The organism is Pseudomonas sp. MT92 (genome assembly GCF_058792515.1).
The window spans coordinates 13,663-71,333 of sequence record NZ_JBXAFA010000017.1 but is presented as its reverse complement, the minus strand read 5'-3'; the positions used below and the strand labels follow the sequence as shown (position 1 = coordinate 71,333).

Sequence of the window (57,671 nt, the reverse complement as noted above, 5' to 3'; positions counted from 1 at the left end):
AAAACGGTATTGCAACGTCCGCCACTTACCCTGTGATTTTTTTGTTCACGGGCGATAGCGGTGAGCAATACGGATATGCCGATCATTGGGAAGACGGCGCCTTCTTTTATACCGGTCAAGGACAACGCGGGCCGATGACTTTGACTCGAGGCAACCGTGCCATTGCTGAGCATGCTGTTGATGGCCGGGCGCTGCACTTGTTTAAGTCCTGCGGTAAAGGTAACGGCTACGCATACGTGGGCGAGTTTTCTTGCGCCGACATGTTTGAGCGGACCCAGCCGGATGTGAGCGGCCATGATCGGACGGCGATTGTTTTTCGGTTAGTCCCTGTGGGTATTCCAGGTGAAGTTATTGAAGCTGAAGGACAGGATGAAGATGAGGCTGACCTTTCTGGTTCGCTGGCTGCTGCGCGGTTGGCTGCACTGGCTGCATGTAAGCCTAGCAGCGATGATTTAGGGCAATCCGCTCCGCGTAAGATCTATCAGCGCAGCCGAAAGGTTTCGCACTATGTGTTGATGCGCGCCAAGGGTGAATGTGAGAGCTGTGAGAAGCCAGCTCCTTTTATGAAAAAGGATGGCTCCCCCTACTTGGAGCCGCATCACGTTAACCGGCTCTCAGATGGTGGGTTAGACCACCCGCGGTACGTTGGAGCTGTTTGTCCAAGTTGCCATCGGGAAATTCATTCTGGAGCACACGGCGCGTTACTGAACGAGAGGCTTAAGCAGCGATTAGAAGCAATTGAACGCTGATTAAGCTGCGTGCGAAGGCAGCGTGGCCGGTCCTACCTTTATCTAAGAGGTTCTCCAGTAGCCGTCCTTTTCTCTTCGCTCATAAGATCGCCGAGGGTTGAAAACCCTCGGAAGATACTGAGTGACCACTACGGCTGCCTACGAAAATTCCTACAGAGAATAGCGATGAATCTCGCGATCGTTCCTACAAGCACGCCACCTAACTCATCGAATGCTTCGACGACTGAAACACCTGAGTTACCTTCCGCCACCAAGGCTTAGCCACCGCTTCGCGCCGCTGCGTTTGATCATTCAACAGATACGGCATGTCCCGAAGTCGAATCCAACCTTCATCCCGCCAATGCAGCAAACTCAACGACATTTCCGGCCAATCCAACAAGCTCAACATCGGTCGATCCGAATTTTCAGATTGTTCCGCATCGCGCAAGGCCGGCACTACCTGATGGGTTAACCACTCACGCAACAATCGATTTCCAGGAACGTAGTGATACACCAACAGCGCATAGACACCGGACTCGCTGAGCATCAGCTGCTTTTCCGGCTGCCGGAAATACTCAATCCACAAAATGCGGCGCTGATCTTTGTCTAGTTTGCTGACCATACGATCACTCAGATGGACACCCATCAAGCGGCCGATATCGCGGGTGCAGAACCATGGTTGGTTTTCAAGGAGGAGGGCGTGGAGGTGGAGGTTGTGGCGGATGAAGATCGTCGGCCTATAAGGATCGCGCATGACCGATCGGTGTGGAGTTTCTGTAGGCATATCCCTTACCTCTACGTTGAAGTTGAAGAGGGCCAGAGCCCGACGTAGAGGATCTAAGAAATCCCAACAAGCCGTTCTCCCGCACACAGAGACGCGCATAAATAGCTGATATCAGCATGCGTTCTATGAGGAGGTTGGCTTCTACGTTGGGCGTTTCTTAGGCACCTGCGACTAAGCTTAGAGACGCTGTTAACGGCATTCAATACGGATGCAGCTGGAAGTCCTGTGGGAGGTTTAGCAGCTACTAAGAGTATGAGTAAGAGATTTCCTACTCCAAAAAAAGCCCCGATTTGATCGATGATCAGAACGGGGCTTTGATTTTCGATTTTCCGATTTACATCTTCAAATCACGGCAGCCTGCGCTCAAAATCATTGGTCTATGAAACGGAGTGCCCGGAATTCAAGGCTTGTAGAGCCGGTTTTCACTTGGGGTGAAATTCTTTTTTCATGATTTCGCGAATTTATAAAAAATTTTCGCACTGGCTCATGAAATTGCTTTTTTCTGATTTTTAAGGGATTCCCGGGAGCAGGACGTTACGGGGTCTTACAGAGAGATTATTTTATTTCGTTGATATCGTGTCGACGTAGTAGACGAACGGTAGAAACGTAGCCGATCTCGCTTGGACGAACAGGGCTAAGTTTTTTCAGCCTAACAAGGTTGGCTGTATGGCCAATTGAGGTGCTAAGAATTTCATCCGCTTCGCAGAAACTTATGAATAGATCTCGGTGCTCTTGCACTCGATGGATATGCTCTGTGGACACTAGGGTTTTGCTCCCTATGCGGATGTGCTCCAGAAAGCCGCTTTGGATGTATCGTCTGGAAAATGTCTGAGGGGACATGCCGAACTGGGCTGAAAAGCGCTTGAGCGTGGTCATTTTCTCAAGCATCGCTTTGGCAGTTGCCACCGAGCTATTGGTGAAATGACGCCCCGCTTTTTGATTGTTTGCCCGGGTTATAAGGCCTTGTCGTTCGAGATGCTTCAAGTCGTGCAGTACAACCCCAAGAACGCGCGCTGTATCGGTGCTCGATGTAGAATCCTCTTCGGTGAATCTGGCTGAGCCAACAGGTTTTCTTCCGGCGTTTGATTTGTAGTGGGCAATGTTCTGTAGTGAGGATTGGATCTCGTTGTCGATGTCTTTGCGGCGATAGACGGTTATCAGGCCTCCATCAAGATTGGGACCAGAAATGGGAGTCACCCCTAGGTGGAGGAGTTTGGCTGAAAGGGTCGTTCTGGGAAGCCCAAGTTCCGTAGCAAGCTGACCTACGAACACGAAATTTTCTGAGAAGTGATCTACCGTAGCCACCTGGAGCAATACCCTCCCGTGCGCGCCTTTCATGGCACCTATTTGCATGAAACCCCGCAAGTAGGCACTACGAACTGCATCCGGGTATACGCCCAATCGGATAGCAGCCTCTTCGATGGTGAGATATATCCTGCAATCTTGAGTTGAAGGGGGCGAGGTGTAAGGTTGCTCCGCTGGCAGGATAAGCCCAGCTGCTTGCTCAAGCAGTATGCATAGCTTCTTGGCAGAGTACTTCCAGCGAGTATCATCGCCTTTTTCGCGTTGAACCAAATCACGAGTGAGATATGAGCGGAGCTTGGTCGGTGAAACTTTCAGCGCATGAATCATTTCGTCCTGATAAAGCTGAAGCGCCGAGCAATTACACGTTTCTTTAGCTTCTGCCATATCGACTTTGGACTGGAGCATGCGTTGCACTTGGCTTTTGATCCATGAGTCGTCGGAGGTCATCCAAGGCGCGAGTAGTGGCCTCAGCGTAAGGCACGGGTATATCAGCTTGGAAGCCTCCATCAATTCCTCGAATATCTCCGTGTCGCAATCGGCGACACGAGCAGCAGCTACTTGGATTTTCTGAGCTTGCTCGGGGTGCTTGGTATACCGGAGTGCTTTCAGCGCAAAAATGAATCGATCCAATGCAGGCTGATTTTTTGTTCTGAAGATTTTCAGCAGCCGATGAGAGCCGTCCGAGTGCATGTAGGTTTTCGGGGCGTTGCGGAGATCAAATCCGCATTGGCAATAGGGACCTGAAAGCTGGGTCCAGCGGATTGCTCGACAGCATTGAGGGCAGGCCGACTCTAGTTTGCAATCGTGGTATGGGCAACTTTGTGGCCAATTGAGGTCAAGTATCGACGGGTGAGTACCTGCTTTGATGCAATCGGGACAAAAGCTGTACGCATCCGGCCGGATATTAGCCAAGGGCACGCTCAATCCCATGACCTCCACCGGGCTCTCGCTGGTGCGCCCGAGCTGCGTGTAGAAGCTCGCGTAAAACTGTTTGCCATTGAGATGTTCATGGCTGGCCAGTTGGCTAACGAGTTTCGAGTGCTTCATTTGCCAGGCAATCGGTTGTAGCGACTCTTTTGCCCCAAAGGCTCTAGCCATGACCGAAACCGATCCAAATCCATTCGCGTGGGCTGTACGGATCAATACGCTTCGGGGGCTTTCTTCATGACAGGCATGCGCAAGGTGGAAAATATTCACTTGCCTTTTCTCCCAGAGATCAACTTGTTGAGGGAGTCGTCTGTCAAGCGGAAGGCGTTGTCTCGGCACTGGGCGGTAGGGATCACAGATAGTTCAGTGGCGCCGATCAGATCATTAATCCCGAAACTTCCGTCGTTGCGAAGGAGCGCAAGTCTGAAAGCATCGTTAAGGATCTGGCGGATGCCGTTCATATTCCCTCCGGTCGCTAGATACATTGCCTTGAGCGGCTGGTCTGCGCTCAAGTTGATGGACTTATCGAATTCTCCAATTTTCTTGATGGCCGCACCGAACGCTCGCAATGTTTTGCTGAATGCGGACGAGGGGTTGAGTGCGGAGTATGTGAAGTGGTGCATCTTGTGCCGATAGGGGTATCTCCGGGATAGCTGGGGGTGTGCATTGATGATTTCTTCACAGCTGGGAATGCCGACAATCGCAACCGGTACCAGTGTCTCGTTCAGGAGGGTTCTCACCCAATCGCATACTTGCTCGCGAGATTTCTCCGCTCCTTTGCGGAGCAGGTTGTCAAATTCATCTAGAACGATGAGTTTGGTCTGGCACGTTTGAAGGAGAGTGACCAAGCGCTTGAAAAGGGTCGAGCTGTTTCCGGTTACATTGTTGGATCCCAACTCCTGCAACATTGATGTCGTGAGGCTTTTGATTGTCGCTCCAGCTTGAAGAGAGCAGTAAAAGGCCGGAACGATCTCGGTGGTACCTGCATCCGTAGTAACGATTCTCCTCTCCCCAAAATGGCTCAAGGCGATCTTACAGACCGTAGATTTCCCTGTGCCCGGCTCTCCGGTCAGAAGTGCAGAGGCGGGCTCTCCTCTGGTCATCGTGGCGTTGATGCTGCGAGAGATGCAATCCATTGCATCGGCATACTCAGGGTGGCTTACGACAAATTGTGCAAACTGGATAAGTTTGTCTTTGATTTCGTCGTTCATCATTGTTTCCTAGGCAGTTGAAAAGTTTCGTAGTCGTCGGCATCGTCATCGGGCGTGTCGTCAATAAGTTCAAAATCGACTTCCTCAGATAGTTGAATGTCTTCGTCGATGTACTGCGTATCGACCGTCATGTCGCTAGGTGGGCTGATGTACTGGCTTTCTTCGTTACGAGTGCCGCGTAGGTGAGCGCGTTTACGCCGGACATTGTTCGTCTGGTACTCGCTCAGGGACTGCAAGATCCGGCGCAACGCCTGCCGGGCTTCTTCTCCGGTGAAAAGCTTTCCCTCCTCCTTCAATTTTTGTTGAACCAGTTCGTGTTCATGCATGGACAGTCCGTATTGGTAGTCATGCACTCCATCTGCCTGATAGAACGCTTCTCCATTAGGCTCACGAACATAGACGGTTCCAAGGTCAGTACGGTCGTATAGGACTTCGGCCTTCTGACCGTCCTTCAACTTACTTTGGATATGGGATAGACCAGGACCGCTCCAGGCCAAATTTTTGTACCGAACACGACCGCGATTGATGGTGCAAAAATGAGTCGCCATGCAAATAAAGCGGGTGGCTTCAGGAGTGAAGACTTTAGGAGGATTCATTTTGTCCAGGTTCCGCTCCCACAATACGTTTGCAGGCAGATGGCGATGGCCGTGGGCAGTTTTGTTGTAGTAGTTTTGCATCCAGTCTTCGACGATGTGGCGCAATTCGTCCAGCGTCATTACGGCCTCGCCTTCAGAGTCGTAATCACCTCGCATCATCGGATTTGACTTCGTCGTTCCGTCCAAAAAATGAATGAGCTGTAGGTTGAACGTGCGGAAAAATGCTTCGATATGTGGTTTCTGGTTCGGCTGACCTTTAGAGCAAAAACGAACTGTGAAACCTAGGCGGTTGGCTACCGCGAGCAATGACGCGTTATAGAACTCAGGACCGTTATCCACGACCAGTTCTTCCATGAGCCCAGCCGGGGTGCCGTCGGCGCGTTCAGTCAGCGTATGACGCAGGGCGCTGGCCGTCTTTTCGAAACATGGCGGAGTAAACGAGAGGCTCCAGCCAATAACCGAACTGGTAAGCACCTCCAACAAAACGGTGAGGTAGGGACGGCCGAGATAGTGACCGTTTTCCCCAACCAGTTGGACGTCGACCTCCTGAGTATCCGATTCGACCCGTGACAACAACCTGTCAGGGCAATGGATTCCTTTGCCGAATCCATGTTTTTTATCGGCGGCTTTTCGACCAAGCCGGGCGACGTCCACGGTGTAGCTGGGCAGTACCTTCAACGCGCGGTAGAAGGTAGACGCAGAGGGGATATCCAGTTTGAGATCGGATTGGCGATTCAGTTCTTCGAGGTGAGCCACGAACAATTTGTAGATCAGAATTCCCGGCGGTTGTGTGGCCTTCAAGTAGTGATTGCGAATGTAGTCCTGCATCACGTCCAGGGATTCTTGGCACAAACGCTTGGGGCGCAGCTGCTTTCCTGACGGTGCGTCCATCAAGGCCAGTATGTTTTGGCCGTTATCCAGAAAGCGTTTTTTGAGTTGGTACAACTTCGTGTATTTAGGTGGGTTCGAATCACCCCGCTCAACTGCCATCTTTTGCACCTCTTCCAAGGTTTTTTTCCTAGGAAGTGCACCGTGGAACATCTCAAGAAGCTTGCGGAGGTAGTAAACAGTATTGTCGAGCTTGAGTAGTTTGGAAGCATCTAGCCTCACGAGTTGCAGCGCCTTTTTTTCGTCCATCAGTGCGCTGCTGACGGGGACGAGGAGTCCCTGGCGAAGTAGTTGGTCAACCTCTGTCTCTGGCAGGTGGATGACACCTTTGTGATTGACTCCGCGCATGAGAATACGGCCATGGTCGCGGTCGATGGCTTCGACCAGATCCCCGTTAAGGTGGTAGCGTGCACCGGCCAGTACTTCGTGTTTAGTCAGCATGATTTATCCCCAGAAAACTTGGCTGCTGGTAGAAATTGGTTTGGTCCAATCACAACGCAATTCCAACTCGAAAATCGCCGCAGACAGCGAGGCTGGAGAGGGTGGTGAGGGCAATGCCAGAATGTCGCCAATTCTCATGGGGGCTTTCAGAGTACTGAGCAGATCGCGCAAATAGGCCCGCTCAAGTGGAGCGGCTCCACGTGCTTGGGAGTAGGTCTTGATCAGGTTGTTGAGCCGGGGCTGTTGGCGGATCTTGCTCTCGGTTAGTAGCTGGAAGCCGTCGCCGCGTTTTTCGAGAAATTTTCGCGCTGCGCGATACAGGGCGAGGTATTTGGGCTTACGGAATACGTTATCTGGCTTGATTTCAACGAATTTAATCGAGCCGTCCGCATAGCGAACCTCAAAATCTGGTACATAAGTGCGGGGCTTTTTCTCAACGACTAGCGTTAGCCGCTCGGGCTGCTCTCGATAGCTAACAACATTTTCGTCATGCTCCCAAAGGAAACATGCATCAGCCTCAAGTCGTACTTCACAGACTATTAGCACGCCATTTTTCCGAGATGGGAAGAATGTAGTCTGTTTGCCATACTGGCTGCGCTTAATGTTTCTTATGGGCGGATTGGTGCCGCCGCCATGATTTCGGAGTTTTTTCATGATGTATGCTCGTTTAGAGTCAGTCAGAGATTGGTGGCCAAAATTTGGCTTGTCAAATAGGGTGCTGGCTTAATCGGCATAACATCGTGGTGATTCCCCAGGTTTGGATGTTTTCTATATTGACAATTTCGGTGCGGGCGTAAGTTTGTCAATGGTTTGCACGTAATCTTTATTAGTTATTATATGTGGAATGCCAAGCTTTTAATCCGATGAGTGGGCGCGAAAAAGTCCTCAGCACAAGCGTGCTGTCCGGAAATTAAAAGTTATGGGTAATAGAGAGTTGCCCGGCAACAGCCGAATATCCCTATAGGAAAATCAGGGGCGGTGTAATAACGAGGGGGGGATAAGGAAAGATTGCTGCATGGGTGTCTCCGCATTAATGGCCTTTTGACCTAATGCCTCCAGACTATAACAATCTTCTTTTTAAAAGTCAATAGCTATGTCGCTAGGGGCCTCCGAATAAGTCTGATTTTCCGTCGAGGAGTCTGCTGGATCCCGCGTCTTTACAGGGTTTCTCAGCTAAAAATGACTTTTCTGGAGGATCCCTATTAAAGCGTTTTCAGTGGAGTGAATGCCTGTAAAAGCTTCATCATGCTCACCACGGAGAGATTAGAGAGGGGCTTTCTACCCTCATAGCGTAAGGATACTTCCGTTGTGGGGCAAATGCAGTTGCCATCCCCCTTGGTGTGAATATCTACGCTTTCGCTCGTTAGTGACACGACAGAGAATCAAACCACTTGTGTAATTTTTCTATATTTAAGGGGTTGACAAGAAGTTCTGATCGGCTAGTTTGGTCTCATGGATCTGGAGAACTAAGTTTGCGACAAGCTTTCTGAGAGCGGCCATGACTACATTTAAGTAACTACGTTGTCGACGTTGTAAGCTCATTGAATGCGTAATTCGCCGTTGTTTACAAGAAGCGACGAAATTTCACTGCTGGGCGGTTTTCAAAGTTGCGGCTGCGCGGGGAAGAGAAATGGTCAGTTCCTATAAGGCGATTTTGCTTGTCAAGGCGATGTTGGAGGACTATCCCGACTATGTGATTACCGGGTATTTGATGGATGTCTACATCAACAGCTATTGCGCGAGCGGGCACATTTACAAGAGCGCTAGCTATCGCAATGGTGCGCTGATCCTCTCCGAGGAGATCCGCAAGGTCGTCGAATTCGAGCACCGCTATCTAATCGAAACAGTTGATGGTGAGCGATTTCTGCTTGTGAATTTTCATTCGTGTGGAGGGCGTCAGTCGCTGAAGTTCTTGTTGGAGATATTTACCAGTGGCGGCTTGGCTGGGTCACGGTATTGCATGCAGTGACAGCGTGCAGTCGAATTGGACGCCCCCTACAGTGAACGGCCGTACGTGATCGAGACCTTGCACCAGGGACGTAGTGAAGCAGCGTTCGATTCGTTTTTGTATCTGCACGGCAATCGGATCTACACCGAGTCGAACCGCTATCAGCGATCAATCAGGAGCTAACGTAGCTATGCATCAAGAACTCGACGCCCTGCTGTGTACGCGCTATCCCGCCATTTTTTTGGATGAGGAGGCGAATGGTCCGAAACTGTTCGGCTTCGAATGTGGGGATGGCTGGTTCACACTTATTGATGCAGCGTGCCAACTGATTCAGCGCCACGTCGACGCCACGGATGCTCGGCAGCCTATGGCTTCGCAAGTAAAGGAAAAATTTGGCGGGCTCCGTTTCTACTGCCGAAGAAGCAATGACTACACTGGTGCTGTGGTAGACCTTGTCGAATCGCTGTCGTCACATGTATGCGAGGTATGTGGGGCACTTGGCAAAACGGTTTCACTTTTCGGTTGGGTGCACACGCGCTGCGACTTGCACGAGAGCACTACCGTTTATGAGGAGTCAGCAATGCGAGCGGTCCGGGACAGCCTCATGCTTACTCCTCCGATGGCGGAGCTGCTTGGCACCTGCTTGGCGTTTTTCGAACACGATGGTCAAGCCGCTGCTCGTTGGTTGACTCAACCTGCGTTGGTGCTGGGGCGCGTCGTTCCATTGGCGTTGGCAGGATCAGAGGATGGCCAGCGCCAGGTGCTGACTCTAATAGGGCGTCTTGAACACGGCATCACTCCATGAGGTGCGAAATCGAAGCGTTCATGACCTCATATTTACAAGCGAGCTAGCCATTCATTTGCGTTGGAGTGGGTTACCGATTGTACAAAACTTGACCGACAGGAAGTCAAATCTGAGAGGTTGATATCGATCCAAAGTCGTTGGTGGTGTACGAGTGCAATCACTCTGGCGTCATCATCACAGCAAGCGTCATCTTGATGAACTCCTCGTTACGATCGATTGCAGTCAACGCGCCGCGCACATTCTCCGCGACATCGCCTGATCCTCGCTGCTCAACCCAATTTGTGAGTTCCAAAATCGCTGCTTCCAGGGCGAGTTGGTTTTCATTGAGCTTTAAAAGCAGTGAAGGGAGCAGGTCTGAGTGTGGCATGGCGGTTCCTCCTTGGAGTACAGATGTATGACATCCCTGGAAGATTAGTCGAACCGCCGAGCAACGGAGCCCAAAGCAAAACCACGTCAATCCGGCTACGGTTCGTTCACAGCGGACAAACAAGAGTCGATGGCATTCACCGCCCGCATTAGATCACTTCTCAATGACGGAAGCGTTGTGCGCATCACATCGCTGTTACGCTCCGCCATTTTTAAGAAGCTAGCCAAGGCGGCATCCGAGTGCTGAAGAAGACGGGCGAGATGCTCACCTCGGGGGCCACACGTTCCTTTTAACCAGTTTTTCGCAGTCCGCTCGTTTGCGTTTGTCCATCTCATCAGTGTCTTAACGGCTTGATGAGTCGACCCCAACTCACCTTGTAATGCTACCGCCAACCCCGACGCATACTCTTGTCTGTTCGGAAAAGTTTTGCCCTTTTTAGGAAACATTTTTCCCCCTGTGATCCTCTATGGTTGAAAGACACACCGCTTGCTTGGGTAGCAGCAGAACGGGTACGCCCAAACGGCGCACGTCCAGTGTGGATGCACGCAGGGGCTATTGCGTATGCACAATCGTAAAAGTGCTCACTCAGAAAACTCACGCCAAGACCCAGGTTTGGCAGCGGCATATGTCCGGATGTCCACAGAACATCAGCAGTACTCAACTGAAAACCAACTAGAAACCATCAAGCTTTACGCAGCGGCGCATTCCCTCGAAATCGTCAGAATTTATACCGACGCAGGCAAGAGTGGCCTTCGTCTGGAGGGACGTGATGCGTTGATTCAACTGTTCAGCGATGTTGAGAGCGGAACACTCGGTTTTTCGACCATTCTCGTCTACGACGTCAGCCGCTGGGGGCGCTTTCAAGATCCGGATTTAGCGGCCAGCTTCGAGGTCCGTTGCCGACAGGCAGGTGTCTCGGTTCATTACTGCGCAGAGCAATTTTCCAATGACGGCTCTCCCGTTTCTAACATCGTCAAAAGCCTGAAACGAATGATGGCTGGCGAGTACAGTCGGGAGCTGTCCGTCAAAGTCTTTGCTGGGCAATCCCGACTTATTCAATTGGGGTTTCGGCAGGGTGGGATGGCCGGCTACGGTCTCAGGCGTCAGTTGGTAGACGCAGGTGGTAACCCCAAAGCGAAGCTGGCGATTGGCGAACACAAAAGCATCCAAACCGACCGCGTAAGGCTAGTTCCTGGCCCCCCGGAGGAGGTTGCCACCGTTCATTGGATTTACCACCGGTTTGTAGAAGCGGGTTACTCAGAGACCGAGATCGCGCAGCAACTGAACAGTCGAGGACTCCTGAATGACTTGGCCAGGCCATGGACCAAAGGCGGCGTCCATCAGGTCCTGACCAACGAGAAATACATCGGTAACAACGTTTGGAATCGGTCCTCCTTTAAACTCAAACAAGAACATGTGCGGAATGATCCAGACCAGTGGATACGCGCAGACGGCGTCTTTCCAGCTTTGGTCGACCACATACTGTTCGCCGCCGCCCAAGAGATCATCCAGTCACGCAGCTATCGCATGCCCGACGCGGAAATGCTGGAGCGACTAAAAAAATTGTATGAGAAAGCTGGGTATTTATCCGGCCTGATCATCAATGAGTCAGACGACTGCCCCTCCAGCACGGCGTATCAATATCGATTTGGCAGTCTTCTGCGCACGTATTCGCTCATCGGCTACACCCCCTCGCGGGACTACGACTACGTTGCGGCCAACCATCAACTTCGACTGATGCATCCGCTGATGCTGGCGCGAACGGTGGAGCATATTCAGCAACTTGGGGGACGAGTCGCCATCGACCCGACCAACGACCTGCTCCAAGTGAATGATGAACTGCTGATCTCTCTTGTCCTGTGTCGCTGTCAGCACAATGGTTCGGGAGCAGCTCGTTGGAAGATACGCTTTGATCTTGGCCTCTCACCGGATATCACTGTTGCCGTCCGAATGGAGCCGGGGGAAGAGATTGCTCGCGATTACTACATCCTACCGACCCTCGATGTTCAACAGCCCAACATTCGGTTAAGTGAATCAAACGCGTCCAACCTGGAAATCTATCGCTACGACAACCTCGAAGCCCTCGCGCAACTGTCTCGTCGCACTGTCGTGGGGAGAGCTGCATGAACATGCCGCAACACCCTCGAAGTCCGCATCATGTCGGCGAAGCCACGACCATCCAAATGGTCAGTCTGGATCGTATCCGCGTCCTCAATCCACGAGCGCGCAATAAACAGGCGTTCGCCAAAATGGTCGAAAACATTTCGAGCTTGGGTTTGAAGCGACCGATTACGATCACCCCCAGCAATGACCCAGAACATTTAGGATTATTCGAATTAGTCTGCGGACAAGGCCGATACGAAGCGTTTTGTGCGCTGGGTGAGCGAGAAATTCCGTGTGTGGTCATCAGCGCTCCTGAGATCGACCGGTTTCTCATCAGTCTGGTGGAGAATCTTGCCCGCCGTAAGCACTCGAACAAGGACTTGCTCTACTCCATCCAAATCTTGTCAGAGCGTGGCTACACGACCAAGCAGATCAGTGTTAAAACCGCTCTGGATCCCGCCTACATCAACGCCATCCTCCTGCTGTTACGTCAAGGAGAGGATCGGCTGATCGCCGCTGTCGAGAAAGGCTGGCTACCCATCAGTGTTGCGACCGAAGTCGCTAGATCCAGTGATACCGAAGTACAAGTGGCTATGATCAAGGCCTACGAGACCGGCGTCTTGAAAGGTGAGCAATTGATTAAGGTCAGACGCTTGATCGATAGACGCCGGTTCTTAGGGAAACACTACGGACAACAACGATTGGCAGCCGAGCAGCCGACGACACCTCAAAAACTCCTGAGCACCTATCAAACCGAAGTCAGGCGCCAGCGCGTCATGATCAAAAAGGCCGATATCAACGAACAGCGCGTATTGATCATCGTCACCGCCATGCGCCGACTACTGGCTGATGATTATTTTTGCACGCTGCTGCGCAGCGAAAACATCCCGGACATGCCGAAGTCGTTGGCTGACCGCATTCAAGGTGAGGGATAAACATGGGTCAGGTGAAACAAGGCTTTGAGCGGCAGATCATCCCGGTCCCTCTCGACCGAATTCTTCCGACCCGATCTCTGGATAAGGATATAGAGCAGACGAAAAAGTACTTAACCATCCTGACGTCCATTCGAGAGTTGGGTGTCATTGAGCCTCTCGCGGTACATCGACAACAGACCAATGCGCAGGGTGAGGCAGCCTTCGTGTTGCTCGACGGCCACTTGCGCTTGCACGCCCTAAAAGCACTGGGTGCCAGTGAGGCATTGTGCTTGTTGTCCATCGATGACGAAGGCTTCACCTACAACAGACAGATCAACCGGCTAACCCCTGTGCAAGAACACAAAATGATTCTTGCCGCCGTCCGCAGAGGCATTTCCCCAGCCCTCATCGCCACTGTATTGGGCATCAACATTGAGCGCATCCATGAGCGGCAACACTTGCTCGATGGTATTGCGCCCGAAGTGGTGGAAATGCTCAAAGTCAAAATGGTCAGCCGAGGCGTGTTCCGGACATTGAAAAAAATGAAACCCATGCGCCAAATTGAAACCGTGGAGCTGATGATTTCCGCTAACTGCTTCACTCAGAACTATGCCGACATGGTACTTGCCGCTACACGCCCAGACATGTTGATCGAAAAAAAATCAAAGCTCTCCGCCGAGGTCAGCGTTGAAGAATTGGCGAGAATGGAGCGCGAAATGGAAAAGTTGTTTCATGATTACAAGGTCGTGGAGGACACGCTGGGGGAGACGATGCTGTTTTTGGTGGTTGCCAAGGGGTATCTCGCCCGTCTCCTGCGTAATGAAACCATATCGGGCTACTTGAACCGTTGCCACGGCGAACTCCTGGTGGAGTTGACGGCGATCATGGACGCGGTCAGCTCCGACGCCAGAAAGCCTGAACGGGAGTGACCGATTCAGTCGAGTGTCGAATCGTTTTTACTGACCCTCGGGTGGACGGGGATAAACAGCCGAGATAGGCCGAAGTTAGCCGCGATCTCCTGGTCGAGGGTTGCCAGCGCGGAGTCCTCTTGGGCCTTTTCAGCGTATCTAACGTCTGATACCAAGTGTTCCAGCGACGCCTCGTCGCCGCATGCTCAACACGCCGCGCCTGTTTGCGCGGGAACGTTTGTACAAAGGCCGATGCCGCGCGAGGTTCGTTCGGCAGGGGGGGCAGGTCAGTCATGGCCCAGCTCTCCTCAAGACGGCAGCGGAGTGTCTTCATCCAGGATAGACGCGGCGCTGGGCGTGAGCGGATCCAACCAATCGGCCATACTTCGTCCCCAATGCAGCAACGACCGCTGTTCAGCATCAATGTCGTCACCCTGATGGTGTTCCAACGCCGCAAGGTACTCGCGTAGACGTGCGGCGCGCTGCCAGCGTAGCGCCTGGTCTTCCAGTCGGGCCAAGCGCTCCCGCTCCAACGCTTGCACGTGCTGGCGTTGCACATGGGCTTGTCGAACCGCCTCGCGCTCAGCGGCCTCCACCGCGTACCGCTCTTCGCGCAAAAGGACCTCGACCGCTCGGGTCACCATCAGCACGATCACGTGATTGAGCTGATCGTCGACCGAACGGGCGCTGGAGTCACTGACCTTTCCGCCGAAACCGTCGCTGACAATCACCTGCAATTTGCCCGTGGGCTGAAACTGCCACTTCGGCCAATACCCCGCCTCACCCGCGGCGGCTTCAGCCTGTTCTGTTGCGCTGGGCTGATAGTCCAGGCGATGTGTGGGCTCATAAAAGCGGACGGTTAACGCCACCCCCAAGACCGTCACTTCGACACGCTGCCGACCCGATGACAGGGTATAACCCCGTACGTCCAGGGCTTGCATCAGGGCATTGGCCACGCACAAAGTGCGCGGTAGCAACGCTGGCGAGACGGAAATATCCAAGGTGCCAGCGGTGGTTTGCGGCAATCCCCGCGCATCAATTCGGGGGCGTTGCAGCGACGCCTGGGCCGCCGCGACCACGGGGTGCCACACCGGCACCGACGTCACCACGCGGATGCGGTTTTCCGCTCGCGCCTCAAATTCAATCACCGCCGCCAACCGAGGATCGACGGCAGGAGGGGAATCCGGAGTCGCTCGGCGAGTGGGGCGTCGCAACGCGCTGGGTGAACCGGTGTACGCCGGCAAAGCGGGAACAGCCGGCACCGGTTTACCCGCCACCCGCTTGGCCCAATGCCCTTGGGCGGGGCGCGGTATGTTTAAACGGGTACACAGTTTGGCAAGACCCACATTCGACAGGCCGTAGCGGTGCGCGATCACGGTCAGGGGTTCGGCCCAGACCTCCGCCAGCAGCAGCGCGCGATCATACAGTTGCCCCATGCGCTGATCTCTCCAGTGGATGAACCTACAGCTGATTGAACCGAAATCCGATTATGCGCAGCCCGGTTCAATCCCATTTGCTCTGCTGGCGATCGACTCCACGTTTCCAATTCGTGGTGACCGTTCATTGTGCTTCCTGTACAACCCTGTCTGGCATGAACCGAGTTGAATGTCTTCGCGACGTCCTGGCGATGCTCTGCAAAGTAGCCGTGCACTAACGCTTGCCGTCAGCCCAGCGATTCCCACCCCTTCACACGTGAGTCCTCTGGAGTGTCAGCGAGCAGCTGTTCCAGAGTCAGCTTTTTGCGAACCGGCCTCACGATCAGAATGTCCGGATCGACCATTGAACACTCCACGACCGAGCCCACTGTCAGGCGATTCTGCGCAACAAATTCATTTGGCAAGGTAAGGGTCAGTGCGCCTTTGAAGCGACGAAGTACAAGCGTATTCATCGGTATGTCCTCAGGCTCAAAATTGATGGATGCCGAATCAGCCAACCAACAGCACGTGACGGCATCGCCAGAGTCTGCGTAAACCTGTTGTTTGCGTAAACCTCACGGGTTTACACAAACAACAGGTTTACGCAGCTTGTTCGACAGGGACGACGTCACTCGACTCACGCCGCAGCAACGATCCAGCGTACACGGAAGCATCAACCACCATCCCTGTCGACAGCAACTGAATCGAAACGGATCCGCGAGGCTGCGCTTGAAGTCGCATGGCTGTATGACGCACGGAATCGAGAAGGCAGTTGCGCTGCTTCACGGGTTGAGGTCGATGACCGCAAGTCGTTTAGCTGGTATCGAAAAGCCGCCCATGCAGGCGATATGGCGGCGTTTGCACGCCTGGGGAAGAGTTATCTAGCAGGGAATGGAGTATTGCGCCACGTCGCAAAGGGACTTCTTTGGTTGCAGCGAGTGGCGCTCAGTGGCGATGCTGCGGCGGCTGACGCCTTGGAGTATTTCTTCGAGGATGCGGTGTGCCTGCCGGATCCTCAGGGCCGTAAGCGTTTATTCTGGGCGTCGTATGCCGCAGATCTGCGCGGGTCTTGTGAGAGTCATTAGCGTTGACGTCAGGCACTTGATGGGGAACGCCTTTGTGTGCCCTGGACCTCTATTGATGGGCCCAGGTTTTACTGTGTATTGGATGAAGAAATTAAGGACGCATAATGATTACGTTGAGAGATGGCGGCTCGTTCAGCGTTGATGTGCTGGTTTCAAAAGTTGAGCCCTTGGTGGTTCCATGGTGTTGGGGCCGATCAAGGCCGGGCTGACCGATCAAAAGAAGCCGGACTAGTTGGATTATTGGATCAGAACCCATGGGGCTCATCGAAAAGACCAGATGCAAGCGCAAACGCAAGTGGTCGACCAGTTGGTTGCCACCGGCCGTTTTGACCGCGTCAACATGAACTATCCATCCACCGGGCATCGTTGCACGGGGCTGAGCGTGACTTCTCAGCCGTGCTCCGAACAATAGCGTCGTTCCAACTGTCGCCGTCAAGCTTGGATCCACACGAGGCTCCCTTTTACTCATCATCTGTTGCATAGTGGTATTTTGAGATGCTTTTGATAGCTCTATGTAGGGGGTTGCGATGAATGTACAGCTGATTCAGGTGAACCTGTTTGTGAACTATGGCGTCGACCGGGTTGGGCAACTGATCAGTGAGCTGAACGTTCATTACAATGCGCTGCTCAACTACGGTGAAAATGGGCTCGGCGAGAGTGAATTCGCCAAGAAGGAGCTGATCGACGCCTATGCCAAGCTACACGAACTGTCCGAGTTTCTTCGGCACGAAGGCGGGACGCAGACAGTCACCGTTATGCTGGACTCAATCATCGCGCTACTGAAGCTCACCAAGCTGGACCAACCGGTACGGGGGAAGCTCAAGTCCCTGGGCAAACAGGTCGTGCAGTGGATTCACCCAGATCCGCTAAGCCAACTGCTAGATGAGGCGTTGCGTTATAGATGGCTAAGGAAATACAACCTAGTGCAGCCGTCGATGGATTCGGCCGAGCGTAGGGTTTCGTCTCGCTGGTCGAAAATAGATAAGCACGAAACACAGCGTCTCGAACTGCCGCCGTCCTACAAGTTCGAGCCTAGCGACATTGAACTGGAGAATTACTTCAACAGTAACAAAGTGGACCTGCTGCACTATCTGGTTAAAGAGGTGCAGCCAAACGTCATCATGCAGGACCCGATGAGGCGGCCCGATGCGAAAGCCCTATACCATTACACCGCGTACCTAGACCAGTTCTAACTCATACCAAACCAGTAGTTCGGGAGAGAGGGTGAATTTTGTGTAACTGGGTTTGGGTGACAGCTGCGATGATCTGTCTTCGTAGCTGATCGCTTTTAGCTCTGCCCCTCATTCATCTGCCTGCTCCACAATTTATTTAGCCAATGACGCCCTCACGCATGAATTGATGCCTCAACCACGCTAAACCAGCTAGCTAAACGACGACGCCGAAGGCGTGGTTAGCAAAACTAGTAAGAGCCCGAAAGCTCCAAGGGCGTAAATGCCGATAACGGCTTTCGCCTTCAGAGTTCTGGCTTCGCGCAAGAGCTTCATCATTCATTCCTTTGATTGGTTTAGTTATCAGTATCCATCGAAACACGATCTGGCTGGAACATCACACTGCATCCCCAAATACCGCCCTCTCAAGCACCTGATGCTGCTCCTGCTAATCCGGCATGTGGCTAGACACAAAGGCCCAGAATGCCTTGGTGTGGTTTTTCTCTACCGTATGACACAACTCGTGAACGATGACGTAGTCTTGCACGCTGGCAGGCAGCTCCATGATCCGAGGATGAAACTCCAGGGTGTTGTTTGTATCGCAGCTGGCCCACCGGCTTTGGAAGTGACGAATACGAGCGCCAGTTGCTTGCAGGCCGGTCTCTCGCTGCCAATGACGGACACGTACCAACAGCTTCTCATGAGCACGCTTGCGATAGAACTGTTCCAGCAGTGGCATCAAGGCATCAGGCTGGATGCTCGTACTCTCTGGGTTATCAACAATGAAACGTGATGCAGTGAAGGTCAGTCGGGGCTTGAGAATGTCCGGCGCATGCCTCACTTCAGTGATGTAGGTACGCCCGGCATAGCGCAGGCGGCTGGCCTTTGATCTCAGCTTCCTACCGGGCTGGGAAAGGTCGGTGGCAGATGTGCATGAATTGAAGCTGATCCGCAGCAATTTTGAACTGCGTTTTCCGCCACGCGGGCATTTTGTCGAGTCGGCAGGCTTCGCGTAATTTGACGTTATGGTCAATCGGCTCCCTCTTTTAGCTCGCGCCTGGCGTCAGTCCCAACTGGGACTGGTGACCACGCACCCGGTCGCTGGTCGACCGGAACGGGCCCAACTGGTTGAGGCGCGCTGCGACCACTAGCCTGAGTCGTCAGGACGAGGGCGGTTGGGGCTAGAAAAAATGAAAAAGGCTGTTGAAAAGGACACCCTGGTGGCACTGATCGAGAGCGGGGCGGCGCGGGAGTTTAGGGCCACTCGCGGACCGGGTGGCGAGGGCTGGAGCCTCAGTACCCGACGGGGCCGGTTTTGGCTGCCAGTGCGTTCGCGCCGCGAGCCGGTCAGGACCTGGGCGAGCCTGACCGCGCTGGGGCGGTTTTGCGAGACGGTGGGCATCCGCAGCCTGACAGTGGAAATGTGAGTACCCCTAACTACTGCGGACCCACTTCAACCATTAGATCGCCTTGGCGAACCAGCACCGGCTTCAGAAAGCTGGCGAGTTGCTCTTGCTGTTCGAGCAGGAATGGGGCGTCCTGGACTCGGGAGTAGAGGTTTAGAAGGCGCTTTTCGGCTCGGGTGAGGATGGTCTCGTAGAGCATGGGAATGATCTTGACCTCCTCACCATGGGTGGTCGGATCATCCTCACCTTGTTCGATGATGCTGCCGAGAATGAAGCCATCCACCCGCGTGTGCTGGCGAATGTGTCCTTTCGCCTTCAGTTCCTTCACGTACTTCCAGACCTGATCCTTTTCGCGGGAGCCGAGTGGCAGCTCCGTGGTCTTGAGGTCCACGATCACGACGTGCGCCGCACCGTTCTCGTTGTAGTCCTCGTCGTAGGACGATCTGGCATAGAAGCTGACGCTGCAATCTGGCAGGGCCACAAAATCCGGGCGGTTGCGGCTGCCCTTGCCCTGGCTGTCGCCGAACAGCTGGCGGATGACGGAGGTCATGCCCTTGTTGGAGGTGAACTCAATGGACTCGAACTGGGCACCGAACATCCACAAGCCACGCTCGAACAGCGGCTGCAATTCGTGCACTTCGTCGATCCCGGCGACCTGAATCTTGGTGCGAAGCTCTCCGATGAGTTTCAGGCGGTTCTGGATCTCGTCGAGTACGAGCTTGGCCATGCTGACTGTCCATTCGGAGAGGATGGTGTGCAGGGTGTCGTAATCGTTGGGCTCGCATTTGTGCAAGAGATCGAGCAGGCCATAGCGTGACTTGGCCTTTTCCAGCTTGGCCAGGATCGTGGAGAGCTGCACAATCTCCTGTTCGCCAAAGTTGGGGCAGGTTTCCACCACTTCGTCGATGAAGGCCTCGACGCGATCCTTGCTGATGGGGGAGAGGGTGTTGACGGTATTGCCGACACGCTCAAAAACCGCTGCACGCTTGGCTTCGCGCTCACTTTCACCACTGCCGTGAATGATCTGGCGGATGCGATCCTGAACAGCTTCGCGGGTCGTGCGCCAGGCCGGGTTGTCGTCCTTGAACCCGCTCCAGTCAGGGGTGACTGCGTCATGCTGGTTAAGGAAGTCGGCCTGAACGATGAAGGTGAAGCGCTTGGCTTCGGACGTGCGGCCATCGAGTACGCGTTCGTAGTCGCTGCGACTCCATTTGCAGTCACCAACGGCGCGATTCTGCACCCACCAGGCAATGCCATGCTGCTTGGTGGTTCGGTCAGCCTTCTTGGTATCGATATGTAGGATGGTCACTTTCCCTAGATCAGGGATTTCAATCTCCTCGCTGGACAGCAACTCGGGGATGTCCCTGAAGGTGATTGGGCTTCCGTTGATTGAAACCGTGAAGGCTGGGTTCGCCAGAAAGCGGCTGCCGATCAGCTCGCGGGCTTGCTCTTCGCTGAACCTCAGGGGAGGGATGCTGCCGTTACCAATGATCTTCGTGCCGTGACCTTCGACGCCCTCGGCCTTGAAGGATACTTCTTCCAGCACCAGTGGCTCGGTTAGCGTTCGATGAACCCGGCAGACGAATTCCTGGCCATTCTTGCGTGAAGTGATCAGATATTCATCGGCAAAGCAGAAGCTGGCGAACCGTCCCTTGCCATTCTTACCAAATACTGGACGAAGCAGGCCTTCAACACCTTGAGGAGGTGCGGCGACTGCACCTTGTACCGAGAGTCGGTTGTAGGCAATGGTGCGCCAGATGTGCTGGAACTCGTCACGGGTCATCCCGTGGCCGTTGTCCTTGATCCTAAATTGTCGACCTGAGTCAGCTGTTGGCCAGGCAATCTCCACCTGGGTGGCGTAAGCATCCCAGCAGTTGGCAACTAACTCGACGATGGCCGTTGCAGGATCGGTAACGATGGCTCCCGCGTAGCTTTCGAGAAAACGGGCATCGTAGAGAAGGGATCGTTGCTCCATGCTGCTTGTCATCCTTAAGTTGGCTCAGTCGACTTCACGCGCTCTTGGCAGGTCATTCAGGCGTCGCTTGCCCGGAGATACTACTCTAGCTGTGCTGCTGCATAACGATCTAGAAGTGCAAGTTTGGCGCGGTTTTTGAGTTCATGTAGTCGTTGTTTCAAGCGTTCACCATCAGGGTGAGAGCAGGCAATCAATCGACCTATACGCCCCATCACCCGACGAACCTGGGGCGCTAGCTGAGTCCGGGTCGCTCCAAGCTCTGCCTGTTCTTCCAGCTCCGGGACAGACCAGTCTTCAACCTGAAGAAATGTCACCAACCATGTCTAATGACCGGTGACACATGCGAATCAGATATCCAATGGCGGCAGCGCCTTGACGATTTTCATCGTTTCCAGACTCACCGTGACCACACGCAGGAACAGCTCCAGCGGATAGCGCGGGTTGCCCATGGTTTCGCAGGCCCAATCGTTGGCGTCGTTAGTGATCCCACTGTCTTTGTGGGTGCTGACGCATTGGCGTTCGACGACCCAATCCAGCGCGGGCTTGCCGTTGACCACATACTCGTAGGCTTCTAGAGGGATGCCGGTGACTGTGATCTTGGCGTTGTAGTGCAACGTGCTGAGGTCTTTGTCCTTACCCTTCTTGCCGTACTTCATCTGGGTGACGTAGTAATCACTTTCGCTGCTGCCACTGCTTTGCACCTTGGCGGGGTACATAGGCACGCTTTCGTAACCCAGGTGCAAATCAGCCAATGCGCGGCCAGCTTTGGAGTAGGTCCAGAAGTCAGCAGCAGCCTTTACCGCCGGTATACGCGGTAACTCTTTGCTGAGGTTGTCGGCGTACTTGTCGCGGTACTCCGGCGAATGCAGCAGGCCATAGATATAATAGAACAGGTCTTCCTTGCTGATGACTTCGCCGGGGTAGGCAGTGCTGAAGTGCGCGAGCCCTTCATCGGTGATGGCATCGCGGCGAGTGCTGGAGTTGGGCTGTGCAGGCTCGTCAAACAGGCCTGCCAGTGCCTTGCTGGCCTTAGCCTGATCTTCCAGGCTGTCGTACAGGTAAAGCGGGAAACATTGGGCACCAGCTTCAAGTGCATTCAAATCCATAACGGCGTCACTAATAATTGCAGTAAAGCCTTTTTTTGCACCTAGGCTCGTGACGCAGATCATCCGGTTTTCAACTTCCGCGCTAGGAAAGATACGCGGCATTTGGTAGACGCAATTGTTGAAGTGTTGGTTGAAATACATCCAGCTTTTTGAAAATGGACGATAGAGCGATCTTACAAAGCCAGCACGGACAACTGATCTTAAATTTTGGCGGCCTAAGTCCTGCTTGACCTCCCGAGTCCAGCTTAGTTTTGTTGATGAAAAATCAACAAAACTATCAACCTCCGGCCAAAGATCTTTAGTTTTTCCATTGCAAGCATTGATATACCTTCTAACTTCGGAGTTGTAGTAACCAATCATGCTTTCAATAGTATTGGTTAAATTTATTCTGGATGCGTTGTAAACCCATGCGTCGCGATTTGTTTTTACCCCTTGTGAATAATTTTTAAAAATCTTAATGGCATCGCCTTTTTTATCACCTAGCACAACAAACTCACCGAAGCTGTTATCGCGCTGGTTTACCCAGTCGCCATGCTCATCAGGGATGACGTGCTGCCAAGCATTGGCTGCGGTAATACCAGCAATGCTGGCAAAAGCGCTGATCTTATCCAGTTTCTCAGCTTGGCTTAAGTAGTCGCCAATATCATGCCAGTGGATCTGCCCGTGCTGCTGGGCGGCGGGGTTCTTGACCAGCAACGAAATGGCAATCGGGGCGCGGCTGCCACTGCCGAATATTTTGCCGCCTTCCTTGCGCGACAACTCCCCCGAGGTGCGCTGATTACCACGCAAATGGAACACATAAATGCTGCTGAACTCATCAGCTAAACACTTGCGTAGACCATCGGCAGTGTTGGCTTCAAAAAAGCCAGCACTGGTGACAAAGCCAATCACACCACTGTTTCCAATGCGATCAGACGCCCAGCGAATAGCGCGAATGTAACTATCGTATAGAGCACTTTTGAGCGTGGCCGTGGAACGCTCGGCATAGGTGTCACGTATTCGACCATCGAGTAGTGGATAGGCCACATTGGCGTTATTGTCATTAGCGCTGGTTTGCCCTGATGAATACGGCGGATTACCAATAATCACCCGAATATCCAGCGATTTCTGACGAGTGCGGCGAGCACTGTTGTCCACCAGCAATTCGCTAACCAAATCGTCTTTTTCGTAGAGCTGGAAGGTATCGGTTAAGCAGATGCCCTCAAAGGGCTGATACTCACCCCCGACAATGCTGTGATACACCGCTTCGATATTGATGGCGGCAATATAATAGGCCAGCAGCACGATTTCGTTGGCGTGAATTTGGCCTTGGTATTTGTTTTGGAGCTGTTCTTTGCTGATCAGGCCGCTTTGAAGCAAGCGGGTGATGAAGGTGCCTGTGCCGGTGAAGGGGTCGATGATATGCACACCATCGCTGCCCAGGGTTTGGCCGAACTCGCTTTGCAGGATGTCGTTGACGCTGTGGATGATGAAGTCCACTACTTCCACCGGGGTGTAGACGATGCCCAGGCGCTCGGTCATTCGTGGGAAGGCGTTACGGAAGAACTTGTCGTATAGCTCGACGATGATTTTCTGTTTACCTTCGGCGTTGTCGATACCTTTGGCGCGCAGCTCTACGCTGTCATAAAAGCGCTGGAGGGTGTCGGCTTCTTTGTCCAAGTGGTGTTCTTGCAATACATCTAGGACGTTTTGCATGGCGCAGGACATGGGATTGCTTCTGGCGAAGCTGTAACCCTCAAATAGTGCGTCAAACACCGGTTTGGTGATCAGGTGCTGGGCCAACATCTCGATAACTTCACTGTCGCCGATGCTGTCGTTTAGGTCGTCACGCAGCTCGCCTGCAAAGCTAAAAAAGGCCTCACGCTCTCGGGTGTTAGCTTCGTCTTCGATGATGCTGGTAATGCGAGTGATGTGGGTGCGGGCAATTTTGGCGATGTCCTTGGCCCAGTCTTCCCAATGGCTGCGGTTGCCGCACTTTTGAACCACCTTTGCGTAGATGGCACGCTCGATTTCGCCAATTTCGAACTCTAGGCCAAATTGCTCAGGTGCGGGGCCGTGGTCATATTTTCCACCACCTGTACCGATGCCATAGGTGTCCTTGCCATTGTCTTTGCCAGTATTGTTGCGGTCGGGCTTTTTGTTGATCTTCTCGGTGACAGCGATAACCTCCATCTTGGCCGGGTCGCTGCCGATCAGATCGAGCTTGTTGACCATAGCGTCGAAGCGATCATCGTGCGAGCGCAGGGCTTGCAACACTTGCCATACGACCTTGTAGGTCTTGTTGTCGTTTAACGCTTCCTCGGGGCTCATGTGGCTTGGAATGACGACGGGCAAAATCACATAGCCACGCTTCTTGCCTTCGGCCTTTCGCATGACGCGACCAACCGATTGCACAACATCTACCTGTGAGTTGCGCGGGGTGAGAAATAACACAGCGTCCAGGGCGGGTACGTCCACGCCTTCAGACAGGCAACGCACGTTGCTGAGGATGCGGCAGGTGTTTTCAGGCACCTCGGCTTTCAGCCAGTCGAGTTCGGCCTCTTTCTGGCTGGCAGTCATGCCTCCGTCCACATGAGAGGCTTCGCAGATGAGTGTGGCTGCGGTTTCTGAGTTCTCTGGGTTGCTGGCTTTGTAGGCTTCGACCACCTGATCGAACATGCTGGCGATGTTTTTAGAGCTGACCTTGTGGGTCTTGGCAAACTTTTGGTACTCGATCACCTGACAGAAGGCCACAGCGCGGCGCATGGGGTCGCCATCGTCGGAAAGGACTTCGCGGGTGTCCTGTTTGCTCAGGGCTTTCCAGCAGCCAATGATTTTGGCGGCGTCTTCCAGCTTGATTTGGTTGTCATCATCAGCCAGCAGTTTTTGCAGGCGACCACTGATGTGCTTTTCATCCATGGCCAGCACCAGTACTTTGTAATCGACCAATAGCTCGGCTTTTACCGCCTCACTGAAGGTTATGACGAACAGCTCTTTGCCGTACCATTCCTCCTGATTCATTCCATACAGCTTGGCGTTTTCTTGCTCCGCCTTGGCTTCTGCCATATCGCTGTAAATACGGGGGGTAGCGGTCATGTAGAGCCGCTTGATGCTGCGAATGTAATCGGCGTTGTGGACTTTAACGAAGGCGCTTTCGTCATCATCACCGAAGGTGGCCCCCGTGGTACGGTGAGCTTCGTCGCATATGATCAGATCAAAGTCGGCCAGGCCATGCTGGTGCTGGGCGTCGCTGATCACGCCAATGGAGTGATAGGTGCTGAACACCACGCTCATGTGCTGGTCGTCGTGACGCTTGAACATTTCTGCCGCCAACTTGCCTGGCGCAGTGGTGGCCGGGTAACGCAGCTCGTGGGCAAATGTCTGCACGGCGTCATCGTCTTTCTTGCGCTTCTTGCCCACGTCGCTGTCGGAGCACACGGCAAAGCTGTGCAGTGGGGTTTCGCTCTCCTGTGTCCACTCGGTCAGGGTTTGCGACAGCAATGACAGGCTGGGAACCAAAAACAGCACGCGCTTGCCCACACCGGTCAACTGCTCGGCAATCTTCAAGCTGGTGAAAGTTTTACCGGTGCCACAGGCCATAATTAGCTTGCCCCGGTCGGCGCTTTGCAGGCCGCTGAAGACGGATAACAGAGCGCGCTTTTGATGGTCGCGCAGAGCCTTTTTAGGCTTGAACGCTACTGCCTGATTCGGCTGATAGCGTGTCCAGTCAATCTGACTATTTTCTAGGTCTTGCCGGTCAATTTTGCTAACCGGTGGCTGCTGGTTTTGCAGGGCATCGGCGGCGTGTTCGTTCCAGTTGTTGGTGGTGGTGACGATGACACGATGAGCAAAAGGCTTTTTTCCAGATGCAGTAAAGAAGCTGTCGATATCACTCTTCTGGATGCGGTAGTTGTCTGCGTAGAACTTGCACTGAATGGCATGGATCTCACCCGTGCCATGGGTTTTGGCTACGAGGTCGATGCCGGTGTCGCGCTTGTCTAGCCCTTGTTGATCAGCCCAAGCACCGTAAGTCCACACGTCGCTGTACAGATCGCGGTAAGTAGCTTCATTGCGAAGATAGGTGCAGATAAGTTCTTCGAAATAGGTACCTTTTTCACGCTCACTGACGGAGGCTGTACGGTAGGTATTGAGCAGGGCTGCGAGTGCGGACATAGAAATTCCTTTTGAATGCGGCAGGTGCGTTATGGGCACCAAATCGCAGCAGTTTATCAATAGAAGCACCTGGGGGCAGCCAAAAGAAAACCCCGGAAGATTTGCGATCCGCCGAGGTTCATTTGTGAGGTTAATCCTTTAGTTGTGGCCGAACCGCTTAAATAAAAGGGGCTGCCATTTGCAGCCCCTTTTAGTGCATCCGTTTCACGCTTAGTGAGAAGGTTTCACGGATTAGCGATTTTGAGCGGCCTGAGGAATTAATCCCAGCTCAGCGCACCACCGGTTTGGTATTCAATAACCCGAGTCTCAAAGAAATTCTTCTCTTTCTTCAAGTCCATGATTTCGCTCATCCATGGGAACGGGTTAGTGGTGCCTGGGTACTCTTCTTTCAAACCGATCTGCGACAGGCGACGGTTGGCGATGAACTTGAGGTAGTCCTCCATCATTGCCGCGTTCATGCCCAGCACGCCGCGAGGCATGGTGTCGCGGGCGTATTCGATTTCCAGTTGAGTGCCTTGCAGGATCATCTGGGTTGCTTCTTCCTTCATTTCGGCATCCCACAGGTGTGGGTTTTCGATTTTGATCTGGTTGATCACGTCGATGCCGAAGTTCAGGTGCATGGATTCGTCGCGCAGGATGTATTGGAACTGCTCGGCGACGCCGGTCATTTTGTTGCGACGGCCCATGGACAGGATCTGGGTGAAGCCGCAGTAGAAGAAGATGCCTTCCAGAACGCAGTAGTAGGCGATCAGGTTGCGCAGCAGCTCTTTGTCGGTTTCGACGGTGCCGGTTTCGAACTTCGGATCGGAGATCGAACGGGTGTATTTCAGGCCCCAGGTGGCTTTTTTCGCGACCGACGGGATCTCGTGGTACATGTTGAAGATTTCGCCTTCATCCATGGCCAGCGATTCGATGCAGTACTGGTAGGCGTGGGTGTGGATCGCCTCTTCGAACGCCTGGCGCAGGATGTACTGGCGGCATTCCGGGTTGGTGATCAGGCGGTAGACGGCCAGGACCAGGTTGTTGGCAACCAGGGAGTCGGCGGTGGAGAAGAAGCCGAGGTTGCGCATCACGATGCGGCGCTCGTCGTCGGTCAGGCCTTCCGGGTCTTTCCAGAGGGCGATGTCGGCGGTCATGTTGACTTCTTGCGGCATCCAGTGGTTTGCGCAGCCGTCCAGGTACTTCTGCCAGGCCCAGTCGTACTTGAAGGGCACGAGTTGGTTGAGGTCGGCGCGGCAGTTGATCATGCGTTTTTCGTCAACGGCGACACGGGCGGAGGCGCCTTCGAGTTCGGCCAGACCTTCGGCGACGTCGAGAGCGTCCAGGGCAGCCTTGGCGCGCGCGACGGCGGCGGAGTCAGTGGCGGTGACGGCACGGGCTTCCAGGGCGGCGGCACCGCCTGCACTGTCGAGACGGTCCATATTGGCTTCGGTGGCGTGGCCAGCGTTGGCGCTCTTGATCGCCACTTCCGTGTCTTCTTTGTCGAATTCGTCCCAGCTCAGCATGACGTGTCGTCTCCTGCGTGAGGGCCAGATTGCCCGTGTGAAATTGATAGGTTGGTCTTTCACACGGCCGTACTGGCCGCGATGGATCTTAAGGAATCGTTTTTTGCAGCAGCTAAGGCAGGCAATAAAACAGAATTTTGTACGGGGTTCCGAGAGCCACTGACGGGCGCAGGAAGCATCGAACGCTTCTGCGGGGCTTCAGACTGGCTTTTCATCCCTGTAAGGGAATATTGCAGGCCCGTTTAAGGCCGCATTATAGGGAAGTTTTCGGTGCCGTGGGGCGGCGAAATAGCTCGCGGATCGGTCGACAGGGACCGTTTTTCGGTCGGAGCGAGGGTTTACAGGGCTTTGGCCGGTGCAGATTTTTTTTAGTAAATTTTTGCTCTGGGTTATTTTTGCTCAAGAAATAACCAGAAAAGGCTTTTTTCACTACATCTTGTGTTTCGAAGGGGGTTTCTCAGGCTCCAGACACAACTAAGCCCGACCGAAGTCGGGCTGGGAGCGACCTTCAGTGATCACCTGAAAGTAGCCGACTCGGTGCGCTCATAACCGTCTGCTGCGACAGTCGCCGAACCGGTGCGATCGTAGCCGTCAGCAGCAACGGCGGCAGAACCGGTGCGATCGTAGCCGTCAGCGGCAACGGTGGCAGAACCGGTGCGATCGTAACCGTCAGCGGCAAAGGTGGCCGAACCGGTGCGGTCATAGCCGTCGGCGGCGAAGGTGTTAGCAGCCAGTACCGAGAGGGTCAGGGCGAGGATCAGTTTGCTTTTCATGGGGGTGACTCCAAATGGGGTGGCGTTATGTGCCTTGGGTATGGAACACATGCTGCATCTGATAAATTGATTAAAAGTCGCTATAAATTGCTTAAATAAATCGTATTTATAGATGTATCAGGTTCGACGCTTTATCTGCCTGCAACGTCGGGCGGCTGGGTCGAACCTTGGGGAGACGAGGGGGCGGATGAATCAGCCGCTGGAGCAGCCGTTACCCATCACGCTGTAGCGCAGGATATGACGTTGACCCTTGGAGTCGTCATATTCCATTTTCACCGGGACAACTTCGCAAACATTGGGAACTTCGCTCATGGATATAACTTTGGCGATGTCCAGGTGCATTGAGTAAGTGTAATCCTCTACTGCGGGTTGTTGCTGCGCGACATCAGCCGGGACCTCGTCTGCCATGGCGGTAGCGCACAGACTGCTGAGGGCCAGAACCAATAAAGCTTTCATTTAAATTTTACCTTTCATAGGTCGAGTGGGGTCACGCAACCTTTTTGGGGTTGCGTGTGGAGCCGAACAACTTGGTTTTTGGGTTAACTGCCTTCGTGGGGGCTGTAACGTGGTTAACTCAGTTTGCCGGGTTGGCGATGCAGATTTTAGAGGGGAGGGGTTTATTCATATAGCCATGCTTTTGATAAACACCTTTGACAGATTTCGTAACAATCCCATGTATGGGCGAACTTGCTCGTGGTGAATCGTGGGGCGCTGCGGGGTGTCAGGTTTGGCGCGTTATTGTTCAGGAGCATGGCCAGCAAGCTCGCTCCTACAAGGGGCGGCGTGATACCGGAACATTCGTTCCAGCCTTGTTTTGCGCTTACCGGGGCATTTTGTATGGGCTTGTTACTACCATCGTCGAATGGTTCTATAGGGCCGGCCCGGCTACAACGGGGTCATACAAAAACAACTATATTCCCCGAGGTAAGAAAGATGAGTGCGGCTTCCCTGTATCCCGTTCGTCCCGAGGTTCTGGCCAACACGCTGACCGACGAGGCGACCTACAAGGCCATGTACCAGCAGTCAGTCGTCAACCCGGACGGCTTCTGGCGCGAGCAAGCCAAGCGTCTCGACTGGATCAAGCCTTTCACCACGGTCAAACAGACGTCCTTCGACGATCACCATGTCGACATCAAGTGGTTCGCCGACGGCACCCTGAACGTCTCCTACAACTGCCTCGACCGTCATCTGGCCGAGCGCGGCGATCAAGTCGCAATCATTTGGGAGGGCGATGACCCTTCCGAAAGCCGCAACATCACCTACCGCGAACTGCACGAGCAAGTCTGCAAATTCGCCAACGCCCTGCGCGGCCAGGATGTGCACCGCGGCGACGTGGTGACGATCTATATGCCGATGATCCCCGAAGCCGTGGTCGCCATGCTGGCCTGTGCCCGGATCGGCGCGATTCACTCGGTGGTGTTCGGTGGTTTCTCGCCGGAAGCCCTGGCGGGCCGCATCATCGACTGCAAGTCGAAGGTGGTGATCACTGCCGACGAAGGCATTCGTGCCGGCAAGAAGATCCCGCTCAAGGCCAACGTCGACGACGCCTTGACCAACCCGGAAACCAGCAGCATCCAGAAAGTCATCGTGTGCCAGCGCACCGGCGGTGACATCAAGTGGAACCAGCATCGCGACATCTGGTACGAAGATTTGATGAAAGTGGCGGGCACCGTGTGCGCGCCGAAAGAAATGGGCGCCGAAGAAGCGCTGTTCATCCTCTACACCTCCGGCTCCACCGGCAAGCCGAAGGGCGTGCAGCACACCACCGGCGGCTACCTGTTGTACGCGGCCATGACCCACGAGCGCGTATTCGACTACCGCCCGGGTGAGGTCTACTGGTGCACCGCCGATGTCGGTTGGGTCACTGGTCACTCCTATATTGTCTACGGCCCGCTGGCCAACGGCGCGACCACGCTGCTGTTCGAAGGCGTGCCGAACTACCCGGACATCACCCGGGTGGCGAAGATCGTCGACAAGCACAAGGTCAACATCCTCTACACCGCCCCAACCGCCATTCGCGCCATGATGGCTTCGGGCACCGCAGCCGTCGAAGGTGCTGACGGCAGCAGCCTGCGCCTGCTCGGTTCGGTGGGCGAGCCGATCAACCCGGAAGCCTGGGAGTGGTACTACAAGAATGTCGGCAAGTCCCGTTGCCCGATCGTCGACACCTGGTGGCAGACCGAAACCGGCGGCAACATGATGAGCCCGCTGCCGGGCGCGCATGCCCTCAAGCCGGGTTCGGCGGCACGTCCGTTCTTCGGCGTGGTACCAGCGCTGGTGGACAACCTGGGCAACATCATCGAAGGCGAGGCCGAGGGCAACCTGGTGATTCTCGATTCGTGGCCAGGCCAGGCACGCACGCTGTACGGCGACCACGACCGTTTCGTCGACACCTACTTCAAGACCTTCCGTGGCATGTACTTCACCGGTGACGGCGCCCGCCGTGACGCTGACGGTTACTACTGGATCACCGGTCGCGTCGACGACGTGCTCAACGTGTCCGGCCACCGCATGGGCACCGCCGAGATCGAAAGCGCGATGGTCGCTCACCCGAAAGTCGCCGAAGCGGCGGTGGTCGGTGTGCCGCATGACATCAAGGGGCAGGGCATTTATGTCTACGTCACCCTGAAAAACGGCGAAGAGCCGAACGAGCAACTGCGCCTGGAACTGAAAAACTGGGTGCGCAAGGAGATCGGCCCGATCGCTTCGCCGGATGTCATCCAGTGGGCGCCAGGCCTGCCGAAAACCCGTTCGGGCAAGATCATGCGCCGGATTCTGCGCAAGATCGCGACCGGCGAATACGATGGCTTGGGGGATATCTCCACACTGGCCGATCCGAGCGTGGTGCAGCATTTGATTGATACGCACAAGACCATGAATGTTGCGTAAGTAGCGTTCGGCGTCATCCAAAGCCCCGCCAGGTGTTGAGCCTGGCGGGGTTTTTTAATGTCGGGTGATTGTGTGGTGGCTGTGCGGGTCCCTTCGCGGGCAAGCCCGCTCCCACAGGTATCGGTCGTGTGGCGTAAATCGCAGTCACTCCATTGATCCTTGTGGTAGCGGGCCTGCTCGCGAAGGCGGCCTGTCGGTCGCCGTCTATGCAACAGCCAATAATTATCGGTTTCCCCTGTAGGCTGTTTCCCGCTGTTACCCCTGATCCTTCAAGTTACTAAATGTGTAACCGCCCGCGCCGATACGGGGCATAGGGAAACGCCAAGCCCCGGATGATGGCACTCAGAACGCCCCTCAAAAATAAGAACCCACGCTGCGCTTGCCGGATTTGAAGGGTTTGCTAATAATAGGCCCGCAATTTGCAATGTATATCGGTTCACTGTCTTTTGCTCTTGCATGATTTTGCAGGGCTGTCAACGTGCCAAACCGGCTTTCTCAGTGCTTCTGTAACTAGTTGTCGCATTGAAGAAATATCGGCTTCGGGCCTGTCGTTAGAATGCCGATCACTCGCTCGTCGTTGCTCGTGTTGAAATTTCGCACGTGCACAGTAGGACGCAGCAAAACTATCCGGTTCCACTCATTCGCATATTGGGCTGTCGCTCACTCTGCCGTTTTAGCCCTTTACCGATGGAGTCCCAAGATGAAGAAACTCGTGCTGCTTGGCGCCCTGGCACTGTCCGTGCTGTCCCTGCCAACCTTCGCCGATGAAAAGCCTCTGAAAATTGGTATCGAAGCGGCTTACCCTCCGTTCGCTTCCAAGGCCCCGGACGGCAGCATCGTTGGTTTCGACTACGACATCGGCAACGCCCTGTGCGAAGAGATGAAGGTCAAGTGCGTGTGGGTCGAGCAAGAGTTCGACGGTCTGATCCCGGCACTCAAAGTGCGCAAGATCGACGCGATTCTGTCGTCCATGTCGATCACTGAAGATCGCAAGAAGTCCGTGGACTTCACCAACAAGTACTACAACACCCCGGCCCGCCTGGTCATGAAGGAAGGCACTCAGGTCAGCGAAGGCCTGACCGAGCTCAAGGGCAAGAACATCGGCGTGCAACGTGGTTCGATCCACGAGCGTTTCGCCCGCGAAGTCCTGGCCCCGCTGGGTGCCGAGATCAAGCCTTACGGTTCGCAGAACGAAATTTACCTCGACGTGGCCGCCGGCCGCCTCGACGGCACCGTGGCAGACGCTACCCTGTTGAATGACGGTTTCCTGAAGACCGACGCCGGTAAAGGTTTCGCGTTCGTCGGCCCTGCGTTCACTGACGTCAAATACTTCGGCGACGGCGTAGGCATCGCGGTTCGCAAGGGCGACAAGGCTGAGCTGGACAAGCTCAACGCCGCCATCGCCGCCATTCGTGAGAACGGCAAGTACAAGCAAATCCAGGACAAGTACTTCGATTTCGACATTTACGGCAAGTAAGTACGTCGCAACGAAAAGTCCGAAATGGCGCAAGCAACAGGATCTCTGAGGTTTGCGCCATTTTTTCATCCCAACTTTCGAGGACCTGAATCATGTTGAAAGGCTACGGGGCTGTCATCCTCGATGGCGCTTGGCTGACGCTTCAGCTCGCCTTGTCGTCCATGGCGCTGGCCATCGTTCTGGGCCTGATCGGCGTGGCTTTGCGCCTTTCGCCGGTGCGCTGGCTGGCCTGGCTGGGCGACCTGTATTCCACCGTGATCCGCGGCATTCCTGATCTGGTGTTGATCCTGCTGATTTTCTACGGGGGGCAGGACCTGCTGAACCGCGTCGCACCGCTGCTCGGCTTTGACGAGTACATCGACCTGAACCCGCTGGCCGCCGGTATCGGCACCCTGGGCTTCATCTTCGGTGCATACCTGTCGGAGACCTTCCGTGGCGCGTTCATGGCGATTCCCAAAGGTCAGGCCGAAGCCGGCATGGCGTATGGCATGAGCAGTTTCCAGGTGTTCTTCCGCGTGCTGGTGCCGCAGATGATTCGCCTGGCGATTCCGGGTTTCACCAACAACTGGCTGGTACTGACCAAGGCGACCGCACTGATTTCGGTGGTGGGCCTGCAAGACATGATGTTCAAGGCCAAGCAGGCGGCAGACGCCACCCGTGAGCCTTTCACCTTCTTCCTCGCAGTGGCGGCGATGTACCTGGTGATCACCAGTGTCTCGTTGCTGGCACTGCGTCACCTTGAGAAGCGCTACTCGGTAGGCGTAAGGGCGGCTGATCTATGATCTTCGACTACAACGTCATTTGGGAGGCTTTGCCGCTGTACTTCGGCGGCCTGGTGACCACCCTCAAACTGCTCGCGCTGTCACTGTTCTTCGGCCTGCTGTGTGCATTGCCGCTTGGCTTGATGCGCGTCTCGAAAAACGCTGTCGTCAACATGACGGCCTGGCTTTACACCTACGTGATCCGCGGCACACCGATGCTGGTGCAGCTGTTCCTGATCTACTACGGTCTGGCGCAGTTTGAAACCGTACGGGAAAGCTTCCTCTGGCCTTGGCTGTCGAGCGCGACCTTCTGTGCGTGCCTGGCGTTCGCCATCAACACCAGTGCGTACACCGCCGAAATCATCGCCGGCAGCCTGCGCGCCACGCCGAACGGTGAGATCGAGGCGGCCAAGGCCATGGGCATGTCGCGCTTCAAGATGTACAAGCGCATCCTGTTGCCATCGGCCCTGCGCCGGGCCCTGCCGCAGTACAGTAACGAAGTGATCATGATGCTGCAGACCACCAGTCTGGCATCCATCGTGACCCTGATCGACATCACCGGTGCGGCGCGCACGGTCAACGCCCAGTTCTACTTGCCGTTCGAGGCGTACATCACCGCTGGCGTGTTCTACCTGTGCCTGACCTTCATCCTGGTGAAGCTGTTCAAACTGGCCGAGCGCCGTTGGCTGGGCTATCTGGCCCCGCGGAAGCACTGATATGGAACGCATTGATCATTCATTGCCGTGGAGCCACCTGGGCAGCGAACGCCGGATTTCGGTGTTCCGCTTCGGCACCGGCGAGCGCAAGGCCTATATTCAGGCCAGCCTGCACGCCGATGAATTGCCGGGTATGCGCACGGCCTGGGCACTGAAAAAACGCCTGGCCGAACTGGAAGCCCAAGGCTTGTTGAACGGCGTGATCGAACTGGTGCCGGTGGCCAATCCACTGGGCCTCGGTCAACTGCTGCAAGGCAATCACCAAGGGCGTTTCGAGGCGGGCAGCGGCAAGAACTTCAACCGCGATTTCGTCGAGCTCAGCGCGCCGGTGGCCGCCGAAGTCGCCGGGCACCTGGGTGATGACGCGCACGCCAATATCCGTTTGATTCGCCAGGCCATGAGCGATGCGCTGGCCGCATTGCCACCGGCCAGCAGCCAGTTGCAGGGCATGCAGCGCATTTTACTCAGCCATGCCTGCACTGCCGATGTGGTGCTGGATCTGCATTGCGACGCCGAAGCAGCGCTGCACATGTATGCCTTGCCGCAGCATTGGCCGCAGTGGCGTTCACTGGCCGCGCACCTGAATGTGAAAGTCGGTCTGCTGGCGGAAGATTCCGGCGGCAGTTCCTTTGACGAGGCCTGTTCGCTGCCGTGGTTGCGCTTGTCGCGCCTGTTCCCGGATGCGCAGATTCCGTTGGCCTGCCTGGCGACTACCGTTGAACTGGGTGGTCAGGCCGATACCGGTCGCGCCGAGTCCGAGGCTCATGCCGAAGGCATTCTGGCGTTCCTCGCCGAGCAGGGATTGATCGGCGGTGAGTGGCCGAAACCTGCGCAGGACGCGTGCGAAGGCATGCCCTTCGAAGGCACTGAATTGCTGTTTGCGCCGCACCCCGGTGTGGTGAGTTTCCTGCGCAAGCCCGGTGAATGGGTGGACGCTGGAGACGAGATTTTTGAAGTGATCGATCCGCTGGCGGATCGGGTCAGCACGGTGTGTGCTGGTACGTCCGGGGTGCTGTTTGCCATTGAGCGGCTGCGTTACGCCCAACCCGGTTTCTGGCTGGCCAAGGTGGCGGGGCGCGAAGCGCTGCGTCACGGGCGCTTGCTCAACGACTGACTGACTGTTTTTGTGAGAACCGACCGCATGTACAAACTTGAAGTCCAAGACCTGCATAAACGCTATGGCAGTCACGAAGTGCTCAAGGGCGTGTCCCTGAAAGCGGCGGCGGGTGATGTGATCAGCATCATCGGCTCCAGTGGCTCCGGCAAAAGTACTTTCCTGCGTTGCATCAACCTGCTGGAGCAGCCGCACGCGGGCAAGATCTTGCTCAACAACGAAGAACTGAAACTGGTGGCGAATAAGGACGGCGCGCTCAAGGCTGCCGATCCGAAACAGCTGCAACGCATGCGTTCGCGCCTGTCGATGGTGTTCCAGCATTTCAACCTGTGGTCGCACATGACTGCGCTGGAAAACATCATGGAAGCGCCGGTGCATGTACTGGGCGTGTCCAAGGCCGAAGCGCGGGAAAAAGCCGAGCACTATTTGAACAAAGTGGGTGTGGCTCACCGTAAGGATGCTTACCCGGGTCATATGTCCGGCGGCGAACAGCAGCGCGTGGCGATTGCCCGTGCGTTGGCGATGGAACCGGAAGTGATGCTGTTCGACGAACCGACCTCGGCCCTCGATCCGGAGTTGGTCGGCGACGTGCTGAAGGTGATGCAGGCCCTGGCCCAGGAAGGCCGGACCATGGTGGTGGTGACTCATGAAATGGGCTTTGCCCGTGAAGTGTCGAACCAGCTGGTGTTCCTGCACAAAGGTGTCGTCGAAGAAAGCGGCAACCCGCGCGAAGTGCTGGTGAATCCGCAGTCCGAACGTCTGCAGCAATTCCTGTCGGGTAGCCTGAAGTAATCGCTCCCGTTACGCACCAAATTAGGTCATGCTGCGCAGCGCGCCAGATGGTCTAATTTGGTTGCAGCCGCTTTTGGCTTTTAACACTGTTTTCGTTTCGGATTGCCCGCCATGACTGCCCATCGAATTGGTTTCCTTGTTTGGCCCAGCACTAAAGCACTGACGCTTGCGCTGGCTGAGGAGGCCTTGCGTGTTGCCCAGCGTGTGCATCCGGAGGTGGTTTACGAATTGTCGTTCCTGCAGGCCGAGCCACCGGCCGAAGGTGCCTGGCAATTGCCCGGCGAAGCGTGGACCGGCAAGCTCGAAAACTTTCAGAAACTGTTCCTGCTGGCAGATGAGCCACCCACCAGCCTTGCCCCGGCGCTCAGCAGTGCGCTGAAGCAACTGGTGCGTGCCGGTTGCGTGATCGGCGGTCTGTCGGCCGGTGTCTACCCGTTGGCGCAACTCGGTTTGCTCGATGGCTATCGCGCGGCCGTGCACTGGCGCTGGCAGGACGATTTCGCTGAACGCTTCCCGAAAGTCATCGCGACCAGCCATCTGTTCGACTGGGATCGTGATCGCCTGACGGCGTGCGGTGGCCTGTCGGTACTCGACTTGCTGCTGGCGGTGCTGGCCCGCGATCACGGCGCCGAGCTGGCCGGTGCGGTCTCTGAAGAACTGGTGGTCGAACGTATCCGTGAGGGGGGGGAGCGCCAGCGCATTCCGTTGCAGAACCGTCTCGGCTCCAGCCATCCAAAGCTCACCCAGGCGGTGTTGCTGATGGAAGCCAACATCGAAGAGCCGCTGACCACCGACGAAATCGCCCAGCACGTGTGCGTGTCCCGTCGGCAGTTGGAGCGGATTTTCAAGCAATACCTCAACCGTGTGCCGAGCCAGTATTACCTGGAATTGCGCCTGAACAAGGCCCGGCAGATGTTGATGCAAACCAGCAAGTCGATCATTCAGATCGGTCTGTCCTGCGGCTTTTCCTCGGGGCCGCATTTCTCCAGCGCGTACCGCAACTTCTTCGGCGCCACGCCGCGGGAAGATCGCAACCAGCGGCGCAGCAGCAGCCCATTCGAGTTGTCCTCGGTGCCGTCGGAGCGCGGTTGATCCGCGCCTGACGGGGTTACTCGTCCGGGTCTGATTCTCCAGAAGACGACACCTCCAGCTCAGCTCGCGTGATCACTTCCTCGACCCCGAAGTCGACGTTGGTCAACTTGAAATACTCAATCAGGATTTTCAAGCTGGCTTCGTTGAACGGATTGTCACGCAGGTTGATGGTTTCGGCATCCTCCATTGGCAGCTCAAGAATATCGGTGGGTATCCGGGTAATCTGGTTACCGCTCAGATCGGCTGTGTCCAGACGCTTGAGTTGCAGCAGGCCGGCAGGCAGTTCGGTGAGCTGGCAGTTGTCCAGTTGCAGGGTGGCCAGCTCGGTCAGCTGAGTGACATCCGGTGCGAGCTCCAACGGGTTGTTACTCAAATCCAGAAAGTCCAGTTGGGTCATCTCGGAAAGGTTCAGGACGCTCTGTGCCGTCAGGGTGATGTGGCAGTCCGGGAGGTTCAACGACGTCAGTTCGCCCATGCGGAAAATCGCCTCCGGGATATCGCCCAGGTGAAAGTCGCGGATGCTGAGGGTCTTGAGTTTCGGGAAGCCTTCCAGGAACCGGCTGACGTCCATGGGCAGGCCGCTTTCACTATTGAGATAAACCATCGTGACATGGCTGAAGTCTGCACTCAGTGCCGGCAAGTCACCGGTGATGTGAGTGTCCAGGCTCAAGTCGTAGCTGGGTTGCAGCAAATCGCTCATGTCTTCGGCCACGGTCTCCCGACGCCAGCATCGCAGCACGAACTGTTTGAATTCGTCTCGGGCCCAATGCTCGTTCAGCAGTTGCTGAGCGTTGAAAGGTTGTTGGGTGACGGGATGGAGAGCGGGAATGTCGGCGGTCCAGGCAGCCAGCTCGGTTTCCAGGGTGGCAAGTTCGGCTTCCAGGCGACTCAGTTCGGCTCGCCCCTCGTCCAGTGTTCCAGGCAGCGAATTCACGAACTTGCTCGCTTCTTCCTGGTCCATCATCGGATAAAGCGCTTGCGCACGTCGCAGGTCCGACGCCTCGGCATAGATACCGAAGTCCTGGCGTGTGGCCAGGTAGTGTTGCTTGAGGCGTTCGCGGGTGGCGGACGACAGTGGGTTGTTGCCCAGGTCGAATCCTTCCTGACTGTCGGGTGGCAGTGAGAAAAGGGCTGTTGGCAATTCTTCGATCCGGTTGTCGTTGAGCAGTGCGGTGCTCAGGCGCGGGCGGGTCAGTAAGTCCTTGGGCAGCTCGGAAATGCCGGTGTGTGAGAGGTCGATGTAATTCAGTTTGGGCATGCCGCCGACGTCCGGTACCAGGCCCAGCGGATTGTTATACATGTCCAGTATGGTCATTTGATCCTGTGCGGCGAGCGTGGCGTGGGCCTCGGGGCTGAGGCTGATCGCGCAATCGCTGAGAATCAGTTCATCAAGTTGTAGCTGCGCGACAACATCCGGAAGGTGACCCAGGTTGAAATAACGCAGTTTCAGGGTGCGCAATCCGGTAAAACTGCGCAGAAACGCCTGCGTACCCCGCGCGGCGCTACAACCATCCATTGTCAGCGTTTGGACACGGCTGAAGTCGGCGCTCAGGGCTGGCAGCTCGCCAATTATCGGCTGGAAGAAGTTGAAATCGGTCGTGGCGAAGCCAGTCTGCGTGGGTACCCATTGACGCCGCCAGCACTCCATCAGATCGATCATGAATTGCCGTCGAGCCTGCATCTGGGTGGTCAGCTGTTCAGGCGTGAGCCTGGTCTGGGTATCAGGCAGGTACTGCGGGATGTCGTTGCACCAGGGAGACAGGGTGTCGTAGAGCCCCGAATGTTCAACCATGAGTCGATTCAGTTCTGCCCGTGGCCCTGTCGGGTGTTGTTGCAGGCGCTCGACAAACGCATCGAGTTCCTCGGCCGACAGTTGCGGGAACAACGACTGGACGCGGGCTTGCAGGGTGGGCGTACGGGTGGGAAGGAGCCGATAACCATCGCCGCCGCCCAACAGTCTCATGACCTTCGGGTCGTAGGCAGGCTTGAGATTAACCTGCCGGCCCAGCAGCGTGCGCAAGGCCTCGCGGCTCAGTGGGTGTTGGCGAATCAACTGTTTGAGCCGGGCCTCGTCGCCAATCTGGACGTTCAGCGCCATGCGCTCGCTGTCGGGCAACGCCTGCAGCAGGCTGTTAAAAAACGTGGTCGAACCGCTGAGTTCTTCTCCATCCTGATCAAACGGCTGATAGGCGCCATCCTCGCCGAGCACCAGTATTTTGCGCAGGCTGGCGTCAGGGCTGCCGAGGCTGTCGATCAGGCGTCCGTCGGGGCTGTAGTGGCGCATTTCCAGGCGCAGTTGTCCGCTCCAGCCAGGCAGGTTTTCCAGTGAATGCAGAGCCAGGCAATCGGTGTCGATGTTGTCCTCGGTCGACGGCAACTCAAGGCCTTCGTAGGCGCGAGTCACCCGTACCTGCAACCTGGCCTCCTGGCTCAGTTCCGCCAGCCTGGGGGAAATCTTGCCGCTCTTGAGTTGTGCCAGCTCCAGGTCGTTGGCCGTTGCTGCAATCGCGTCTGCGATGGTGGTCGGTAATCCGGGTTCGGCATCGATGAGGATTTGAGTCGTGGACTGAGCGCCCTGTTCGAGTGTGCGGTAACGCTGTTCGAACAGGCTCTGTCGCTTGCGTTGGGCGAGTTGGGTCAATTTCTGGCGCAGGCTGCGCGTACGACTTTCGAGGCGAGGGGAGGGCAGGCCGAATTCTTCGCCCATCAAGGTTCTCGCTTCTTCGTCCGACAGGGCTAGCAGGAAAGTTTTGAGCAGATCGCCGTCCTTGAGTTGCGTGGCATCGATTGGCACACGCGGCACATCCGGTGCGGGACTTTGCCAAAGTGTGCGCGCCTCGCCATCCGTCAGTTGCAGCCCTTTGGTTTTCGGCCAGTAACCGTTGGCGTTGAGCAATTCGAGCTGGGTGACGGGGTCTGCCTTCAGGTACAGCTCCGGCCGATCGCTGCCGATTTGCTCGATGAAGGTTTGTATGTCCTGGTCGATCGTGAAGCGCTTGAGCGTGTCGGCCAGAACCGGCGGCAGCGGTCCTGCATGGGTGTGCATCTTGCGCAGGACGTTTTCGTGGGTGCCGCTGATGGTTAGCATGCCTTCGCGTTCGCGCTCGGAAAAGCGCTGCATGTCCGGCCCGATACGTCGAAGCAAGGTGGTCTGGTCCCAGCTCAGAGGTTGGTCGACCTCGGTTTGCCAGGTGCCGGCCCTGTTGTGTTTGAGCCTGGGTTTGTAGGCCTCGGGTCGGGTCGGATGGTCGATGCGATGTTCACCCGTCAGTGGATTTTCGCTGACGGCGTAGCGTTTGTTCTCCAGGGGTAACAGGGTTTTGTCCTGGTGACGGTGCAGCCCGAGCGTGTCCGGTTTTGATTCGTCGGGAAGCACCGCGGGATGCTCGTAGGCGGTGAGGTCGGGTTGCCAGTAGCGGGTTTCACCGTTTGGACGTTTCACTGAGTTGAAACGGTCGAAGAACTGCACGATTTCCTTGGGCAGAGCCGCGCGAAATTCTCCCGCCGCGATCACGCCACCGGCGGCAAAAGTGCCCAGCTGGACAGCGGACTCAACGACGCCCATCAAATGCCCAAAAGCCTCGCGACCTTGGCCCTCGGCCCAGTCGACGACGCTTTCGAAGGTTTCGTCGAGCAACTGGTAGGCCATGTAAGCGAGCATCAACTCACCAAGGAATGGCACGAACGGCAAGGCAATGAAGGCAGCGACATTCAACAGTGCTGAAGCGATTTCGGTGAAGGAGTCCCATAGTGCCCAGCGGGCTCTCTGGTCGACCGTTGCCGTGGATACCGCGATGACCCGGGCATCGTTAAGAATCTTGTTGAGCTTCGACTGGTACTGGTGAGTCCACAGGTCGCCCTTGATCGGCGTTGAGGCGATGCGCAAATCGACCCGCTGGTTGGGTTTCTCGCGCCAGGTCGGGCGCGGATCACCCGGCTGAACCGGTTGCCAGGTAATGGGGGCCAGTTGGCTGTTCAATTGGGCGAAGAAGTGGCCGCGATCCTCGTGGTCGATGAAGCGGCTGAAGAATTGTTGATAGGCGGGCGCGCGCAGGCGTTTGCTCAGTTCTTCGGCAAAGGCGGCGGACGATGAGTATTCCTTGATCGGATGTTCGGGGTCATCAGGGATATAGGCCACGACCCTGGCCACTTCGCGTGCGCTTTCAAGGTCCGGGGCAAATAACAGAACACCGGTCAGGCGCGCGTTCATGATGGTCAACTCATGACAGCCCCATGGCTGGCCGCGCAAACGCAGATAAGGCAGGTCGTCCAGCAGGCCAAGAATCAGTTGGTGGACATCACTGCCCAGCTGTTTTTGCATCTGCGCCATATGCAGTGCGGCGATCAGCGCGGTTTTCTGGCTGTCATGGATTTTCGGTTGCAGCAGTGCCGCCGCCACCGGGTTGCTGATGCCCAGGTTGTCCTCCAGATACTCTTTATAGCGCTGGCCGATATCCAGCTTCCGGCACAGGCGGGTGAACGCCGTGATGGGCATTTTTTCCGCCATCTGCGGCAAGGTCTCGAATCGCCCATCGGCCGAGGGCGTCGTGATGTAAGTCGAGGTGGGTTCGAAGGCGTCAGTTTCGGTTTCGGCACTTTCGAAGTTGTGCAGCGCCGCGTCCAGCAGCGACACCGTCCAGATGCGTGCAGCCCCGGATTTCAATCGTAGCCAGGGTAGGTGGGTGGGGATGTAAAGGCGCAGGAAGGTTTTGCGGACGTTCGGTTCCAGACCGAACTGGCTCTTGAGCGCCGTTTCCAGCAGTGGTCGGGCGAAGTCGGCGGGGCTTTGCAGATTGGCCATCATCTGATCGACCCGATTCTGGCTGGTCACATGACGGGCGATGAGTTTGCCCAGTTCTGCGTGCCGATGTGGCGGGGCGTCCTTGAGACTGGTCGGCAATCCCGGGGTGATATTGCTCAGTGCTTCACGCCGTTGGGGCGTTGCCTGGCGCAGCCAGGACGGGATGACGTTAATCAGGTGCTGAAAGTGGGCGTCCGGCTTTAAGGCATCGGTCGCCAGGAGGGTAACTTGGGTAGTCATGGGGTCAAGAGCGCCATCGAAGTTTGATAAGGCCCTTAGGAAACCGCGCGAAGGCGGACGACGTGCGGTACATATTTACCTCACTCACCCAATCGCTATCGGTTACAACGGAGCAAGCCTGCCGCAAACGCTCGCCGCCAGTTAAACTGCGCCTTTGCGACCCTATATGTCGCATTGCCGTAAACCCGGGAAAATCCGGGGTTTGCGCTATAAGAAGTTGTCGCTTGGCGGCAAGGCCGGGCTGAAAACTGTCCTTACAATCCCCCCCATCGCTCGCCAGTTTCAGGCGAGTGTTCGTCTTCAGGAGACTCCGATGTCCGTTGAGCACGCTGCGGTACAACGCGCCGATTTCGACCAGGTAATGGTTCCCAACTACGCGCCTGCCGCTTTCATTCCAGTGCGTGGCGCCGGTTCCCGCGTATGGGACCAGTCCGGCCGCGAGTTGATCGACTTCGCCGGCGGGATTGCGGTAAACGTATTGGGCCATGCGCATCCGGCGCTGGTCGGTGCGTTGACCGAGCAAGCCAACAAGCTGTGGCATGTGTCCAACGTGTTCACCAATGAGCCGGCCTTGCGCCTGGCCCATAAGCTGATCGATGCCACTTTTGCCGAGCGCGTGTTCTTCTGCAACTCCGGTGCTGAAGCCAACGAGGCTGCCTTTAAGCTGGCCCGTCGCGTCGCGTTCGATCGCTTTGGCAGCGAAAAATACGAAATCATTGCCGCGCTGAACAGCTTCCACGGTCGTACCCTGTTCACCGTGAACGTGGGTGGCCAGTCGAAATACTCCGACGGCTTCGGTCCAAAAATCACCGGTATCACTCACGTCCCTTACAACGACCTGGCTGCTTTGAAAGCCGCCGTTTCCGACAAGACCTGTGCCGTGGTGCTGGAGCCGATCCAGGGTGAGGGCGGCGTACTGCCGGCCGAACTGGCCTACCTGCAAGGCGCCCGCGAGCTGTGCACCGAGCACAACGCGCTGCTGGTGTTCGACGAAGTGCAAACCGGCATGGGCCGCAGCGGCAAGCTGTTCGCCTACCAACACTACGGCGTGACGCCGGACATCCTGACCAGCGCCAAGAGCCTGGGCGGCGGTTTCCCGATCGCGGCGATGTTGACCACCGAAGACCTGGCCAAACACCTGGTCGTCGGCACCCACGGCACCACCTACGGCGGCAACCCGCTGGCGTGCGCAGTCGCGGAAGCCGTGATCGACGTGATCAACACCCCTGAAGTGCTGAACGGCGTCAACGCCAAGCACGACAAGTTCAAGGCCCGCCTGGAGCAAATCGGCGAGAAGTACGGCCTGTTTACCCAAGTGCGTGGCCTGGGGCTGTTGATCGGTTGTGTACTGAGCGATGCCTGGAAAGGCAAGGCCAAGGACATCTTCAACGCTGCTGAAAAAGAAGGCCTGATGATTCTGCAAGCCGGTCCGGACGTGATTCGTTTCGCCCCGAGCCTGGTGGTTGAAGACGCTGATATCGATGCCGGCCTGGACCGCTTCGAACGCGCCGCAGCCAAGCTGACACAAGCCTGATAGACCTTTCGACGCCTGACATTTCAGGCGTCGATCCAAATTTTTGTTTCGGGCTGGATCAAAAGTGTGGGAGCTAGCCTGCTAGCGATGAGGGCCTGATAGCCAGCATCATTGTTGCCTGACAGGACGATATCGCTAGCAGGCTAGCTCCCACAGTTGACTCTGAGTTGTTTCAGGGATGGCCCGGGATTTTTTCTTTTGTAAGTTCTGAGATTAAGGAGTGACACCATGCTGGTGATGCGCCCCGCGCAAATGGCTGATCTGGGCGAGGTACAGCGTCTGGCTGCGGACAGCCCGATTGGTGTCACTTCCCTGCCGGATGACGTTGAACGCCTGAGCGACAAGATCGCGGCAAGCGAAGCCTCATTCGCTGCCGAAGTCAGCTTCAACGGTGAAGAAAGCTATTTCTTCGTCCTCGAAGACACCGCGACCGGCAAACTGGTCGGTTGCTCGGCGATCGTCGCGTCGGCCGGCTATTCCGAGCCGTTCTACAGTTTCCGTAATGAAACCTTCGTGCACGCTTCACGCGAGCTGAAGATTCATAACAAGATCCATGTGCTTTCTCAGTGCCACGACCTGACCGGCAACAGCTTGCTGACCAGTTTCTACGTACAGCGCGAGCTGGTGGGTTCGCCTTGGGCGGAGCTCAATTCCCGTGGTCGCCTGCTGTTCGTGGCCAGCCATCCGGAGCGCTTTGCCGATTCGGTGGTGACCGAGATCGTCGGTTACAGCGATGAAAATGGCGATTCGCCGTTCTGGGACGCCATCGGTCGCAACTTCTTCGACCTCAACTACGCCGAAGCCGAGCGTCTGTGTGGCCTCAAGAGCCGGACGTTCCTCGCCGAGCTGATGCCGCATTACCCGATCTATGTGCCGTTGCTGCCGGATTCGGCGCAAGAAGCGATGGGGCAGGTGCACCCGCGGGCGCAGATCACGTTCGACATCCTGATGCGCGAAGGCTTCGAGACCGATCACTACATCGACATTTTCGACGGCGGCCCGACCTTGCACGCCCGTGTCTCGGGGATCCGTTCGATTGCCCAGAGCCGTGTGGTGCCGGTGAAAATCGGTGAGCCGGTCAAAGGCGCCGGTCGTCAGTACCTGGTGGCCAACGCCCAGTTGCAGGATTACCGCGCGGTATTGCTCGAGCTTGATTACGCGCCGGGCAAACCCGTCACCCTGGATCTGGAAGCAGCCGAAGCCCTGGGCGTCGGTGAAGGTGCCAGCGTGCGCCTGGTGGCGGTTTAACGCCTGCTTCAAAGAATGCTTAGAAAGCAGCGAGTTTCGCGGGTGGCGCAAGCGACCCGATTGAGGAGATAGCATGATCGTTCGTCCCGTACGCAGCAGCGATTTACCCGCTCTGATCGACCTGGCCCGCAGCACCGGCACCGGCCTGACCACCTTGCCAGCCAACGAAGAGCGCCTGGCCCATCGGGTCGGCTGGGCCGAGAAGACTTTCCGTGGCGAAGCCGGGCGGGGCGATGCGGACTACCTGTTCGTACTCGAAGACGACGACGGCCGCGTGGTGGGCATTTCCGCCATCGCCGGTGCCGTAGGCCTGCGTGAGCCTTGGTACAACTTCCGCGTGGGGCTGACAGTCAGTGCCTCGCAGGAGCTGAAAATCTATCGCGAAATCCCGACGCTGTTCCTGGCCAACGACCTGACCGGTAACTCGGAACTGTGCTCGTTGTTCCTGCACGCCGACTACCGCAGTGGCCTCAACGGCCGCATGCTGTCCAAGGCGCGGATGCTGTTCATCGCCGAATTCCCGCACCTGTTCGGCAACAAGATCATCGCCGAGATGCGCGGTGTGTCCGACGAAGCCGGGCGTTCGCCATTCTGGGAAAGCCTGGGCCGGCACTTCTTCAAAATGGAATTCAGCCAGGCCGATTACCTGACCGGCGTTGGCAACAAGGCGTTCATCGCCGAACTGATGCCGAAATTCCCGCTGTACACCTGCTTCCTCTCTCCGGAGGCGCGCAACGTGATCGGTCAGGTTCACCCGGATACCGAGCCGGCACTGGCGATGCTCAAGAGCGAAGGTTTCAGCTATCAAGGCTACGTCGACATTTTCGACGCCGGCCCGGCGATCGAGTGCGAAACCGGCAAGATCCGTGCGGTGCGCGACAGCCAGGCCCTGGTGCTGGCCATCGGCACGCCGGGTGACGACGCCACGCCATTCATTATTCACAACCGCAAGCGCGAAGACTGCCGGATCACTGCCGCACCCGCACGCTTCGCCGCCGGTACGCTGGTGGTCGATCCGCTGACCGCCAAACGTCTTCAACTCAACGCCGGCGATCAAGTGCGCGCCGTTCCGTTGTCCGCTGCTCGGGAGTCGAAATAATGAAGTCGCTTTACATTGCAGGTGAATGGCTGGCCGGTCAGGGCGAAGCCTTCGAGTCGCTGAACCCGGTGACCCAACAGGTGGTTTGGTCCGGCGAAGGCGCCACCGCTGCTCAAGTTGAATCGGCCGTACAAGCGGCGCGCCAGGCGTTCCCGGGCTGGGCCCGTCGCACGCTGGAAGAACGTATCTCGGTGCTGGAGGCTTTTGCCGCCGCATTGAAGAACAACGCTGACGAACTGGCCCGCACCATTGGTGAGGAAACCGGCAAACCCCTGTGGGAAGCGGCGACCGAAGTCACCAGCATGGTCAACAAGATTGCGATCTCGGTGCAGAGTTACCGTGAACGTACCGGCGAGAAGAGCGGCCCGCTGGGCGACGCCACCGCCGTACTGCGTCACAAGCCACATGGCGTGGTGGCCGTGTTCGGTCCCTACAACTTCCCTGGCCACTTGCCAAACGGTCACATCGTGCCGGCGCTGCTGGCCGGTAACACGGTGCTGTTCAAGCCGAGCGAGCTGACGCCGAAAGTGGCCGAGTTGACGGTCAAGTGCTGGATCGAAGCCGGCTTGCCAGCCGGCGTGTTGAACCTGCTGCAAGGCGCTCGCGAAACCGGTATTGCCCTGGCGGCGAACCCAGGCATCGACGGTCTGTTCTTCACCGGTTCCAGCCGTACCGGCAACCATCTGCACCAGCAGTTCGCCGGTCGTCCGGACAAGATCCTCGCGCTGGAAATGGGTGGCAACAACCCGCTGGTGGTCGATCAGGTCGCCGACCTCGATGCCGCTGTGTACACCATCATCCAGTCGGCATTCATTTCTGCCGGTCAGCGTTGCACCTGCGCGCGCCGCCTGCTGGTGCCGCAAGGCGCCTGGGGCGACACCCTGCTGGCGCGGCTGGTGGCGGTCAGCTCGACGCTTTCAGTCGGCGCGTTCGATCAGCAGCCGGCGCCGTTCATGGGCTCGGTGATTTCCCTGGGCGCCGCTAAAGCGCTGATGGACGCACAGGCGCATTTGCTGGCCAACGGCGCCGTGTCGTTGCTGGAGATGACTCAGCCTCAGGCGCAATCCGCATTGCTGACCCCTGGCATTCTGGATGTGACCGCCGTGGCGGATCGTCCGGACGAAGAGTTGTTCGGCCCGCTGCTGCAAGTGATCCGCTACGCTGATTTTGAATCGGCGATTGCTGAGGCCAACGACACGGCCTACGGCCTGGCTGCTGGTCTGTTGTCGGATTCCGAAGCGCGTTACCAGCAATTCTGGCTGGAGAGCCGTGCCGGTATCGTCAACTGGAACAAGCAGTTGACCGGTGCTGCCAGCAGCGCGCCATTCGGCGGCGTCGGCGCCTCGGGCAACCACCGCGCCAGCGCTTACTACGCGGCGGATTACTGCGCGTATCCGGTGGCCTCGCTGGAAACCCCGAGCCTGGCCTTGCCGTCGGCCCTGACCCCCGGCGTGAAAATGGCCTGACGCCCATTCGCGAACAAGCTCGCTCCCACAGGGAAATGCACTCCAATGTGTGAGCGAGCTTGCTCGCGAAGGCCGCGCCCCGGTCTTACTGAATTGTTATCTGATGCCTATAAAAACAGATTCGTGGAGCCTCGCTGATGAAATCCTATGAAGTCAATTTTGACGGTCTAGTGGGGCCTACCCATAACTACGGTGGCCTGTCCTACGGCAACGTGGCGTCCCAGAGCAACAGTCAGCAGTCTTCGAACCCGAAGGAAGCCGCGCTGCAAGGCCTGGCAAAAATGAAAGCGCTGATGGAAATGGGCTTTCAGCAAGGCGTGCTGGCGCCACAAGAGCGTCCGGACGTGGCGGCACTGCGTCGCCTGGGCTTCAGTGGCACCGACGCTCAAGTCATCGAGCGCGCCGCCAAAGACGCCGTGCCCCTGCTGGTCGCCAGTTGCTCGGCTTCGAGCATGTGGGTGGCCAACGCCGCTACCGTCAGCCCAAGTGCCGACACTGCGGATGGCCGCGTGCATTTCACCGCCGCCAACCTGAATTGCAAATATCACCGCAGCATCGAACACCCGACCACCAGCCGCGTGCTGGGGGCGATGTTCGCCGACCAGAAGCACTTCGCGCACCACGCGGCCCTGCCGGCCGTGGCGCAGTTCGGTGACGAAGGCGCTGCCAACCACACCCGTTTCTGCCGTGAGTACGGTGAAGCCGGCGTTGAATTCTTCGTCTTCGGTCGCAGCGCGTTCGATACCCGCTACCCGGCACCGCAGAAGTACCCGGCGCGCCAGACCCTCGAAGCGTCACAGGCCGTTGCCCGGTTGCACGGCCTGAGCGATGACGGCGTGGTCTACGGCCAGCAGAACCCGTCGGTGATCGATCAGGGTGTATTCCACAATGACGTGATCGCCGTGGGTAATGGCGAAGTGCTGTTCTATCACGAGGACGCATTCCTCGAGACCGAGCAAATGCTGGCCGAGTTGCAGAGCAAGCTCGCCAAGGTCGGTGGCAAATTCCAGTCGATCTGCGTTCCGCGTTCCGCTGTAACCGTTGAAGACGCGGTTCGTTCCTACCTGTTCAACAGCCAGCTGCTGTCCCGTCCCGACGGTTCCATGCTGTTGATCGTGCCCGAAGAGTGCCGTGGCAATGAGCGTGTCTGGCAATACCTGCAGGGTTTGACCAGCTCCGGCGGCCTGATCCGCGAAGTCAAAGTCTTCGATCTCAAGCAGAGCATGCAGAACGGCGGTGGCCCGGCTTGCCTGCGTTTGCGCGTCGCTCTCAACGAAACCGAGCTGGCGGCGGTCAATCCAGGGGTTATCATGACGGCACCGTTGTATGGCACGTTGACCGAATGGGTCGACAAGCACTACCGCGACCGCATGACCGAAAACGATCTGGCGGACCCGCAATTGTTGCTTGAGTGCCGGACGGCACTGGATGAACTGACACAAATCCTTAAACTGGGCTCGGTTTATCCATTCCAGATCAATTGATCGACGGCGCGCGCTCGGGCACGACCGCGCGCCGCTTCATCTCCAATGAGAGCGTAATTACATGAGCGACAAACTGCAGCTGATCCTTGAAGACACTGACGGCACGCAACTGGAAACCTCCTGCACCCGCGTCGCGGTCATGTGGCAAGGCAAGGAGCTGTGGATCCAGCACGATGGCCGTGGTCAGTTGCTGATTGGCGTGGACGTCGAAGAAGGTGACGCCGAATACGCCAACCTGCTGCTGCGCCCATTGGCGACTAATCTGGTAAGTCTGCAACTGGAAATGGAACCGGCTGAAGTCGGCGACGAAGACCACGTTCACGGCCCGGATTGCAATCACGATCACTAAGGAAACCGCTCTATGCTCGCCCTCGGCAAACTGCTTGAACTGACCCTCGCCGGCCGTGAACCGGCGGAGAAGACTCAACTGACTGTCGAAGGCGTGCGCATGCGCTGGTTGAGCGAAGGTGCGCTGGAAGTCCGGCCACCTGAAGCTCGCGACAATGGCCTGGACCTGCTGCTGTCGGCGGGTATCCACGGTAACGAAACAGCGCCGATCGAACTGCTCGATCGCCTGTTGCATGACATCGCCCGCGGTGATCTGAAACCGCGTGCACGTATTCTGTTCCTGTTCGGCAACCCCGAGGCGATTCGCAAAGGCGAGCGTTTCGTCGAGCAGGACGTCAATCGGCTGTTCAACGGCCGTCACGAACAAAGCAGCGGCTCCGAAGCGTTGCGCGCTTGTGAGCTGGAGCGACTGGCGGCGAGCTTTTTCAGCCTGCCGGACCGCGACCGCCTGCACTATGACCTGCACACCGCCATTCGCGGCTCGAAAATCGAGCAGTTCGCGTTGTATCCGTGGAAGGAAGGTCGTCAGCATTCACGCCAGGAGCTGGCCCGCCTGCGCGCCGCCGGCATGGAGGCGGTGCTGCTGCAGAACAAGCCGTCCATCGTTTTCAGCTCCTACACCTACGACAAGCTCGGTGCCGAGTCCTTCACGCTGGAGTTGGGCAAGGCGCGGCCATTCGGGCAGAACGACGGGGTGAACGTGTCCAGGCTGGAAACACGCCTCAAACAGATTATCGAAGGCTCCGAGCCGGCGCTGAATGAAGTGGCGCTGGATGGCTTGAAGCTGTTCAGCGTTGCGCGGGAAATCATCAAGCACAGCGACAACTTCCGCCTGAACTTGCCAGCGGATATCGAAAACTTTTCGGAGCTGGAAGTGGGTTATCTGCTGGCCGAAGACATCGCCCAGACCCGTTGGATCATCGAGGAGGAGGGCGCCCGGATTATCTTCCCGAACCCCAAGGTGAAGAATGGCCTGCGTGCCGGCATCCTGATCGTGCCGACCACCGACGAAAATCTGGCCTGACCGGATAACCCCTGTGCGAGCTTGCTCACGATGGACTTGAGAACGCAGCGGGGTATCAGATACGCAGCGTTTTCGTTGAAGACCATCGCGAGCAGGCTCGCTCCTACAGGTCCTGTGTTAAACAGCGACTGCGCGCGGTTCAGTACGACGTAGCGCACGGATCTTGTGCAGCGTATCCGCGCACGTCTTCGCCGCTTCCTGGCCTTTATGCACGAAATGCTCGAAGAAGAACTTCTGGTGTTCTTCGCCGGCATGGAAGTGGTGCGGGGTCAGGGACACCGAGAACACCGGCACTTCGGTTTCCAGCTGAACCTGCATCAGACCACTGACCACTGACTGGGCGACGAATTCGTGACGGTAGATGCCGCCGTCCACCACGAGGGCGGCCGCTACGATGCCGGCATACCGGCCGGTCTTGGCCAGCAGCTTGGCGTGCAGGGGCATTTCAAAGGCGCCGCCGACTTCGAAGAAGTCGATGTCGGATTCCTGATAACCCTGGGCAATCATTTCGCTGACGAAGCCTTTACGGCTCTGGTCAACAATATCCTTGTGCCAGCAGGCCTGGATGAACGCAACGCGTTCGCCGTGATGGTTTTTGCTTTTGCTGTCGATTGCGGTGGGTTGCATGTTCTGACTCCTGTTTGTGTGAAAAACAGGGCGTTATGAATCGAATGGGATTTAAGGGTACGCAGGCACAAGTGCCTGCGGACGGCGCTTTGGTATTGAGCCTAGGCGGCGCCAATCCCGTTCTCTCTTCATCCGGACTATGACCGTCGGCCCCGGGATCACACCGGGTCTGCTGACCTTGCCGCCAGTCACCGCCGAAGCCGTACTTTCGCCAAGCGCTCGCGGGCTATGCGCGTTGCGCGCAATTACCGCCGGTGGGGAGTTGCACCCCGCCCTGAGAACGTTTTGCCGCCAGATTTTCTGGCGGCGCAGCGTTTTTAACACATATTTCCTACGTACGCATCGATGCTTTCAGATCAATTCCATCGAATTTTTCACTGGATTACCCCGACTTTTCCTTCATCAAGGGTTGAATATTCATCGGCATGACCGTAGTAATTCTTTTCTGAAAGGGATTTCCCCCTGTTTACCGAGGCCAGATTCATGAGTGTTATCGATCTTCGCAGCGACACCGTCACCCAACCCACCGCCGGCATGCTCGATGCGATGACCAGCGCCGCCACCGGCGACGACGTTTTTGGTGAGGATCCGACGGTCAATCGACTGGAAGCCGAATTGGCCCGGCGCCTGGGTTTTGCGGCGGCGCTGTTCGTACCGACCGGCACGATGAGTAATTTGCTGGGGCTGATGGCTCACTGCGAACGCGGTGACGAGTACATCGTCGGTCAGCAAGCGCACACCTATAAATACGAAGGTGGCGGCGCGGCAGTGCTCGGTTCAATCCAGCCGCAGCCACTGGAAGTGCAAGCAGATGGTTCGTTGGACCTGGCGCAGGTCGCCGCCGCGATCAAGCCGGATGACTTCCACTTCGCCCGGACCCGATTGCTGGCGCTGGAAAACACCATGCAGGGCAAGGTCTTGCCGCTGGAGTATCTGGCAAAGGCGCGCCGTTTTACCCGTGAGCATGGTCTGCAACTGCACCTGGACGGCGCGCGGCTGTTCAACGCAGCGGTCAAGCTCGGGGTCGACGCCCGGGAAATCACCCAGCATTTCGACTCTGTCTCGGTTTGTCTGTCCAAAGGCCTGGGCGCGCCGGTGGGTTCGGTGTTGTGCGGCTCGGTCGAGTTGATCGGCAAGGCTCGGCGCCTGCGCAAGATGGTCGGCGGTGGCATGCGGCAGGCCGGGATTCTGGCGGCGGCAGGCCTGTATGCGCTGGACAACAACGTTCAGCGGCTGGCTGATGACCACGCCAACGCACAATTGCTGGCCGAGGGCCTGCGCGCGGCAGGTTTTGAGGTCGAGCCGGTGCAGACCAATATGGTCTACGTGCAGATGGGCGACCAGGCCGAAGCGCTCAAGGCGTTCGCCGACGCGCGCGGGATCAAGTTGAGCGCGGCCGCACGCCTGCGAATGGTCACGCACATGGACGTCAGTGCGGCGCAAATCGAGCAGGTCGTCGCGACATTCGTCGACTTTTCGCGCAAGTGATAGCGTTAGCGCTCCAATTGACTGTTTCTATCGTATAAACACGCTGTACCCCGCGCGTAGGGCCGATATAATGCGGCCCTTTGCCGTCGCTTCGTCTGTTGACGTTTCGAACAGGCCTTTGGCCGCAGCCTCCGTGGAAGAACCTAATGAAAAGCGCAGAAATCCGTGAAGCCTTCCTTCGCTTCTTCGAAGAGCAAGGCCACACCCGTGTAGCCTCCAGCTCTTTGATTCCGGGCAACGACCCAACCCTGCTGTTCACCAACGCGGGGATGAACCAGTTCAAGGACTGTTTCCTGGGCCAGGAAAAGCGCGCGTACACACGCGCCGTCAGCAGCCAGAAATGCGTGCGCGCTGGTGGCAAGCACAACGACCTGGAAAACGTCGGTTACACCGCCCGTCACCATACTTTCTTCGAAATGCTGGGTAACTTCAGCTTCGGTGACTATTTCAAGCGTGATGCCATCACCTACGCCTGGACCTTCCTGACTTCCGACAAATGGCTGAACCTGCCAAAGGAAAAGCTCTGGGTCACGGTCTATGCCAGTGATGACGAGGCGTACGACATCTGGACCAAGGAGATCGGCGTTCCCGCCGAACGCATGGTTCGTATCGGCGACAACAAAGGCGCGCCTTACGCTTCCGACAACTTCTGGACCATGGGCGATACCGGCCCGTGCGGTCCTTGCACCGAGATTTTCTACGATCACGGCGCCGACATCTGGGGTGGCCCACCGGGCTCGCCGGAAGAAGACGGCGACCGCTACATCGAAATCTGGAACAACGTGTTCATGCAGTTCAACCGCACCGCCGATGGCGTGTTGCACCCGCTGCCAGCGCCGTCGGTAGACACCGGCATGGGCCTGGAGCGGATCAGTGCCGTGCTGCAGCACGTGCATTCGAACTATGAAATCGACCTGTTCCAGAGCCTGCTGAGCGCATCGGCCAAGGCCATCGGTTGCACCAACGACGCACAGGCGTCCCTGAAAGTCGTGGCTGACCACATCCGTTCTTGCGGTTTCCTGATCGCTGACGGCGTGCTGCCATCCAACGAAGGCCGTGGCTATGTGCTGCGCCGGATCATTCGTCGCGCCTGCCGTCACGGCAACAAGCTCGGGGCCAAGGGCAGCTTCTTCTACCAGATCGTTGCGGCACTGGTTGCCGAGATGGGCGAAGCCTTCCCTGAACTGAAATCCCAACAGGCGCACATCGAACGCGTTCTGAAGGCCGAAGAAGAGCAATTTGCCAAGACCCTGGAGCAGGGCCTGAAAATCCTCGAGCAGGATCTCGCCGAACTCAAGGGCGACGTGGTGCCCGGCGATGTCGTGTTCAAGCTCTACGACACCTACGGTTTCCCGATGGACCTGACCGGCGACATCGCTCGCGAACGCAACCTGACCATCGACGAAGAAGGTTTCGAACGTGAAATGGAAGCCCAGCGCGTCCGTGCCCGTTCGGCCAGCTCTTTCGGCATGGACTACAACAGCCTGGTCAAGGTGGATGTCGATACCGAGTTCACCGGTTACCACGCCACCAGCGGTTCGGCGAAAGTCGTTGCCCTCTATAAGGACGGGCAATCGGTCGATGTATTGAGCGAAGGCGAAGAAGGCGTGGTCGTTCTGAACCAGACCCCGTTCTACGCGGAGTCCGGTGGCCAGGTCGGCGATTGCGGCTACCTGCAGGCCGGTGCTTCGCGCTTCGATGTGCGCGACACCACCAAGACCGGTGGCGCGTTCCTGCATCACGGTGTGCTGGCGTCGGGTAGCCTGTTGATCGGTGCGCCGGTGGAAACCCACGTCGAGGCTGATGTGCGTCACGCCACCTCGCTGAACCACTCGGCCACTCACTTGTTGCACGCCGCCTTGCGCCAGGTGCTGGGCGATCACGTTCAGCAGAAAGGCTCGTTGGTCGACAGTCAGCGCCTGCGTTTCGACTTCAGTCACTTCGAAGCGATCAAGCCGGAACAGCTCAAAGCGCTGGAAGAGATCGTCAACGCCGAAATTCGCAAGAACTCCGCGGTTGAAACCGAAGAGACCGATATCGAAACCGCCAAGAAGAAAGGCGCCATGGCGCTGTTCGGCGAGAAGTATGGCGACAATGTTCGCGTGCTGAGCATGGGCGGTGATTTCTCCGTTGAGCTGTGCGGCGGTATTCACGCCAACCGTACCGGCGACATCGGCCTGCTGAAAATCATCAGTGAGGGTGGTGTGGCGTCTGGTGTGCGTCGTATCGAAGCGGTCACCGGTGCTGCGGCCCTGGCCTACTTGAATGCGGCTGAAGAACAACTCAAGGAAGCGGCCAGCCTGGTCAAGGGCAGCCGCGACAACCTGATCGACAAGTTGTCGGCTGTGCTGGAGCGCAACCGTCTGCTGGAGAAACAACTCGAGCAATTGCAAGCCAAGGCTGCCAGCGCCGCGGGCGACGATCTGTCGGCTTCGGCATTGGACGTCAAGGGTGTGAAAGTGCTGGCTGTTCGTCTGGACGGTCAGGATGGCAAGGCGCTGCTGGCGCTGGTCGATCAGCTGAAAAACAAACTCGGCCGCGCAGTGATCCTGCTCGGCAGTGTCCATGAGGAAAAGGTCGTACTGGTTGCAGGCGTAACCAAAGACCTGACTGGCCAACTCAAAGCCGGTGATTTGATGAAGCAAGCCGCTGCGGCAGTGGGCGGGAAGGGCGGTGGTCGTCCAGACATGGCGCAAGGCGGCGGTACCGACGCTGGCGCACTGGATGCAGCACTGGCGCTGACCGTTCCATTTGTAGAGCAGGGTTTATAAGGCAGTGCTCTCGGCCCGCAGTCTAGTGGCGGGCCGGAACGCTGTTTGAGTGATTATTTGGGCGCCCTTCATGGGCAGAGGCGGCTTTGAAATGGCTTTGATCGTACAGAAATTTGGAGGCACCTCGGTCGGCACTGTCGAGAGAATCGAGCAAGTCGCCGACAAGGTTAAGAAATTCCGCGATGCCGGCGATGACCTGGTGGTTGTGCTGTCTGCAATGAGCGGCGAAACCAACCGTCTGATCGATCTGGCCAAGCAAATCAGTGGCGACGGGCAACCGGTTCCGCGTGAACTGGACGTGATCGTTTCCACCGGCGAGCAGGTGACGATTGCCCTGTTGGCCATGGCGCTGATCAAGCGCGGTGTGCCGGCGGTTTCGTACACCGGTAATCAGGTCCGGATTCTGACGGATAGCGCGCACAATAAAGCGCGTATCTTGCAGATTGATGACCAGAAGATTCGCGGCGACCTGAAGGCTGGTCGTGTGGTCGTTGTCGCTGGTTTCCAGGGTGTCGACGAGCACGGCAATATCACGACCCTCGGTCGTGGCGGTTCTGACACCACGGGTGTGGCCCTGGCAGCAGCCTTGAAGGCTGATGAATGCCAGATCTACACCGATGTCGATGGCGTCTACACCACGGACCCGCGCGTCGTGTCCGTGGCCCAGCGCCTGGACAAGATCACCTTCGAAGAGATGCTGGAAATGGCCAGCCTCGGTTCCAAGGTGTTGCAGATCCGTGCGGTCGAGTTCGCCGGCAAGTACAACGTTCCGCTGCGCGTACTGCACAGCTTCAAGGAGGGTCCGGGCACCCTCATTACTATTGATGAAGAGGAAACCATGGAACAGCCGATCATTTCCGGCATCGCTTTCAACCGCGATGAAGCCAAGCTGACCATCCGTGGCGTGCCAGACACCCCGGGCGTGGCGTTCAAGATTCTCGGTCCTATCAGTGCCGCGAACATCGAAGTCGACATGATCGTGCAGAACGTTGCGCACGATAACACCACCGACTTCACCTTTACCGTGCACCGCAACGACTATCAGGCGGCACAATCTGTGCTGGAAAACACCGCTCGCGAGATCGGTGCCCGTGAAGTCGTGGGTGACACCAAGATCGCCAAGGTTTCGATCGTCGGCGTTGGCATGCGCTCCCACGCAGGCGTAGCCAGCCGCATGTTCGAATCCCTGGCCAAGGAAAGCATCAACATCCAGATGATCTCGACATCGGAAATCAAAGTCTCCGTAGTGATCGAAGAGAAGTACCTGGAACTGGCTGTGCGCGCCCTGCACACGGCTTTCGAACTGGACGCACCGGCCCGCCAGGGCGAGTGATGCGTTTGCCAAGGAGCGCGGTCTGACCGCGCTCTTTGTTTTTTGAACGGCGCGACCCGAAGCTGTTCTTTTGCTCGTGCTGGTCAATACTCAGGCATGCAGGCCGCGACCGTTTTGGTTGTAGGTCGAGTGCCTCTTTTTTTGCAGACTGTTGTCCCTGAAATGTAATGCGTGAGGAGAAAGGTATGCTGATTCTGACTCGTCGGTGCGCAGAAAGCCTGATTATTGGTGATGGCGAAATCACCGTGACCGTGCTCGGCGTCAAAGGAAATCAAGTGCGTATTGGTGTGAACGCCCCTAAAGAGGTGGCTGTCCATCGTGAGGAAATCTACCTGCGTATCAAGAAAGAGAAGGACGAAGAACCAAGCCATTAATTTTTATCGTTTTTATGTTTGCAAACGGGGAAGAAGCTGGTTAATATACGCCCCGTGTTGCGGAGAGCTGGCCGAGTGGCCGAAGGCGCTCCCCTGCTAAGGGAGTACACCTCAAAAGGGTGTCGGGGGTTCGAATCCCCCGTTCTCCGCCATTATTTTCGTAGTTCGTTGTAATCTGGCTTATTCGGTAAGTTGTTGAAATTACTAGAAAAAAGCGCTTTACAAACAGATTGAACGGCCTATAATGCGCGGCAACAAATGCACTCGTAGCTCAGCTGGATAGAGTACTCGGCTACGAACCGAGCGGTCACAGGTTCGAATCCTGTCGAGTGCACCATTTAAGGGTTGTTTGCAGTGATGTGAATGACTCGGCTTCAACCAGTTGTGATCTGGTATAAAAACACAAAATGCACTCGTAGCTCAGCTGGATAGAGTACTCGGCTACGAACCGAGCGGTCACAGGTTCGAATCCTGTCGAGTGC

Annotated in this window: 43 protein-coding genes, 3 tRNA genes, 1 pseudogene and 1 riboswitch (1 of these 48 running past the window's edge); of the genes and pseudogenes, 30 read left to right on the top strand and 17 right to left on the bottom strand. The window is 56.6% G+C overall.

Annotated elements, in window-relative coordinates:
• Nucleotides 1–749, top strand: the 3' portion of a protein-coding gene (locus AC1Q6D_RS27305; protein WP_103405958.1) for an HNH endonuclease. The gene continues 349 nt to the left of window position 1, outside the view; only the last 749 of its 1,098 coding nucleotides appear in the window; its start codon lies beyond the left edge, outside the window; it ends in the stop codon at nt 747–749.
• Between the two features lie 199 nt (nt 750–948).
• On the opposite strand, the gene AC1Q6D_RS27300 is transcribed toward AC1Q6D_RS27305, so the two are convergent.
• The 5 genes from AC1Q6D_RS27300 to AC1Q6D_RS27280 form a co-directional block, all read right to left on the bottom strand.
• Nucleotides 949–1,482 (bottom strand): BRO-N domain-containing protein, encoded by a 534-nt coding sequence (locus AC1Q6D_RS27300; RefSeq protein ID WP_103405924.1) that lies wholly within the window; start codon nt 1,480–1,482, stop codon nt 949–951.
• Between the two features lie 585 nt (nt 1,483–2,067).
• A complete protein-coding gene (locus AC1Q6D_RS27295) occupies nt 2,068–4,014 on the bottom strand; it encodes a TniQ family protein (protein ID WP_158249412.1) in 1,947 nt (648 codons plus the stop codon).
• Nucleotides 4,011–4,955 (bottom strand): TniB family NTP-binding protein, encoded by a 945-nt coding sequence (locus AC1Q6D_RS27290; protein ID WP_158249413.1) that lies wholly within the window; start codon nt 4,953–4,955, stop codon nt 4,011–4,013. Before AC1Q6D_RS27290 ends, AC1Q6D_RS27295 begins: the two co-directional genes overlap by 4 nt.
• Complete coding sequence (locus tag AC1Q6D_RS27285; protein WP_178083155.1) at nt 4,955–6,880, bottom strand: TnsB C-terminal domain-containing protein; 1,926 nt, start codon at nt 6,878–6,880, stop codon at nt 4,955–4,957. The genes AC1Q6D_RS27290 and AC1Q6D_RS27285 overlap by 1 nt, the downstream gene beginning before the upstream one ends.
• Nucleotides 6,881–6,883: 3 nt before the next feature.
• Entirely contained in the window at nt 6,884–7,534 is a 651-nt protein-coding gene (locus tag AC1Q6D_RS27280) for a TnsA endonuclease N-terminal domain-containing protein (protein WP_103405927.1), read from the bottom strand.
• A 976-nt stretch (nt 7,535–8,510) separates the two neighbouring features.
• Between AC1Q6D_RS27280 and AC1Q6D_RS27275 the strand changes: the two genes are divergently transcribed.
• Both AC1Q6D_RS27275 and AC1Q6D_RS27270 read left to right on the top strand, forming a co-directional pair.
• Nucleotides 8,511–8,849 carry a hypothetical protein gene (locus tag AC1Q6D_RS27275; RefSeq protein WP_103405928.1) on the top strand — a complete coding sequence of 113 codons (339 nt, stop codon included), beginning with the start codon at nt 8,511–8,513 and terminating at the stop codon, nt 8,847–8,849.
• Nucleotides 8,850–9,018: 169 nt separating this feature from the next.
• Nucleotides 9,019–9,633, top strand: coding sequence for an MbcA/ParS/Xre antitoxin family protein (locus AC1Q6D_RS27270; protein WP_103405929.1), 615 nt, complete (start codon nt 9,019–9,021; stop codon nt 9,631–9,633).
• A 157-nt stretch (nt 9,634–9,790) separates the two neighbouring features.
• On the opposite strand, the gene AC1Q6D_RS27265 is transcribed toward AC1Q6D_RS27270, so the two are convergent.
• A complete protein-coding gene (locus tag AC1Q6D_RS27265) occupies nt 9,791–10,000 on the bottom strand; it encodes a hypothetical protein (RefSeq protein WP_008034853.1) in 210 nt (69 codons plus the stop codon).
• A 95-nt stretch (nt 10,001–10,095) separates the two neighbouring features.
• On the bottom strand, nt 10,096–10,446 hold the full coding sequence (locus AC1Q6D_RS27260) for a hypothetical protein (protein ID WP_103405930.1): 351 nt from the start codon (nt 10,444–10,446) through the stop codon (nt 10,096–10,098).
• Between the two features lie 115 nt (nt 10,447–10,561).
• Here AC1Q6D_RS27260 and AC1Q6D_RS27255 point away from each other — a divergent pair, with 115 nt between their 5' ends.
• From AC1Q6D_RS27255 to AC1Q6D_RS27245, 3 genes are read left to right on the top strand one after another with little or no spacing between them, the layout of a single operon-like run.
• Nucleotides 10,562–12,127, top strand: coding sequence for a recombinase family protein (locus AC1Q6D_RS27255; protein WP_103405931.1), 1,566 nt, complete (start codon nt 10,562–10,564; stop codon nt 12,125–12,127).
• Entirely contained in the window at nt 12,124–13,038 is a 915-nt protein-coding gene (locus AC1Q6D_RS27250) for a ParB/RepB/Spo0J family partition protein (protein WP_103405932.1), read from the top strand. Before AC1Q6D_RS27255 ends, AC1Q6D_RS27250 begins: the two co-directional genes overlap by 4 nt.
• 2 nt (nt 13,039–13,040) lie before the next feature.
• A complete protein-coding gene (locus AC1Q6D_RS27245; protein ID WP_103405933.1) occupies nt 13,041–13,946 on the top strand; it encodes a plasmid partitioning protein RepB C-terminal domain-containing protein in 906 nt (301 codons plus the stop codon).
• A gap of 287 nt (nt 13,947–14,233) precedes the next feature.
• Here the strand turns inward: AC1Q6D_RS27245 and AC1Q6D_RS27240 are convergent, their stop codons facing one another.
• Together AC1Q6D_RS27240 and AC1Q6D_RS27235 are read right to left on the bottom strand one after the other, a co-directional pair.
• Nucleotides 14,234–15,361, bottom strand: a complete 1,128-nt coding sequence (locus tag AC1Q6D_RS27240; protein ID WP_103405934.1) for a hypothetical protein — start codon at nt 15,359–15,361, stop codon at nt 14,234–14,236.
• A 227-nt stretch (nt 15,362–15,588) separates the two neighbouring features.
• Nucleotides 15,589–15,813, bottom strand: a complete 225-nt coding sequence (locus tag AC1Q6D_RS27235; RefSeq protein WP_103405935.1) for an AbrB/MazE/SpoVT family DNA-binding domain-containing protein — start codon at nt 15,811–15,813, stop codon at nt 15,589–15,591.
• Nucleotides 15,814–16,702: 889 nt separating this feature from the next.
• Here AC1Q6D_RS27235 and AC1Q6D_RS27230 point away from each other — a divergent pair.
• Both AC1Q6D_RS27230 and AC1Q6D_RS27225 read left to right on the top strand, forming a co-directional pair.
• A complete protein-coding gene (locus AC1Q6D_RS27230) occupies nt 16,703–16,837 on the top strand; it encodes a hypothetical protein (protein ID WP_256590357.1) in 135 nt (44 codons plus the stop codon).
• 115 nt (nt 16,838–16,952) lie between these two features.
• A complete protein-coding gene (locus tag AC1Q6D_RS27225) occupies nt 16,953–17,618 on the top strand; it encodes a hypothetical protein (RefSeq protein WP_103405937.1) in 666 nt (221 codons plus the stop codon).
• Nucleotides 17,619–18,042: 424 nt separating this feature from the next.
• On the opposite strand, the pseudogene AC1Q6D_RS27220 reads toward AC1Q6D_RS27225, so the two are convergent.
• Nucleotides 18,043–18,510, bottom strand: a pseudogene (locus AC1Q6D_RS27220) (YgjP family zinc-dependent metalloprotease); the annotation flags it as partial.
• Nucleotides 18,511–18,784: 274 nt separating this feature from the next.
• Here AC1Q6D_RS27220 and AC1Q6D_RS27215 point away from each other — a divergent pair.
• Complete coding sequence (locus AC1Q6D_RS27215; protein WP_103405960.1) at nt 18,785–19,021, top strand: hypothetical protein; 237 nt, start codon at nt 18,785–18,787, stop codon at nt 19,019–19,021.
• A gap of 10 nt (nt 19,022–19,031) precedes the next feature.
• Here AC1Q6D_RS27215 and AC1Q6D_RS27210 read toward each other — a convergent pair whose 3' ends face one another.
• The 5 genes from AC1Q6D_RS27210 to AC1Q6D_RS27190 all read right to left on the bottom strand — a co-directional run bounded on the left by AC1Q6D_RS27210 (nt 19,032) and on the right by AC1Q6D_RS27190 (nt 28,967).
• Nucleotides 19,032–20,975 carry an ATP-binding protein gene (locus AC1Q6D_RS27210; protein ID WP_103405938.1) on the bottom strand — a complete coding sequence of 648 codons (1,944 nt, stop codon included), beginning with the start codon at nt 20,973–20,975 and terminating at the stop codon, nt 19,032–19,034.
• 347 nt (nt 20,976–21,322) lie between these two features.
• Entirely contained in the window at nt 21,323–26,233 is a 4,911-nt protein-coding gene (locus AC1Q6D_RS27205; RefSeq protein WP_103405939.1) for a DEAD/DEAH box helicase, read from the bottom strand.
• Nucleotides 26,234–26,490: 257 nt separating this feature from the next.
• The gene (locus AC1Q6D_RS27200) at nt 26,491–27,738 is read right to left on the bottom strand and encodes a ribonucleotide-diphosphate reductase subunit beta (RefSeq protein WP_103405940.1); all 1,248 of its coding nucleotides are present in this window, start codon (nt 27,736–27,738) and stop codon (nt 26,491–26,493) included.
• 515 nt (nt 27,739–28,253) lie between these two features.
• Complete coding sequence (locus AC1Q6D_RS27195; RefSeq protein ID WP_103405941.1) at nt 28,254–28,511, bottom strand: hypothetical protein; 258 nt, start codon at nt 28,509–28,511, stop codon at nt 28,254–28,256.
• Between the two features lie 192 nt (nt 28,512–28,703).
• Nucleotides 28,704–28,967, bottom strand: coding sequence for a DUF2790 domain-containing protein (locus AC1Q6D_RS27190; protein WP_047532382.1), 264 nt, complete (start codon nt 28,965–28,967; stop codon nt 28,704–28,706).
• 477 nt (nt 28,968–29,444) lie between these two features.
• Here AC1Q6D_RS27190 and acs point away from each other — a divergent pair, with 477 nt between their 5' ends.
• The 7 genes from acs to argR all read left to right on the top strand — a co-directional run bounded on the left by acs (nt 29,445) and on the right by argR (nt 37,352).
• Nucleotides 29,445–31,400 (top strand): acetate--CoA ligase, encoded by a 1,956-nt coding sequence (acs, locus tag AC1Q6D_RS27185; protein WP_103405942.1) that lies wholly within the window; start codon nt 29,445–29,447, stop codon nt 31,398–31,400.
• A gap of 700 nt (nt 31,401–32,100) precedes the next feature.
• Nucleotides 32,101–32,877: an ABC transporter substrate-binding protein gene (locus tag AC1Q6D_RS27180; RefSeq protein ID WP_047532380.1), complete on the top strand. Its 777-nt coding sequence runs from the start codon at nt 32,101–32,103 to the stop codon at nt 32,875–32,877.
• Between the two features lie 92 nt (nt 32,878–32,969).
• Nucleotides 32,970–33,659: an ABC transporter permease gene (locus tag AC1Q6D_RS27175; RefSeq protein WP_047532379.1), complete on the top strand. Its 690-nt coding sequence runs from the start codon at nt 32,970–32,972 to the stop codon at nt 33,657–33,659.
• Entirely contained in the window at nt 33,656–34,354 is a 699-nt protein-coding gene (locus tag AC1Q6D_RS27170; RefSeq protein ID WP_103405943.1) for an ABC transporter permease, read from the top strand. Before AC1Q6D_RS27175 ends, AC1Q6D_RS27170 begins: the two co-directional genes overlap by 4 nt.
• A 1-nt stretch (nt 34,355) precedes the next feature.
• Nucleotides 34,356–35,468, top strand: a complete 1,113-nt coding sequence (locus tag AC1Q6D_RS27165; RefSeq protein ID WP_103405944.1) for a M14 family metallopeptidase — start codon at nt 34,356–34,358, stop codon at nt 35,466–35,468.
• A 27-nt stretch (nt 35,469–35,495) separates the two neighbouring features.
• Complete coding sequence (locus AC1Q6D_RS27160; RefSeq protein ID WP_007971015.1) at nt 35,496–36,260, top strand: ABC transporter ATP-binding protein; 765 nt, start codon at nt 35,496–35,498, stop codon at nt 36,258–36,260.
• A gap of 111 nt (nt 36,261–36,371) precedes the next feature.
• Nucleotides 36,372–37,352 (top strand): transcriptional regulator ArgR, encoded by a 981-nt coding sequence (gene argR / locus AC1Q6D_RS27155; protein WP_047532376.1) that lies wholly within the window; start codon nt 36,372–36,374, stop codon nt 37,350–37,352.
• A gap of 16 nt (nt 37,353–37,368) precedes the next feature.
• Here the strand turns inward: argR and AC1Q6D_RS27150 are convergent, their stop codons facing one another.
• A complete protein-coding gene (locus tag AC1Q6D_RS27150; protein WP_103405945.1) occupies nt 37,369–42,393 on the bottom strand; it encodes a leucine-rich repeat domain-containing protein in 5,025 nt (1,674 codons plus the stop codon).
• 313 nt (nt 42,394–42,706) lie between these two features.
• Here AC1Q6D_RS27150 and AC1Q6D_RS27145 point away from each other — a divergent pair, with 313 nt between their 5' ends.
• From AC1Q6D_RS27145 to astE, 7 genes are all read left to right on the top strand, one after another.
• Nucleotides 42,707–43,927 (top strand): aspartate aminotransferase family protein, encoded by a 1,221-nt coding sequence (locus AC1Q6D_RS27145; RefSeq protein WP_047532374.1) that lies wholly within the window; start codon nt 42,707–42,709, stop codon nt 43,925–43,927.
• Between the two features lie 228 nt (nt 43,928–44,155).
• On the top strand, nt 44,156–45,175 hold the full coding sequence (gene aruF, locus AC1Q6D_RS27140) for an arginine/ornithine succinyltransferase subunit alpha (RefSeq protein WP_025112905.1): 1,020 nt from the start codon (nt 44,156–44,158) through the stop codon (nt 45,173–45,175).
• 73 nt (nt 45,176–45,248) lie between these two features.
• Entirely contained in the window at nt 45,249–46,274 is a 1,026-nt protein-coding gene (gene astA, locus AC1Q6D_RS27135) for an arginine N-succinyltransferase (RefSeq protein ID WP_090324582.1), read from the top strand.
• Nucleotides 46,271–47,740 (top strand): succinylglutamate-semialdehyde dehydrogenase, encoded by a 1,470-nt coding sequence (gene astD / locus AC1Q6D_RS27130; RefSeq protein WP_167361834.1) that lies wholly within the window; start codon nt 46,271–46,273, stop codon nt 47,738–47,740. Before astA ends, astD begins: the two co-directional genes overlap by 4 nt.
• Before the next feature lie 137 nt (nt 47,741–47,877).
• Nucleotides 47,878–49,224, top strand: a complete 1,347-nt coding sequence (gene astB / locus AC1Q6D_RS27125; RefSeq protein ID WP_103405946.1) for an N-succinylarginine dihydrolase — start codon at nt 47,878–47,880, stop codon at nt 49,222–49,224.
• 61 nt (nt 49,225–49,285) lie between these two features.
• Nucleotides 49,286–49,573: a hypothetical protein gene (locus AC1Q6D_RS27120; RefSeq protein ID WP_047532370.1), complete on the top strand. Its 288-nt coding sequence runs from the start codon at nt 49,286–49,288 to the stop codon at nt 49,571–49,573.
• A gap of 12 nt (nt 49,574–49,585) precedes the next feature.
• Nucleotides 49,586–50,596: a succinylglutamate desuccinylase gene (gene astE / locus AC1Q6D_RS27115; RefSeq protein WP_047532369.1), complete on the top strand. Its 1,011-nt coding sequence runs from the start codon at nt 49,586–49,588 to the stop codon at nt 50,594–50,596.
• A 117-nt stretch (nt 50,597–50,713) separates the two neighbouring features.
• Here astE and AC1Q6D_RS27110 read toward each other — a convergent pair whose 3' ends face one another.
• Nucleotides 50,714–51,223 carry a 6,7-dimethyl-8-ribityllumazine synthase gene (locus tag AC1Q6D_RS27110; protein ID WP_047532368.1) on the bottom strand — a complete coding sequence of 170 codons (510 nt, stop codon included), beginning with the start codon at nt 51,221–51,223 and terminating at the stop codon, nt 50,714–50,716.
• 115 nt (nt 51,224–51,338) lie between these two features.
• Nucleotides 51,339–51,509, bottom strand: a riboswitch (FMN riboswitch).
• 197 nt (nt 51,510–51,706) lie between these two features.
• Between AC1Q6D_RS27110 and ltaE the strand changes: the two genes are divergently transcribed.
• The 7 genes from ltaE to AC1Q6D_RS27075 all read left to right on the top strand — a co-directional run bounded on the left by ltaE (nt 51,707) and on the right by AC1Q6D_RS27075 (nt 57,671).
• Nucleotides 51,707–52,711 (top strand): low-specificity L-threonine aldolase, encoded by a 1,005-nt coding sequence (gene ltaE / locus AC1Q6D_RS27105; protein ID WP_103405947.1) that lies wholly within the window; start codon nt 51,707–51,709, stop codon nt 52,709–52,711.
• Nucleotides 52,712–52,857: 146 nt separating this feature from the next.
• On the top strand, nt 52,858–55,482 hold the full coding sequence (alaS, locus tag AC1Q6D_RS27100; protein ID WP_103405948.1) for an alanine--tRNA ligase: 2,625 nt from the start codon (nt 52,858–52,860) through the stop codon (nt 55,480–55,482).
• 91 nt (nt 55,483–55,573) lie between these two features.
• The gene (locus AC1Q6D_RS27095; RefSeq protein WP_007934911.1) at nt 55,574–56,815 is read left to right on the top strand and encodes an aspartate kinase; all 1,242 of its coding nucleotides are present in this window, start codon (nt 55,574–55,576) and stop codon (nt 56,813–56,815) included.
• Nucleotides 56,816–57,000: 185 nt separating this feature from the next.
• Nucleotides 57,001–57,189 carry a carbon storage regulator CsrA gene (gene csrA / locus AC1Q6D_RS27090; RefSeq protein ID WP_002554426.1) on the top strand — a complete coding sequence of 63 codons (189 nt, stop codon included), beginning with the start codon at nt 57,001–57,003 and terminating at the stop codon, nt 57,187–57,189.
• A gap of 61 nt (nt 57,190–57,250) precedes the next feature.
• A tRNA-Ser gene (locus tag AC1Q6D_RS27085) sits at nt 57,251–57,341 on the top strand.
• A 108-nt stretch (nt 57,342–57,449) separates the two neighbouring features.
• A tRNA-Arg gene (locus AC1Q6D_RS27080) sits at nt 57,450–57,526 on the top strand.
• Between the two features lie 72 nt (nt 57,527–57,598).
• Nucleotides 57,599–57,671: transfer RNA gene (locus tag AC1Q6D_RS27075), tRNA-Arg, on the top strand.

What these genes read in the sequence shown, in the direction of transcription:
- AC1Q6D_RS27300 (WP_103405924.1), bottom strand. Translation starts at nt 1,482, where the DNA reads ATGCGCGATCCTTATAGGCCGACGATCTTCATCCGCCACAACCTCCAC.
- AC1Q6D_RS27290 (WP_158249413.1), bottom strand. Translation starts at nt 4,955, where the DNA reads ATGAACGACGAAATCAAAGACAAACTTATCCAGTTTGCACAATTTGTC.
- AC1Q6D_RS27285 (WP_178083155.1), bottom strand. Translation starts at nt 6,880, where the DNA reads ATGCTGACTAAACACGAAGTACTGGCCGGTGCACGCTACCACCTTAAC.
- AC1Q6D_RS27280 (WP_103405927.1), bottom strand. Translation starts at nt 7,534, where the DNA reads ATGAAAAAACTCCGAAATCATGGCGGCGGCACCAATCCGCCCATAAGA.
- AC1Q6D_RS27275 (WP_103405928.1), top strand. Translation starts at nt 8,511, where the DNA reads ATGGTCAGTTCCTATAAGGCGATTTTGCTTGTCAAGGCGATGTTGGAG.
- AC1Q6D_RS27270 (WP_103405929.1), top strand. Translation starts at nt 9,019, where the DNA reads ATGCATCAAGAACTCGACGCCCTGCTGTGTACGCGCTATCCCGCCATT.
- AC1Q6D_RS27265 (WP_008034853.1), bottom strand. Translation starts at nt 10,000, where the DNA reads ATGCCACACTCAGACCTGCTCCCTTCACTGCTTTTAAAGCTCAATGAA.
- AC1Q6D_RS27260 (WP_103405930.1), bottom strand. Translation starts at nt 10,446, where the DNA reads ATGTTTCCTAAAAAGGGCAAAACTTTTCCGAACAGACAAGAGTATGCG.
- AC1Q6D_RS27255 (WP_103405931.1), top strand. Translation starts at nt 10,562, where the DNA reads ATGCACAATCGTAAAAGTGCTCACTCAGAAAACTCACGCCAAGACCCA.
- AC1Q6D_RS27250 (WP_103405932.1), top strand. Translation starts at nt 12,124, where the DNA reads ATGAACATGCCGCAACACCCTCGAAGTCCGCATCATGTCGGCGAAGCC.
- AC1Q6D_RS27245 (WP_103405933.1), top strand. Translation starts at nt 13,041, where the DNA reads ATGGGTCAGGTGAAACAAGGCTTTGAGCGGCAGATCATCCCGGTCCCT.
- AC1Q6D_RS27240 (WP_103405934.1), bottom strand. Translation starts at nt 15,361, where the DNA reads ATGGGGCAACTGTATGATCGCGCGCTGCTGCTGGCGGAGGTCTGGGCC.
- AC1Q6D_RS27235 (WP_103405935.1), bottom strand. Translation starts at nt 15,813, where the DNA reads ATGAATACGCTTGTACTTCGTCGCTTCAAAGGCGCACTGACCCTTACC.
- AC1Q6D_RS27230 (WP_256590357.1), top strand. Translation starts at nt 16,703, where the DNA reads ATGCAAGCGCAAACGCAAGTGGTCGACCAGTTGGTTGCCACCGGCCGT.
- AC1Q6D_RS27225 (WP_103405937.1), top strand. Translation starts at nt 16,953, where the DNA reads ATGAATGTACAGCTGATTCAGGTGAACCTGTTTGTGAACTATGGCGTC.
- AC1Q6D_RS27215 (WP_103405960.1), top strand. Translation starts at nt 18,785, where the DNA reads ATGAAAAAGGCTGTTGAAAAGGACACCCTGGTGGCACTGATCGAGAGC.
- AC1Q6D_RS27210 (WP_103405938.1), bottom strand. Translation starts at nt 20,975, where the DNA reads ATGGAGCAACGATCCCTTCTCTACGATGCCCGTTTTCTCGAAAGCTAC.
- AC1Q6D_RS27205 (WP_103405939.1), bottom strand. Translation starts at nt 26,233, where the DNA reads ATGTCCGCACTCGCAGCCCTGCTCAATACCTACCGTACAGCCTCCGTC.
- AC1Q6D_RS27200 (WP_103405940.1), bottom strand. Translation starts at nt 27,738, where the DNA reads ATGCTGAGCTGGGACGAATTCGACAAAGAAGACACGGAAGTGGCGATC.
- AC1Q6D_RS27195 (WP_103405941.1), bottom strand. Translation starts at nt 28,511, where the DNA reads ATGAAAAGCAAACTGATCCTCGCCCTGACCCTCTCGGTACTGGCTGCT.
- AC1Q6D_RS27190 (WP_047532382.1), bottom strand. Translation starts at nt 28,967, where the DNA reads ATGAAAGCTTTATTGGTTCTGGCCCTCAGCAGTCTGTGCGCTACCGCC.
- acs (WP_103405942.1), top strand. Translation starts at nt 29,445, where the DNA reads ATGAGTGCGGCTTCCCTGTATCCCGTTCGTCCCGAGGTTCTGGCCAAC.
- AC1Q6D_RS27180 (WP_047532380.1), top strand. Translation starts at nt 32,101, where the DNA reads ATGAAGAAACTCGTGCTGCTTGGCGCCCTGGCACTGTCCGTGCTGTCC.
- AC1Q6D_RS27175 (WP_047532379.1), top strand. Translation starts at nt 32,970, where the DNA reads ATGTTGAAAGGCTACGGGGCTGTCATCCTCGATGGCGCTTGGCTGACG.
- AC1Q6D_RS27170 (WP_103405943.1), top strand. Translation starts at nt 33,656, where the DNA reads ATGATCTTCGACTACAACGTCATTTGGGAGGCTTTGCCGCTGTACTTC.
- AC1Q6D_RS27165 (WP_103405944.1), top strand. Translation starts at nt 34,356, where the DNA reads ATGGAACGCATTGATCATTCATTGCCGTGGAGCCACCTGGGCAGCGAA.
- AC1Q6D_RS27160 (WP_007971015.1), top strand. Translation starts at nt 35,496, where the DNA reads ATGTACAAACTTGAAGTCCAAGACCTGCATAAACGCTATGGCAGTCAC.
- argR (WP_047532376.1), top strand. Translation starts at nt 36,372, where the DNA reads ATGACTGCCCATCGAATTGGTTTCCTTGTTTGGCCCAGCACTAAAGCA.
- AC1Q6D_RS27150 (WP_103405945.1), bottom strand. Translation starts at nt 42,393, where the DNA reads ATGACTACCCAAGTTACCCTCCTGGCGACCGATGCCTTAAAGCCGGAC.
- AC1Q6D_RS27145 (WP_047532374.1), top strand. Translation starts at nt 42,707, where the DNA reads ATGTCCGTTGAGCACGCTGCGGTACAACGCGCCGATTTCGACCAGGTA.
- aruF (WP_025112905.1), top strand. Translation starts at nt 44,156, where the DNA reads ATGCTGGTGATGCGCCCCGCGCAAATGGCTGATCTGGGCGAGGTACAG.
- astA (WP_090324582.1), top strand. Translation starts at nt 45,249, where the DNA reads ATGATCGTTCGTCCCGTACGCAGCAGCGATTTACCCGCTCTGATCGAC.
- astB (WP_103405946.1), top strand. Translation starts at nt 47,878, where the DNA reads ATGAAATCCTATGAAGTCAATTTTGACGGTCTAGTGGGGCCTACCCAT.
- AC1Q6D_RS27120 (WP_047532370.1), top strand. Translation starts at nt 49,286, where the DNA reads ATGAGCGACAAACTGCAGCTGATCCTTGAAGACACTGACGGCACGCAA.
- astE (WP_047532369.1), top strand. Translation starts at nt 49,586, where the DNA reads ATGCTCGCCCTCGGCAAACTGCTTGAACTGACCCTCGCCGGCCGTGAA.
- AC1Q6D_RS27110 (WP_047532368.1), bottom strand. Translation starts at nt 51,223, where the DNA reads ATGCAACCCACCGCAATCGACAGCAAAAGCAAAAACCATCACGGCGAA.
- ltaE (WP_103405947.1), top strand. Translation starts at nt 51,707, where the DNA reads ATGAGTGTTATCGATCTTCGCAGCGACACCGTCACCCAACCCACCGCC.
- alaS (WP_103405948.1), top strand. Translation starts at nt 52,858, where the DNA reads ATGAAAAGCGCAGAAATCCGTGAAGCCTTCCTTCGCTTCTTCGAAGAG.
- AC1Q6D_RS27095 (WP_007934911.1), top strand. Translation starts at nt 55,574, where the DNA reads ATGGCTTTGATCGTACAGAAATTTGGAGGCACCTCGGTCGGCACTGTC.
- csrA (WP_002554426.1), top strand. Translation starts at nt 57,001, where the DNA reads ATGCTGATTCTGACTCGTCGGTGCGCAGAAAGCCTGATTATTGGTGAT.